We start from the raw sequence: 50728 nt of genomic DNA on the forward strand, positions 1-50728 counted from the left end.
TGACGGGGCCGTCCGCGGCGGTCGCGGTCACGGTCGCCCGCGGCGCCCGTCCCCGCTGCCGACACCCCTGCCGCCGCTGCCCCGGGGGCCGGTCAGCCCTCGTCGGCCCGCATGCTCATCGGGCCGTAGATCTTGGCGCCGTCCTCGAACAGGACGACCTGCTCCGCGCCGCCCTCCAGCAGGTCCTTCCACACCTCACCGAGCCAGGACTCCGCGTCCCCCTGGGTGGTGAACTCCTCCGGCTCCACCGAGGGAGCCGTTTCGGTGCCATCGGCCTTCTCGATCCGCCACGTCCACGCCATGTCCGCCTCCTGAGTCCCGCCGACCGACTAATGCTGCAGGCAGCCTAACGGCCGGTGACAAGGTGGCCCGGCGCGCCGCCGCCGCCCGAACGCGAGACCATCGGGTCGTGGAACTGACTCTTCTCGGTACCGCGGCCCCCAGCGGGCTGCCCCGGCCCAGCTGCCCGTGCGCGGCCTGCGCGACCGCCGTCGGCGCCGAAGCGCGCGGCGCGACCTCGCTGCTCGTCGACGGCCTGCTGCTCCTCGACCTCACCCCCGGCCCCGCCTTCGCGGCGGCCCGCGCCGGCCGGTCGATCAGCGGCGTGCGAGCGCTGCTGCTGTCGCACCCGCACGACGGGCCCGCCGTCGAGTTCCCCGCCGGGCTGCCCGCGCCGGGGCGGGTGCCCGACGGCCGGGAGCTGGCGCTGCTCAGCGGCCACCGGGTGCGGGCGGTCTCGGTGGACGCCCCCGGCACCGGCTACGAGGTCACCGGGCCGCAGGGCGAGCGGCTGCTCTACCTGCCGCCCGGCTGCGCGCCCGCCGGGCTGCGGGCCGGATCGCCGCCGCGCGAGGGCGGCCCGTACGACATGGTGCTGCTCGACGTGCCCGGCCGGCCCGACGCGCTGGCCCTGCTGCGCGAGGTCGGCGCGGTGGACGCGGCCACGGACGTGCTCGCCGTCCACCTCGACCACGACGTGCCGCCCGGCCCCGAGCTGCACCGCAGGCTGGCCGTCGGGGGCGCGCGGGCGGTGCCCGACGGGACGACGCTGCTGGTCGGCGAGTACCACGCGGTGCCCGACCTGCCGCGCCGCACGCTGGTGCTCGGCGGCGCCCGGTCCGGCAAGTCCCTGGAGGCCGAGCGGCGGCTCGCGACCTTCCCCGAGGTGCTCTACGTCGCCACCGGCGGCACCCGGGAGGGCGACCCCGAATGGGCCGCCCGGGTCTCCGTACACCGCGAACGACGGCCGGGCTCCTGGCGGACGACCGAGACCTGCGACCTGGTCCCGCTGCTCACGGCGAAGGGCTCCACCGAGAAACAGCTGCCCGGCCGCCGGCACCCGCAGGACGGGCCGGGCGCGGCGCGGCGCGTCGGCGGCGGCACGGCCGAGCGGTCCGACGAGGGCTGGTCCGACGGGGGCCGTTCCGACGGCGGCTACGAGGGCTATGAGGCCCGCAGGGCCGCCGAGCAGCGGGCCGAACTGAGCGCCGAGCTGACCCGGGACGACGCTCCGCTGCTCATCGACTGCCTGGCGCTGTGGCTCACGGACGCGATGGACGCGGTCGGCGCGTGGGACGACGCGACGTGGTCGAACGGCGGCGAGCGGCGGCTGCGCGAGCGGGTGGACCAGCTGGTGGCAGCCGTACGGGCCACCCGGCGCACGCTGGTCGCCGTCAGCAACGAGGTCGGCTCCGGCGTCGTCCCGGCCACGGCGTCGGGCCGCCGCTTCCGCGACGAGCTGGGCCGGCTCAACGCGGCGTTCGCGGCCGAGTGCGAGCAGGTCCTGCTGGTGGTGGCGGGGCAGGCGGTGCCGCTGCGGGGTGGCAACGCGTGAGCGGGGTGCGGGGGTGCGGGGGTGCGGGGGTGCGGCGCTTCAGCTGAGTTGCGGCGCGCGGGGCTGTGACTGAGCTGCGACGCGCGGGGCTGTGCGCGGCCGACAGCCCGCCCGCCCGCCGACGTCCCCCGTGGCGGCTCCGCGCTCTGCCGGTACTGTTCGGCGAATGAGCTCGCTGAATCTCGATGACTTCTCCACCCTGATCGAGCGCCCGCACGGCGGCGTGCGGCGCGACGCCGAGGAGCGGCGGGAGCGCCTCGCGGTGCCCGTCGGGGCGCTGGGGCGGCTCGACGAGCTGGCTGAGTGGCTGGCCTCCGCGCAGGCGCAGGTGCCGGTCAAGCCGATCGAACGAGCCCGCGTGGTGCTGTTCGCGGGCGATCACGGTGTCGCGGAGCTGGGCGTCTCGGGCCGCCCTGCGGGGGGCGCGCGGGAGTTGGTGCGCGCCGTGCTGGACGGGGAGAGCGCCGTCGCGATTCTGGCCCGGCGCTTCGACGCGCGGCTGCGCGTCGTCGACATGTCCGTGGACTGCGACCCGGCCGACCTCCCCGACGACGTCGTACGGCACCGGGTGCGGCGCGGCTCGGGCCGGCTGGACATCGAGGACACGCTGACCCCGGAGGAGGCCGAGGCGGCCTTCCGCGCCGGGATGGCGGTGGCCGACGAGGAGGCCGACGCGGGCACCGACCTGGTGGTGCTCGGGGACCTCAGCGTCGGCGGCACCACCGCCGCAGGCACCCTGATCGCCGCGCTGTGCGGCACCGACGCGTCCGTCGTCACAGGGCGTGGCGGCGCGGGCATCGACGACCTCGCCTGGATGCGCAAGTGCGCGGCGATCCGGGACGGGCTGCGGCGGGCCCGGCCGGTCCTGGGCGACCAGCTCGAACTGCTGGCCGCGTGCGGCGGAGCGGACCTCACCGCGATCACCGGCTTCCTGCTGCAGAGCGCCGTGCGCCGCACCCCGGTCATCCTGGACGGCGTCGTCTCGGCGGCCTGCGCGCTGGTCGCGCAGCGGGTCGCCTTCCGCGCGCCGGACTGGTGGCTGGCCGGGCAGGCGAGCGGCGAGCCGGGCCAGGCGAAGGCGCTGGACCGGATGGCGCTCAACCCCTTGCTCGATCACGGCGTCACTGTGGGTGAGGGCGCCGGGGCACTGCTCGCACTGCCTTTGGTGCGAGCGGCCGCCGCCCTGTCGGCGGAGCTGCCGGAACGCGACTGACCTCAAGGACAAATCGCCGCGCTTCGCCCCATATGATCAATATTTATGGGAGAAGCCCGGGTGTCATCGATCGAGGGCGGTCGCAAGGCCGTGTGGCCGCGGCGCGCGGCGGCAGGCGTCGTCTGGTACCTGCGCGCTGTGACGTCCGTCAATTTCCTCAGCGCGTTCTGGGTGTCCTTCGGCAATGACATCCGACGGCACAACGTCGAGGAGTTCTTCACCCCCTACCTGCTGACCGCGGGCTTCGCCTCCGGCGCGTTCTCACTGTTCCTGGCGATCACCATGCGCCGGGGCAAGCGCGCGGCCTGGATCATCAACGTCGTGCTGGCCGGGCTGTTCCTGGCCGTCTTCGCCCTCGCGATGTTCTACTCCGAGTTCAACCGGCACGTCATGAACTGGGTCTCGCTCGTGCTGACGGCGGCCTTCCTCGCCGCGCTGATCGTGGGCCGCCGCGAGTTCGCGGCCAAGGGCGACCGCTCCAACCCCAAGCTCGCCGCGGTCGTCGCGATCGGCGGCCTGCTGGTCACCTCGCTGATCGCGGCGCTGCTCGTGACGGTCACCAACACCGCGCACGACGACTACCGCTCCTCCTTCCTCGACCGCTGGCGCTACGGCCTGATGCGGCTCGTCTCGCTCGCCGCCGACGACAGCCGTTTCGCGGGCGTCACCACCCCCGGCTGGGTCAACGTCTCCATCAACGTCATGAGCACGATCCTGCTGCTGCTCGTGTTCTACGCGGCCTTCCGCTCCCGGCGCATCATCGACCCGATCTCCCCTCAGGACGAGGAGCGGCTGCGCGGGCTGCTGGAGCGGCACGGCGAGCGCGACTCGCTCGGCTACTTCGCGCTGCGCCCGACAAGAGCGTCGTCTAGTAGCCGAGCGGCAAGGCCGGCGTCGTCTACCGCGTGGTCGGCGGGGTCTCGCTGGCCTCCGGCGACCCGATCGGCGACCCCGAGGCGTGGCCCGGCGCGATCGAGCGCTGGCTCGCCCAGGCGCGGGAGCACGGCTGGACCCCCGCCGTGATGGGCGCGAGCGAGGAGGCCGGCAACATCTACGCCCGGCACGGCCTCGACGCCCTCGAACTCGGCGACGAGGCGATCGTGGAGATCGACGAGTTCACCCTCGACGGGCGCGCGATGCGGAGCGTGCGCCAGGCGTACAACCGGGTCGCGCGGGCCGGCTACACCGTCCGCATCCGCCGTCACGAGGACATCCCCGAGGACGAGCTGACCGCGCTCCTCCAGCGCGCCGACGACTGGCGCGACGGCGCGACCGAACGCGGCTTCTCGATGGCGCTGGGGCGGCTCGGCGACCCGGGCGACGGGCGCTGCGTGATGCTCGAATGCACCGACGGCGAGGGCGCGTTGCGCGCCGTGCTGAGCTTCGTCCCCTGGGGGCCCAAAGGCCTCTCGCTCGACCTGATGCGGCGTGACCGGGACTCCGAGAACGGCCTGATGGAGTTCATGGTGATCGAACTCATCCAGCGCGCGCCGGAAGTCGGCGTCGAGCACGTCTCGCTGAACTTCGCGATGTTCCGCTCGGTCTTCGAGCGCGGCGCGAAGCTGGGCGCGGGCCCGGTGCTGCGGCTCTGGCGCTCGCTGCTCACCTTCTTCTCCCGCTGGTGGCAGATCGAGTCGCTCTACCGCGCCAACGCGAAGTACCGGCCCATCTGGGAGCCGCGCTTCCTGCTCTTCGGCAAGAGCAGCGAACTGCTGCGCATCGGCATCGCGGCGGCGCGCGCGGAGGGCTTCCTGGAAGCGCCGGGGCTGCCGAAGTGGATGCACCGCCAACGCCTCGGGACCAAGCGATGACCCTGCCGGCGCGCGCCCCGGCGCTGTGCCGCGCCGCGCGCGCCGAGTGGGGGCCGCTCCTGGGGACCGTGTGGAACGCCCTGGCCGCCAGGAAGGCCGCCGCGATCCCGATGACGCTCGGCGCGGTCTGCCTGACCGGGCTGTTCCAGATCGTCCAGAACCAGTCCTGGGGCTACGAGGCCGTACAGCGGATCGGCGCGGTGCAGGCGTCGCAGCCGTGGTGGGAGGCGCTGCTGCGCACCCCGCTGTCGATCTTCGTGCCCGCGCTGGACCTGCCGGTCTGGGGCGCGCTGGCGCAGATCCTGATCGTCTTCGGGGTCAGCGAGATCTGCCTCGGCCGCCGGCATACGCTGCTGATCGCGTACGTCGCCACCCTCGCCGGGACCATGTTCGCCAGGCTCGGCGTCGCCGTGGGCCCCGGCGGGCCGTTCGGGCTGCCCGCGCAGGACGCCTCGGTGGTCGACACCGGCCCTTCGGCGGCGGTCGTCGGGCTCGCGGTCTACGTGTGCTGGCGCTACCGCGCCCGGTTCACGGCGGCGTTCGTCGTGCTGCTGATGGCGGCCGAGGTGATCGCCAAACCCAATCTGGCGGGCAAGGAGCACCTCGCGGCCATCACGGCGGTGCTGCTGCTCTGCGCGGCCGGCACGATCAGCGGGACGGGCGCGGTCCGCCTCGGCGGCACCGCCGACCGCACAGCCGCCGACCGCACAGCCGCCGACCGCGCAGCCGCCGGAGCAGCGGACGCAGCCCGCGGGACGCGCGGTAATCTGCAGCGCGATGCCCCCGACGACTGAGCCCCCGATACCCCCCGCGCCGCCTCCCGGCGCCGAGCCCCCGCGCGCTCCCCTCCTCGACGGCCTGCGCTTCGCCTTCGGCACGCTCACCGCGCTGCCGGTGCGGGTGGCGCGCTGGGACCGGCAGGCGGCGCGCGTCGGGATGCTGTGCGCCCCCGTCGCGGGGCTCGTCATCGGGCTGTTCGCCGCCGCCGTCGGCGGGGCGCTGCTGCTCTGCGGCGGCGGCCCGCTGCTCGCCGCGGTCGCCACCGTCGCGGTGCCCGCCGCGCTCACCCGCGGCCTGCACCTCGACGGGCTCGCCGACACCGCCGACGGCCTGGGCAGCGCCAAACCCGCGCCGGAGGCGCTGCGCGTCATGAAGCAGTCGGACATCGGCCCGTTCGGCGTGCTCACCCTGTTCTTCGTGCTCTTCGCCCAGGTCGCGGTCATGTACGAGCTGTACGAGCAGAGTTGGGCCCGCGGCGCGCTCGCCATCGCACTCGCCGTCACGCTCTCGCGCGGCGCGCTGACCCTCGCGTCCCGCGCCGGCGTCCCGGCCGCCCGTCCCGAGGGCCTGGGCGCGGCCGTCGCGGAGGTGCTCACCGTACGGTCCGCGCTGATCGCGGCGGCGCTGGCGGTAGCCGCCGGGGCCGCCTCGGGCGCGCTGCTGGGCCCGTACGGCGCGCTGCACGCCGGGCTCGCCGCGCTGGCCGCGCTGGGCGTCGCCGAACTGCTGCTGCGGCACTGCCGCAAGCGCTTCGGCGGGGTCACCGGTGACGTCTTCGGCGCGCTCGCCGAAACGGCCGCGACGGCCGCGCTGGTCACGCTGGCCCTCGGCTGACCAGGGCCCGAACGTCCCGCGAACGAGCGACGAACGGCTCGTGGAGCGCCGCCGAACGGCCTGTGCCCGAAGGCCGCTCCGCGTCCGCCCTCACAGAGCGTTAGGCTCGCAATCGCCCGCAACGGCCAGGGCCGGTCCGGGTCCGGCCGATCCGGGCCCGGCGCATACGATCCCCACGGCCCCGGCCGAGCCACCCATCGGCCACAACTCAACGGAAGAGAGACTTCACCACCGTGACTGCTCTGACTCTCAGCACTTCTTCTGCGGCGACGCTGCGTGCGGACGCCGTCGTCATCGGCGTGGCCAAGGGACCCAAGGGCCTCGTCCTCGCCCCCGGTTCGGAGACGGTCGACAAGGCGTTCGACGGCAAGCTCGCGGCCGTCCTGGAGATCCTGGGCGCTTCCGGCGCCGAGGGCGAGGCGACCAAGCTGCCCGCGCCCTCCGGCCTCAAGTCCCCGGTGGTGCTGGCGGTCGGACTCGGCGGCGTCCCGGACAACGGTGACCGCTACGACGGCGAGGCGCTGCGGCGCGCCGCCGGTGTGGCCGCCCGCACGCTGTCCGGGACCAAGAAAGCCGCGTTCGCGCTGCCGGTCGAGGACGCCGCCGACGCCGGCGCGGTGGCCGAGGGCGCGCTGCTCGGCGCGTACGTCTACGTGCCGCGGGGCGCGGCCGGCGCCCCCGCCGACAAGACGGCCGACAAGGCCGGCAAGGGAGCCAAGGCCGCCAGGAACGGCGCCGACTCCAAGGACTCCGGGAAAGAGCCGCTCGGCGAGGTCGCCCTGCTCGGCGGCAAGCCCCGCGACAAGGCGTACAAGGCCGCGACCGACCGCGCCGTCGCCGTCGCCGCCGAGCTCAACCGCGCCCGCGACCTGATCAACATGCCGCCCAACGAGCTGAACCCGAAGTCCTTCGCGACGGAGGTCCAGGCCGCGGCCAAGGAGCACGGCCTCAAGGTCGAGGTGCTGGACGAGAAGGCGCTGCTCAAGGGCGGCTTCGGCGGCATCATGGGCGTCGGCCAGGGCGCGGACGCCCCGCCCCGGCTGGTGAAGCTCTCCTACACGCACCCCAAGGCCCGGCAGTCGCTGGCCTTCGTCGGCAAGGGCATCACGTACGACTCCGGCGGCATCTCGCTCAAGCCGGCCGGCCACAACGAGACGATGAAGTGCGACATGAGCGGCGCGGCCGCGGTGTTCGCCGCGGTCGTCTCGGCCGCGAAGCTCGGCCTCCAGGTCAACGTCACCGGCTGGCTCGCGCTCGCCGAGAACATGCCGTCCGGCGGCGCGACCCGCCCCGGCGACGTGCTGCGGATGTACAGCGGCAAGACGGTCGAGGTGCTCAACACCGACGCCGAGGGCCGCCTCGTGCTGGCCGACGCGATCACCCGCGCCTCGGAGGACAAGCCGGACGCGATCGTGGACGTGGCGACGCTGACCGGCGCGATGGTTCTCGCCCTGGGCAACCGGACCTTCGGCATCATGGCGAACGACGACGCCTTCCGCACCGCGATCCACGAGATCTCGGAGGAGGTCGGCGAGCAGTCCTGGCCGATGCCGATGCCGCCCGAGCTGCTCAAGGCGATGGACTCGCAGGTCGCGGACCTGTCCAACATGGGCGAGCGGATGGGCGGCGGCCTGGTCGCCGGACTCTTCCTGCAGGAGTTCGTCGGCGAGGGCATCACCTGGGCACACCTGGACATCGCGGGCCCGGCCTTCCACGAGGGCGCGCCGTTCGGCTACACCCCCAAGGGCGGCACCGGCTCGGCCGTCCGCACCCTGGTCCGGCTGGCCGAGCGGACCGCTTCGGGCGACCTCGGCTGAACCGGCCGAGCAGCATCGCCCGTACCGCCTCCGTGCGGCCCCGGCCGAAGCGCCCGGGGCAGTACGCGTGCGTGGCGCGGCCCGTACGCGGGCGCGCCGCGCCGGGGCCGTGCGGGTGGCGCGGGCGTTCGCCCTCAACGAAATCCGTACAGCTGTACCCGGCGGTAACCCGCTGGGACGGCCGTCCGGACGTCTCACACCACAGCCCGGCGTCCCGCCATCCGGCAACAAGTGCGAAGATGTTGTCTCGGCAGGACAGGGCCCCGGCTCACACAAAAGAGTCATACCAAGGGCCGATGAATACAGCGGCCGAACAATAGCCGCCGCCCGGTCGCGGAAGACCGGCTCCGGCGTACCCATGCATGGAGGACGTGACGTGGCGAACGACGCCAGCACCGTTTTCGACCTAGTGATCCTCGGCGGCGGTAGTGGCGGTTACGCCGCCGCTCTGCGCGGGGCCCAGCTGGGCCTGGACGTCGCCCTGATCGAAAAGGGCAAGGTCGGCGGCACCTGCCTGCACAACGGCTGCATCCCCACGAAGGCTCTGCTGCACGCGGGCGAGATCGCCGACCAAGCGCGCGAAAGCTCAGATTTCGGTGTCAAGGCCACTTTCGAGGGCATCGACATGGAAGCTGTGCACAAGTACAAGGACGGCGTGATCTCCGGCCTGTACAAGGGCCTGCAGGGTCTGATCGCCAGCCGCAAGGTCACCTATGTGGAGGGCGAGGGCAAGCTCTCCTCCCCGACCTCGGTCGATGTGAACGGCCAGCGCTACCAGGGCCGGCACATCCTGCTCGGCACCGGCTCCACCCCCAAGTCCCTCCCCGGTCTGGAGATCGACGGCAACCGCGTCATCTCCTCGGACCACGCGCTGGTCCTGGACCGCGTGCCGAAGTCCGCGATCGTGCTCGGCGGCGGCGTCATCGGCGTCGAGTTCGCCTCCGCGTGGAAGTCCTTCGGCGCTGACGTGACCATCGTCGAGGCGCTGCCGCACCTGCTCGCGCTGGAGGACGAGAACAGCTCCAAGCTGCTCGAACGCGCCTTCCGCAAGCGCGGCATCACCTTCGCCCTCGGCTCCCGTTTCGCGGGCGTCGAGCACACCGCCGACGGGGTGAAGGTCTCGCTGGAGAACGGCAAGACCTTCGAGGCCGAGCTGCTGCTCGTCGCCGTCGGCCGCGGTCCGGTCTCGCAGGGCCTCGGCTACGAGGAGGCCGGAGTCGCGATGGACCGCGGTTACGTCCTCGTCGACGAGTACATGCGGACCAACGTCGAGACCATCTCGGCCGTCGGCGACCTCGTACCGACCCTCCAGCTCGCCCACGTCGGCTTCGCCGAGGGCATCCTGGTGGCGGAGCGGCTGGCCGGTCTCAAGACCGTGCCGATCGACTACGACGGCGTGCCGCGCGTGACGTACTGCCACCCCGAGGTCGCCTCGGTCGGCATCACCGAGGCCAAGGCCAAGGAGCTGTACGGCGCGGACAAGGTCGTCACCCTCAAGCAGTCCCTCGGCGGCAACGGCAAGAGCCGAATCCTGAAGACCACCGGCGAGATCAAGCTCGTCCAGGTCAAGGACGGCGCCGTCGTCGGCATCCACATGGTCGGTGACCGCATGAGTGAGCAGGTCGGCGAAGCACAGCTGATCTACAACTGGGAAGCCCTGCCCGCAGAGGTCGCCCAGCTCATCCACGCGCACCCGACGCAGAACGAAGCGCTCGGCGAGGCCCACCTGGCGCTGGCCGGAAAGCCCTTGCACTCCCACGACTGACCTGGGCTGCGGTTCAACGCCACGCCAGAAGCTGGGCCCCCCATCCGCACTGTTCGATAGGAGAAACCGAAGACATGGCGGTTTCCGTAACCCTGCCGGCGCTCGGCGAGAGCGTGACCGAAGGCACTGTCACCCGTTGGCTGAAGGCCGAGGGTGAACGCGTAGAGCTCGACGAGCCGCTGCTCGAGGTCTCGACCGACAAGGTCGACACCGAGATTCCCGCACCGGCCGCCGGCGTCCTGGCCTCCATCAAGGTGGCCGAGGACGAGACGGTCGAGGTCGGCGCGGAGCTGGCCGTCATCGATGACGGCAGCGGCCCGCCGGCCGAGGCCCCCGCCCCGGCCGCCGCCGAGGCTCCCGCCGCCCAGCCCGAGCCCGCCGCGGCACCCGCCGCCGAGGCTCCGGCCCCGGCCCCGGCAGCACAGGCTCCGGCCGCCGAGCCCGCGGCAGCGCCCTCCGGCGCGGCCGAGGGCACCCCGGTGCTGCTGCCCGCGCTCGGTGAGTCCGTGACCGAGGGCACCGTGACCCGTTGGCTCAAGGCCGTCGGCGACTCGGTCGACGCTGACGAGCCGCTGCTGGAGGTGTCCACCGACAAGGTGGACACAGAGATTCCGGCGCCGGCCTCGGGCACCCTGCTCGAGATCCTGATCGCCGAGGACGAGACCGCCGAGGTCGGCGCGAAGCTCGCCGTCATCGGCGCGGCCGGCGCGGCTCCGGCCGCTGCCCCGGCCCCCGCCGCACCGGCGCCGGCCGCCCAGCCCGAGCCCACCCCGGCTCCCGCTGCCGCACCGGCACCGGCGCAGCAGGCCCCGGCGCCGGCCGCCGCGGCTCCGCAGGCCCCCGCGGCCCCGGCGCCGCAGGTCAGCACCCCGGCTCCGGCCGCACCCGCGCAGGCGCCGGCTCCGGCCGCCGCCCCGCAGGCCGCGGCCACCGGTGAGGGCGACGGCGCGTACGTCACCCCGCTGGTGCGCAAGCTCGCCTCCGAGAACGCCGTCGACCTCACCGCTCTCAAGGGCAGTGGCGTCGGCGGTCGCATCCGCAAGCAGGACGTGATCACCGCCGCCGAGGAGGCCAAGAAGGCGCAGGCAGCCAAGGCTGCCGCCCCGGTAGCCGCCAAGGCAGCTCCGGCAGCGCCCTCTCCGCTGCGCGGCCAGACCGTGAAGATGACGCGCATCCGCAAGGCCACGGCCAAGCACATGCTCGAATCCCTTCACGTCTCCGCCCAGCTCACCACCGTGATCGAGGTGGACGTCACCCGGGTCATGCGGCTGCGCGCCAAGGCCAAGGACAGCTTCCTGGCCCGTGAAGGCGTCAAGCTCTCCCCGATGCCGTTCTTCGTCCAGGCCGCGGCCGAGGCGCTCAAGGTCCACCCGGTCCTGAACGCCAAGGTCAACGACGACGACACCATCACGTACCACGACGTCGAGAACGTCGGCATCGCGGTGGACACCGAAAAGGGCCTGTTCGTCCCGGTCATCCACGGAGCGGGCGACCTCAACATCGCCGGTCTCTCGAAGAAGACCGCCGACCTCGCCAACCGGGTCCGCAACGGCGGCATCAAGCCCGACGAGCTGGCCGGCGGCACTTTCACCGTCACCAACACCGGCTCGCGCGGCGCGCTCTTCGACACTCCGATCCTCAACCAGCCGCAGGTCGGCATGCTGGGCATCGGGGCCACCGTCAAGCGCCCCGTCGTCATCGCGCACCCGGAGCTCGGCAACACCATCGCCGTGCGCGACATGGTCTACCTGGCCCTGTCGTACGACCACCGGATCGTGGACGGCGCGGACGCCGCCCGCTTCCTGGGCACCATCAAGACCCGGCTCGAAGCCGGCGAGTTCGAAGCCGACCTCGGCCTCTGACACCCGAGCACGACGGATACACAGCACCACCAAGGCGCCGGTAGGCCACAGCGCCTGAGGGGACGGCCCCGGCTCAGCGTGTCGAGCCGGGGCCGTCCCTTGCCCGTTGTGCGTCGGCTGCCCGTTGTCCGTCGGCCATTGCGGCGATAATGACAGTGACCCCCGTCCGAAGGAGCGCTCCATGCCCCCGCCCGTCGTCCGCTCGTTGCGCGAACAGATCCGCGAGCAGATCGTCGAAGGCATCGTCAACGGCCGATGGAAGCCGGGCGAGCGGATCGTCGAGCGGCGGATCGCGGCCGAGATGGAGGTCAGCCAGGCCCCCGTACGGGAGGCGCTGCGCGAGCTGGAGACCCTGCGGCTGATCGAGTCGGCCCCGAACAAGGGCGTACGGGTCCGTAATCTGACCACCGCCGACCTGGAGGAGAGCTACCCGGTGCGGGCGGGCCTGGAGCAGGTCGCCGCCGAGCTGGCGGCCCCCCGGCTGGCTCAGGACGTCAGCGCGCTGGAGCGCGAGGTGGCGGCGCTGCGGGTCGCGGACCGGGCGGCCGACGCGGAGGCGCAGGTGCGGCATACGGTCGCCTTCCACCGGGAGATCGTCAGGGCCGCCGACAACAGCGTGCTGCTGCACACCTGGGAGTCGCTGGGCATCGAGGTGTGGACCGCGCTGTCCATCCGCTGGCTGAACACCCAGCAGTACGCCTACGCCGACGAGCACGCGGCGGTCATCGAGGCGTTCCGCGAGGCCGACCCGCGGGTCGGCGAGCTGCTCAAGGCGCACGTACTCAGCTGCTCGCCACGGGCATGATGGCCCCATGCGCGCCGCCCGCTTGATCCAGTTGGTCCTGCTGCTCCAGTCCCGGCAGTCCATGACGGGGTCCGAGCTGGCCGAGCGGCTGGAGGTGTCCGAGCGGACGATCGCGCGGGACGTGGTCGCGCTGTCCGAGGCCGGCATCCCGGTCTACGCGGACCGCGGCAGGACCGGCGGCTACCGGCTGATCGGCGGCTACCGGACCCGGCTCACCGGCCTGGGCCGCACCGAGGCGGCGGCGCTGTTCCTGTCCGGCGTGCCCTCGGCGCTGCGCGAGATGGGCCTGGCCGACGCGGGGTCGGCGGCCCGGCTGAAGGTCTCGGCGGCGCTGCTGCCCGAGCTGAGCGACGCGCCGGCGAGCGCGGCCCAGCGCTTCCACCTGGACGCCCCTGGCTGGTACCAGGTGCCGAAGCCCCCCGCGCTGCTGCCGACGATCGCCGAGGCGGTCTGGGACGACCGGTGCCTCAGCGTCCGGTACCGCAAGCAGGACACCGAGGCGGAACGGGAGCTGGAGCCCTACGGCCTGGTCCTGAAGGCCGGCGTCTGGTATCTCGCGGCCCGCGTCCGGGGCGGCTTCCGGGTCTACCGGGTGGACCGGTTCGCGAGCGTCTCGGCCGCGCCCGAGCAGTTCGCGCGTGACGAGGACTTCGACCTGTCCGCCTTCTGGGACGAGCGGGCGGCCGACTTCCTGCGCTCGATCCTGCACGACGAGGTCGTCGTCCGGCTCTCCCCGGACGGAGTGCGACAGCTGCCGCGAGCCACCGACCCCACGGCCGCCCGGGAGGCGCTCGCGGCCGGCGAGAGCGACCCGGACGGCCGGGTCACCGTGACCCTGCGCGTCGAGTCGGCCGAGGTCGCCTACACCCAGCTGATCGCCCTCGGCCCGGAGGCCGAGCTGCTGGCCCCGCCCGCGCTGCGCGCCCGCTTCGCCGAGGCCGCGGGCCGGTCGGCGGGGCTGTACGGGCGGGACGCTGCCGGCGGGGCTGCCGGTGACGCGGGCGGCGGACGGGACCGTAGTGGCGGGGGCGGCAGTGGCGGGGGCGACGACCGGGAGTGAACGCCGGGCGCGCCACCGGCACCCGGCACCCGGCACCCGCCTGTGCTCCCCGCCCCTGTGCTCCCGCCCTGTCCTCCCCCGTGCTCCCTCACCCGCCCACCGCTCACCGGTACGCGCTGTCGTCCGCGTCCTTGCCGCCGAACTCGACCTCCGTGATGTAGCTCCAGGCGTCCGGCTGCGTGCCGTCGGTGTCGGTGAAGCCGTACTCCTTGGCGAGCTGCGCGCTGGACAGCGACTGCCCGTTCCAGCGCGCCTTCTCCGGGTCGGCCGCCAGTGACGCCACGGCCCGGCCGATGCAGACCGGCGACTCGGCGATGGCGAAGGGCTTGACCTTGCTCACGGCGTCCCGCCAGTTCTCCTCGGTGACGCCGAAGGTGTCGAGCATCTGCTCCGAGCGCAGGAAGCCGGGGGTGATGCAGACCGCCGTGCAGCCGAGCTCCTTGAGCTCCTCGCCGAGGCCGAACGCCATCCGGACAGGGGCGTTCTTCGTGAGGTCGTAGTAGAGGTTCTCCCGGTAGCGCCGGTTGAACTCCGCGGTGCCGTCCGTCACCTCGACCACCAGCCCGCCGCTGTTGCGGATCAGCAGCGGCAGCGCGAAGTGGCTGGTGATGACGTGGGTCTTCACCCCGAGCTCCAGCATCCGCAGGCCCTTGTCCAGGTCGTACTCCCACACCCTGCAGTTCTGGCCGAATTCGAGCAGGTGCTCGCCGCCCCAGATGTCGTTGACCAGGATGTCCAGCCGCCCGTGGTCCCGGTCGACGCGTTCGACCAGCGCCCGCACCTGGTCCTGTTCGAGGTGGTCGGTCGGCACCGCGATGCCGGTGCCGCCGTCCCGCTTCGCGCAGCGCGGCCGACGGGTCCTCGACCCCGGCGGCGGTGAGGAGCCGGCGCAGATCCCGGTCGTCCAGCCTCTCCAGCGCGCGCAGCGCGAACACGGCGCGCGCACCCGCGCCCATCCTGGAGAGCATGTGGTCCAGCGCGAGTTCGTCGGCCCCGCCCGAGCGCGGGAACATCCGCAGCCCCCAGACGGCGGGCAGCGTCGGGCGCAGCGCTCCGGGGCCGGGCAGCCGCGCGGGCCACCAGCCGGGCCGCCGCTCGCGGCGCAGCACGATCCGCAGCAACCGCAGCCGTACGCACGCGTAGCCCCGGTCGGGCTCGCCGGTGCGCGGCGAGGGCAGGAGGGGCGCGGCGCCACCGCCGCGTACGCGGGGCAGCGCCCGCTGGACGGCGGCGTGCGCGGCGAGGACCCGCTGATGGCGGCCCAGCGAGGGCGGCAGCGTGAGGTACGCGAGCCGGACGAGATGCGGGTAGTGCTCGACGAGCGCGGCCTCCGCCTGCGCGACGTCGATGCTGTCGGTTCGGCGGATTCCGGCGGGCGGCGGTCGGTCGTCCATCGGCATCGTGGGGTCCGGCCCCTCAGGAGTGGGTGAGTGCTGTCGGGACGTACTCCCCGTCGAACGAGTGAATCGTGCGACGGTCACACAGTGCGCGAACTCACTCTCCCGAGCATGGTCGGTAACGACACAGCCGCAGATGAGCGACTCCGCGTGCGGCAGCGGGGCGCAACCCCGATGCTTGACCCGTGATGGATGAGACGGAGTTCTGGCAGATCGTGGACACCTCCCGCGAAACGGCGGAGGGCGACCCCGAGGACCAGGCCGACCTGGTGGTCGAGCGACTGCTCCAGTTCGACCCCGACTCCGTGCTGGACTTCTCCCGGCACTTCGAGGCCCGCTTCAACCGCGCCTACGACTGGGACCTGTGGGGCGCGGCCTGGGTGCTGCTGGACGGGGCGAGCGACGACGCCTTCGACTACTTCCGCTGCTGGCTCATCGGCCAGGGCCGCGAGATCTTCGAGGGCGCGCTGCACGATCCGGATCAGCTGGCGGAGCTGCTCGACGACTTCGACGAGGAGCTCGACGGCGACGCGGAGGAGCTCGGCTACGCGGCGGACGAGGCGTACGAGCAGCTGACGGGCGCCCAGACGCCGGAGCTGGGACTGCCGCCGCAGCCCCGCGAGCCGGTCGGCACCCCGGTCGACTTCGAGGACGAGACGGCTCTGGCGGAACGATTCCCCAAACTCTGGAGCCGCTTCAAGCCGTGAGCGGCGGGCGGAGCGCTCTCGCGCGCCGGTCCACGGTGCGAGGTTGCGCCGCCCCAACAGGGCCTCGTGCCCCGTCAGCCTCGCCGAACCGCCGCCCTACGACATCCCCGCCGTGATCGGGGGCAGGATGACCCCATGCGGATCGCGGTCACCGGTTCAACCGGCCTCATTGGCTCGGCACTCGTACGTTCCCTGCGCGCGGACGGCCACCGGGTGGTCCGCCTGGTGCGCCGGACGGCGCAGGGCGAGGACGAGGTCGCCTGGGATCCGCAACGGCAATATGTCGACACCGCCGGCCTCAAGGGCTGCGAGGCGGTCGTCCATCTCGCCGGAGCGGGGCTCGGCGACCGGCGCTGGACCGACGCGTACAAGCGGGAGCTGCGGGACAGCCGGGTGCTCGGCACCGCCGCCATCGCCGAGGCCGTCGCCTCGCTCGACACACCTCCCCGCGTGCTGCTGAGCGGCAGCGCGGTCGGCGTGTACGGCGACACCGGGGAGCGCGAGATCGACGAGTCCGCGCCCCCCGGCAGCGGCTTCCTCGCGAAGCTCTGCCTGGAGTGGGAGGAGGCCGCGGGAGCCGCCGAGGAGGCGGGCGTGCGCACCGCGTTCGCCCGCACCGGGCTGGTGGTGTCCCGCCACGGCGGCGCGTGGGCGAAGCTCTTCCCGCTCTTCAGACTCGGCCTCGGCGGGCGGCTGGGCGACGGGCGGCAGTACTGGAGCTTCATCTCGCTGCACGACGAGGTCGCCGCGATGCGGCACATCATCGACACCGAGGGATTGTCGGGACCGGTCAATCTCACCGCGCCGGAGCCGCTCACCAACCGCGAGGTGACGGCCGCCATGGGACGCGTGCTGAAGCGGCCGACGCTCTTCACCGCCCCGGCCCCCGCGCTGCGGATCGCGCTCGGCGAGTTCTCCCAGGACGTGCTCACCGGCCAGCGGGTGCTGCCGCGGCGGCTGCTGGACTCCGGCTTCTCGTTCGCCTTCCCCGGCATCGACGCGACGCTGCGGGCGGCGCTGCGCTGAACCGCGGGCGACCGGGCGGGCGCTTGCGGTTGGGCTCGCGTCTGCGCGGGAATGCGGCGGGAGCGAATCCGACCGCCGCGCGATCGGTGTGCGACCGCTGTGCGACCGTGCCCGGTCGATGCGCGACTGTCTCCGACCGGAATTCGCCCTACCGTCGTCCCGAACTCCGGCATCCCCAGAGCCCGTTGTGGGCATCAGCCGGGGAGCCGGGAGTATCCGCCGGAACGGCCCAGCGGTGGACTCCCCGGCTGCCGGCAGGGAAACCCCAGACCTCGGGGAGGGGCACGTGCTCAGTAACGCACGCCACACCGCAGGCCACGCAGACGTCGTGGTCGTAGGCGCAGGACTCGCCGGATTGGCAGCGGCACACCGGCTGACCAGCGCGGGACTGAGCGTCAGCGTCCTGGAGGCCGCCCCTCGCGTCGGCGGCCGGATGACCACCGACCTGGTCGACGGCTTCCGGCTCGACCGCAGCGGGCAACTGCTCAACTCCTCCTTTCCCGAGCTGCGCCGCCTCACCGAGCCCGGTGGGCTGACCCTGCTCCCCTTCGCTCCGGAGGTCCTGCTGCGCGGCGGCGAGCGCGATCACCGCTGCGGCGAGCCCCGGAGCGCGCGCGGCAACCGGCGCGCCCGGAGCACCAGGGGCGCGCTCACCGCAGCGCGCGCTCTTGCGAGCGCTACTCGCACGCCCCTGGTCGGCGCGCTCGACCAAGCCCGGCTCTCCGGCCATCTGCACCGGCTCGCGGACCTGCCGACGGACCAGCTGCTGGCGCGCCCCGAACTGACGGCGGCGCACGCCCTGTCCGCCCGCGGCCTGCCGAACCGCGCGCTGCACGGCCTGCTGCGTCCGCTGCTCGTCGCGCTGCTCTGCGACCCCCGGCTGACCACGTCCAGCCGCTGCGCGGACCTCGCGCTGCGCTCCTTCGCGCGGGGCCGGCTGTGCCTGCCCGCGGGCGGCGCCTCGGCCCTGCCCGAACTGCTCGCGGCGGCGCTGCCGCCCGGCACCGTACGCACCGGCGTGCGCGCGGTGTCCGCCGCCACCACCTCCGTGGCGACCGCCGAGCACGGCGAGCTGCGCTGCCGAGCGGTCCTGGTGGCGACCGGCGCGCGCACCGCGGCCGAGCTGCTGCCGGGGCTGCGGCTGCCGGTCTTCCACCCGGTGACCGTGCTGCACCACACCGCCGACGCGACCCCGCTGGCCGAGCCCGTGCTCGTACTGGACGCGGACCGGCGCGGGCCCGTCTCGCACACGGCCGTCATCAGCGAGGTCGATCCCACCCGGTCGCCGCCCGGCCGGGTGCTCATCACCTCGACCGTGCTGGGCCCGGCCGCGTGCGAACCGTTCGACGCACTCGACAAGGCGGCGCGCGGCCAACTCGGCGAGCTCTACGGCACCTCGGCGGAGGACTGGGAACTCCTCCGCGTCCACCACGACCCGGACGCCGTCCCCGCGATGCCCGCACCGCACGATCCCCAGCGGCCGGTCCGGCTGCTGTCGGGGCTCTTCGTGTGCGGCGACCACCGCGACACCAGCACGGCCCAGGGCGCCCTGTCCTCCGGCCGCCGCGCGGCCCAGTCCGTCCTGCACGATTTCGGCCTGGGGCCGCGGGACGAGACGGGCCCGCTTTCGGCTGCGGCCTGAGCGGCCGGCGGCTGGCTGCGGTCCCGGGCTACCGTCCCTGGGCTGCCGCCCCGGGCTGCGGTCCCGGGCAGCAGCCCCCGCAGTTGCCGCCTCCCAGCGACTACCTCCAAACGACTGCCCGCGAACCGCTCATTCCGAGACGCGCCTACCGAGGGGTCACCCTCCGGGGCAGGCCGGCGCCACCGGCCCGCCCTGCTCACTCGGGCCACCGGCCCGCCGGGCCGGCTCCGCCCGCCCCGGAAGGATCATCCGCTCCCAGCGATCACGCCACCGCGTCACCGCGTCATCCCGTCCCGCTCACCCCATCGCGGCCACCCGCTCCCGGTAACCCCGTACCGCCGCCGCGTCCCGGTACGGCTCCAACCGGCGCTCGAAGTCGCGGACGTACTCCAGCGCCCGCACCGACCGCATCTCCGACGCCTGCTGCGCCGCCTCCGCGCCCTGCGCGCACGCCTGTTCCAGCTCCCCCAGCCCCAACCGGGCCGAGGCCAGCACCAGTCGGCAGAACACCCGGCTGCGGGCGTACGCCGTCCCGCGCAGCTGCAACGACCGCTCCGCGTGCTGCGCCGCCGCGCGGTACTGCTGGAGGTCGCGATGGCAGTGCGCGAACTCGTCGGCGAGCTGCGCCTCGTCGAACAACCGCGCCCAGTAGGGCACGTCGTCGCCGGGGCGCGCCGTTTCGAGCGCCCGCTCCGCCCGCGCGAGCGAGGCCGTGCAGGCGCGCACCTCGCTGAGTGCGCCGTGCCCGCGCGCCTCCACCGCGTGCAGCAGCGCCTGGACGACCGGGGGCGCGCCGCTGCCCACGCCCTGTTGCGCGACCCGTGCGAGCTGCACGGCCTCCCGCCCGTGGCTCAGGTACACGGCCTGCCGGCTCATGGTCACCAGGACGTAGCTGCCGTACGTACGGTCCGCGGCGGCCTGGGAGAGCCGCAGCGCCTGGACGAAGTAGCGCTGCGCGAGGCCGTGGGCCGCGATGTCGTACGAGGTCCACCCGGCCAGCCGGGTGAGGTCGGCCACCGCGGCGAACAGCCGTCGTCCGGTGGCCTCGTTGTAGACGCCGCGCAGCATGGGCTCCGCTTCGTGTTCGAGATAGCGCACCAGGGCCTGCCGGGCGTGGCCGCCGCCGTACGCGTGGTCGAGCGTCCGGAAGAGTTCGCCGACCGAGCGCAGCGCCGCGATGTCGCCCGTCGATACTCTGCCGCCCGGAGTCCGGTCGGTGCGCTCGGTGCGCGCTCTGGGCGGTGCCCCCCTGCCTTGCGGGGGGACTCTGGCCGCGCCGTTCTCCGCGGCGCCGCTGCCCGCTGGGCCGCCGCCCGCGGAGCTGTTGCCAGGAGAGCCGTTGGCCGTGGGGCCGTCGCCCCGGGCGGCTGCGTGCTGGGTGGGGGGCTCGCCCCTGCCGACGCGGTCGTCGGGCCGGCCGATGAGCCAGTCACGGCTGGGAACCACCAGACCGGCGGGGGTGAAGGCGATCTTGCGCAGCTCGGCCTGGCTGCCCGAGTCCTTGCGCCACAGCCCGCTCACGATGTCGACCGCTTCGGCGGGGGTGCCGGCGAACTCCAGCCCGGCGTACACCGGCGCGCAGGCGTCGAGCCCGAGGTCCTGGGCGGAGAGCCGGCGTCCGAGCCGCCGGGTGAAGACTTCGGCGATCAGCGCCGGTGTGGTGCCGCGTGGCTGCTGGCCGCGTAGCCATCGGGTCACCGAAGTCTTGTCGTAGCGCAGGTCGAGGCCGTGTTCGAGGCCGAGTTGATCGATCCGCCTGGCAAGTCCGGCGTTCGAGAAGCCTGCTTCGCCGATCAAACTGGCGAGCTGGCGATTAGGGGTGCGCTGCGGGGGTCGTTCCGTCATCAGCTATCCGGTCTCCTGCCTTCCGGGCGTTGCTCGCCACGGGCTCGTCTGACCCGGTCCGGCTTCCTGTTCGCCCTCGTGGAACGGCGTGAATGTAACGGGGTCTACAGCCCGGCTCGTCACGATCGCCCCTCATTCATCCGATCGTGTGAGGAGCTGCCCTATACAGACCGAATGTGTCCGCCCGGCGGCCCCCTGCGAGCCACCCGCGTCCCGGCCGTACAGTGGCAAGGCGCGATTGATGCAGATGAAAGTTCGAAGAGGAGCTGCCGTGGCCGCGAACCCTCGGGGGGAGACCTCCGAATCCCCGGAAAAGCTGCGCTTTGTCCATCTGGGTTTCGGGTCCGACGCCGTCGAGTACCAGGAGGCGTGGCAGGAGCAGCGCAGGGTGCACGCCGCCCGGTTCGCGGACGAGATCCCGGACACCTGTCTGCTGCTGGAGCACCAGGCGGTCTACACCGCGGGACGGCGCACGGCGGACATTGAGCGCCCCCTGGACGGCACTCCCGTCGTGGACGTGGACCGGGGTGGAAAGATCACCTGGCACGGTCCCGGCCAGCTCGTCGGCTACCCGATCATGAAGCTGCCGCGCCCGGTGGACGTGGTGGCGCACGTCCGCCGTCTGGAGGAGGCCCTGATCCGCAGCTGCGGCGAGCTGGGCCTGGAGACCACCAGGATCGAGGGCCGCAGCGGCGTCTGGGTGCTCGGCGACCCGGTCGAGGAGCGGCCGTCGCCCGGCGGCCTGGCGCTCGACTTCGACCCCCGGCTCGGCGACGAGCTGTTCGACGCCCGGCTGAACGGGCCGGAGTACGCGCCGTCCAACGCCGGACAGCGCCGCGAGGACCGCAAGCTGGCCGCGATCGGCATCCGGGTCGCCAAGGGCGTCACGATGCACGGCTTCTCGTTGAACTGCGATCCGGACAACACCTCGTTCGACCGGATCGTGCCCTGCGGCATCCGCGACGCGGGCGTCACCTCGCTCTCCAACGAGCTGGGCCGCGACGTCTCCGTCGCCGACGTACTGCCGGTGGCCGAGCGTCATCTGCACGACATACTGACCGCCGCGGAGCCACTGCCGCGGGCCGTCTGAACGGCCGACCGAGCGGCCGACCGGGCCGAGGGGCGCACCTGTACGGGAATGCGCCCCCGAGCGTGCCGGTTGGGATCCTCGTAAAGGCATACGAATAACGGGCGTACCCTGGTGTTCGCCGAAGAATCGAAGTCGTAGGGAGCCGGACGTGTCCGCTGTCGCACCCGACGGACGCAAGATGCTGCGCCTGGAAGTCAGGAACAGTGAGACGCCGATCGAGCGCAAGCCCGATTGGATCAAGACGCGGGCGAAGATGGGCCCCGAGTACACCGCGATGCAAGCCCTGGTGAAATCCGAGGGTCTGCACACCGTGTGTCAGGAGGCCGGCTGTCCCAACATCTACGAATGCTGGGAGGACCGCGAGGCCACCTTCCTCATCGGTGGGGACCAGTGCACGCGGCGCTGTGACTTCTGCCAGATCGACACGGGCAAGCCCGAGGAGCTGGACCGCGACGAGCCCCGACGGGTCGCCGAGTCGGTCCGCACCATGGAGCTGAAGTACGCCACGATCACCGGCGTGGCCCGCGACGACCTGGCGGACGGCGGAGCCTGGCTCTACGCCGAGACCGTCCGGCAGATCCATGAGCTGATGCCGAACACCGGCGTCGAGCTGCTGATCCCGGACTTCAACGCGGTCCCCGAGCAGCTCGCCGAGGTCTTCTCGTCCCGTCCCGAGGTTCTCGGGCACAACGTCGAGACGGTCCCGCGGATCTTCAAGCGCATCCGGCCGGGCTTCCGGTACGAGCGTTCGCTGGAGGTCATCACCAGGGCCCGCGAGGCCGGTCTGGTGACCAAGTCCAACCTGATCCTGGGTATGGGCGAGGAGCGTGAAGAGGTCAGCCAGGCGTTGCAGGACCTGTACGACGCCGGTTGTGAACTGATCACGATCACCCAGTACCTGCGGCCCACCCCGCGGCACCACCCGGTCGCCCGCTGGGTCAAGCCGCACGAGTTCGTGGAGCTCAAGGAAGAGGCGGACCAGATCGGCTACGCCGGTGTCATGTCCGGGCCGCTGGTCCGTTCGTCGTACCGGGCAGGCCGGCTCTACCAGCAGGCCATCGAGCAGCGTCAGTCCGGCGGCACGGCCAAGAGCGTCGCACCGATCGCCTCGCAGGCCGTCTAGAACCCCGGCGGTATCCGGCGGCGACCGGCGTTGACCAGCACCACCCCTGTACCACCCCGGCAGTATCCGGCCGATACCGGAGCCGATGCCGGAGCACAGCCCGCAGACGCGGCCCGCACGATCTTCGCCCGAGCGAAGCGCGTGCGGGCCGCGTCAATGTTTCATAGGCGTTTGACCGGCTGGTCACCTCCTGGTAACACCGTTCTGTGACGCTTAGGCCACGCACCGCTGCCGTGTACCCACCCGATGCTCCCGAGGGGACCTCCGCCATGCAGGCCGCGCCCGCACACCAGTCCGTACGCCCCGTACGTTCCAGCCGCCCGGCGACCCCGGTCGTCCGTCCGACCGTCACCGGAACCCTGCGCGCCCTGGAGTCGCTGCTACTGCGCGGCGGACAGCGCACCGCACGCCGAAACGCCTGGACATCGGTGCTGGAGGACCGCCGCCGGGCGCAGGACCGGCACGAGGTTCAGGACGTACTGGAGGCCGTGGCTACCGGGGCTCCGCGCGCCACGTAAACTCTCCGGCATGGCGAGGAAGGAAACATCCGAGAACCCCGGGCGACTGAAGCAGATCGCTCTGACCTACAAGATGACCAAGAAGGCCGACTCCAAGGTCGGACTTGTCGTCGCGGCTGTGGGAATTGTCACCTTCGGTGTCCTCCTCGCGATCGGCTTTGTGATCGGGCACCCGGTCTATCTGGGCATCCTGGGCTTCCTGCTGGCGTTCCTGGCGATGGCGATCATCTTCGGACGGCGTGCGGAGAAGGCGGCCTTCGGACAGATGGAGGGCCAGCCGGGCGCGGCGGCCGCGGTGCTGGAGAACGTCGGTCGCGGCTGGTCGGTGACCCCCGCGGTGGCGATGAACCGCAGCCAGGACGTCGTGCACCGCGCCGTCGGCAAGGCGGGCATCGTGCTCGTCGCCGAGGGCAACCCGAACCGGGTGCGGAGCCTGCTGGCGTCCGAGAAGAAGCGGATGGCGCGCGTCTCCCTGGACGTCCCGGTGAGCGACCTGGTCGTGGGCGACGGCGAGGGCGAGGTGCCGCTGAAGAAGCTGCGCACCACTCTGCTGAAGATGCCGCGAATCCTGCAGGGCGCTCAGGTCACAGCGGTCAACGACCGGCTGCGCGCGCTCGGGGACATGATGAGCAACATGCCGATCCCGAAGGGGCCGATGCCGAAGGGCAGCCGGATGCCCAAGGGCGGCGGCAAGACGCGCTGACCCTCCGGGGCTGACCCCCTCCAGGGCTGACCCTCCGGGGGCGGACCGACGACAACCGGCTGGCTGGTTGCGCGGGCTTCACGCGGCGCACGCGGGACACACCTCAACGCATACGAATGACGAACGCAGAGCGGGCTGCGGGCCCCCAGCCCGCTCTGCTTCGCGCCTCGCTCAGCTACGGACCTGTACGGCGCGGGCGGCCCGGTCGTGCAGTCCGCGGCCGTCCCGGTCCCAGACGACCGCCGGGATGATCAGCGCGAGCAGCAGGGTCCGCAGCGCCACCCAGCCGATGCCCAGGCGTCCACCGCCGACGGCGACGACGCGCAGCCCCAGCAGCCGTTTGCCGGGCGTGCAGCCGACCGTCCCGATGGTGAGCACGCTCAGCACCAGGAAGACGCCGAGGGCCGGATTGCTGGTCCTTTGCGGGTCACCGTCGGCCAGCAGGGCGTATGCGATCAGTACGCACAACGCCCAGTCGATGAAGAGGGCCCCGACGCGACGCCCCATCGAGGCGACCGAGCCCGGCCCCTCCGCCGGCAGCCCGAGCCGCTGGCCCCGGTACCCGAAGTCGACGCCCATGTCCTCGGCCGCCGCGCGCGGCCCGGAGAGCCACGATCCGATTGCTTGCCTGTTGTCCACCGGACCACCGTACTGCGCTCGGATAAACTCATGCGGGCGCGGGGCGCGCCCGGAGCACGGGCGGGCACGCTCGGCGGTTAACGTCTGCGAAACAAATGGGTCATGCTCGGGAAATCCCGGGTACCTATGGTCGGGCCCAGCGCGCCACCGCACATGGCTGCGCTCCGAGCAGCAATCCCGCCTCCTTAGCGGCGGGCCTAGGAGGAGTTGGATGTTCCAGAACGCCGACGAGGCAAATAAGTACATCAAGGACGAGGGCGTCAAGTTCGTCGACGTCCGATTCTGCGACCTGCCCGGCGTGATGCAGCACTTCACGATCCCGGCCGCGGTGTTCAACCCGACTGACGAGCTCGCGTTCGACGGTTCGTCGATCCGCGGCTTCCAGGCGATCCACGAGTCGGACATGGCGCTGCGCGCGGACCTCTCCACAGCCCGTCTGGACCCGTTCCGCCGGGACAAGACGCTGAACATCAACTTCTTCATCCACGACCCGATCACCGGCGAGCAGTACAGCCGTGACCCGCGGAACGTGGCCAAGAAGGCCGAGGCGTACCTCGCCTCCACCGGCATCGCCGACACCGCGTACTTCGGCCCCGAGGCCGAGTTCTACGTGTTCGACAGCGTGCGCTTCGCGACCAACGCCAACGAGTCGTACTACCACATCGACTCCGAGGCCGGCGCCTGGAACACCGGCGCGGTCGAGAACAACCGCGGCTACAAGGTCCGCTACAAGGGCGGCTACTTCCCGACGCCGCCGGTCGACCACTTCGCCGACCTGCGCGCCGAGATCTCCCTCGAGCTGGACAAGTGCGGCATGCAGGTCGAGCGCCAGCACCACGAGGTGGGCACCGCCGGCCAGGCCGAGATCAACTACAAGTTCAACACGTTGCTGGCCTCGGCCGACGACCTGATGCTCTTCAAGTACATCGTGAAGAACGTCGCCTGGCGCAACAACAAGACCGCGACCTTCATGCCGAAGCCGATCTTCGGCGACAACGGCTCGGGCATGCACGTGCACCAGTCGCTGTGGGCCGGAGGCGACCCCCTCTTCTACGACGAGCAGGGCTACGCCGGCCTCTCCGACATGGCGCGCTACTACATCGGCGGCATCCTCAAGCACGCGCCGTCACTGCTGGCCTTCACCAACCCGACCGTGAACTCGTACCACCGCCTGGTGCCGGGCTTCGAGGCACCAGTCAACATGGTCTACTCGCAGCGCAACCGCTCGGCCGCGATGCGCATCCCGATCACGGGTGCCAACCCCAAGGCCAAGCGCGTCGAATTCCGCGCCCCGGACCCGTCCAGCAACCCGTACCTCGCCTTCTCGGCGCTGCTGATGGCCGGCCTCGACGGCATCAAGAACAAGATCGAGCCGCCGGAGCCGATCGACAAGGACCTCTACGAGCTCGCTCCGGAGGAGCACGCGGGAGTCCAGCAGGTCCCGACCTCCCTCCCGGCCGTACTCGACGCCCTTGAGGCCGACCACGAGTACCTGCTGGCCGGTGGCGTCTTCACCACCGACCTGATCGAGACCTGGATCGACTACAAGCGGACGAACGAGATCGCGCCGATCCAGCTTCGGCCGCACCCGCATGAGTTCGAGATGTACTTCGACATCTAAGAAGCACGGTTAGATCAGCAGCGGAGATCGCGGAGAACTGGCCTTGAACTTCGGAAACCATTCTCAATGGTTTCCGAAGGTTTCCGGCTGATTCTCAGCCCCTTGTGCCATACCAGCGCAAGGCGATCTTGATTCACTGAGTGGTCGTCAGGTTACAGGTGAAGCCCCTCATTCGATTCGAGTGAGGGGCTTCGTCGTGTCCGTGTGCGCGCGTCCGACGCTCCCCCGATGCCGAGCCTTTGGGGAGTCGCGGCACATAGGGCAGAGGTAGACGACGCGCCCGCCGTCCGAGTTGGAGTGTTCAAGGGCGACGGCAGTTGGCGCGTCCGTGGGGCAGTCGCACTCGCGGCAGATCTCCGTCATGACGACCCCCATCCGCTGATCATGACCGCGCGCCACGGCCGCGTGATGATCTCCCGGTAGGTGTGGTGCGACGGGTGCCGCGCGGCATGCATGAGCGACGGGCGCCGGCGATGGCGAGGACGTCGTCCGGCGCGTCCGGCAGGAGGGGTGGAGGTAGCGCAGCGTCTCGCTGGTGACGGCGTCGGCAGCGTCGTAGTGGCCAGGCCCGGAGTCGCGGTGCGCCTGTGCGGCCAGCCACCCGGCGACGCCGATGGCGTGCGGGTCCTCGGACTCCCGCGCGGCGATCATCCCGCGTTCGCTCACGCGCCAGAGCAGCGAGGCGTCCGGCTGGTAAGCGATGAAGAACTGGCTGAGGCTGCAGGCCTCGGCGAGGACGCCCTGTGCCGCGCGGCGGTCCGTGGCGCGGTCCGTTTGGCGTACGGACAGCTGCGCGTCGCGGATCAGGTCGGGCAGCAGCCTGCCGATCACTTCCCGGTGGTTCGGCGCGGGGTGCCGGGCCGACCAGGCGCGGGCGAGGCGTGCCGCCCAGTTGGTCGCGCGTCATACCGCGCCGGGTGCGGAGGATTTGCAGTCTCTGACCGAACGCCAGCGGATCAGCGTACGGGTCCGGGCCAGCATCTGGAGAAACGGCCTCGCCCCTCTCTGAACAGCTCGTCACTGTCAGGGTAGGGGGCAGGGCCGCAGCCAGGGGCCTCAGGCAGGTGATAGCCGGACGACGTGCGGCGGGGCGGGAGCGGAAGTCCTGCCCGGTGGGGGAAGCCTCGCGTCCGTATGCACCAAGCGCCCCGCCCACCCCGACCCGTGCAGCTAGCATGAATCGCTTACCTGCCACCGGCGGACGGGCGCCCCACGCGATGACGAGCGGACTGCGAGCACGGTACCGGCGGTTGAGGTCGGCCGGCGGTGAGGTCGGGAGGTTCGGGGCGGTCGGGGCTTCCGGGTGGGTGGTGGACACGGCGGTGTTCAATCTGTGTCTGCATACGCTGCATCTGCCGTCGGTGCGCTCCGGTGTGATCTCGATGGCTGTCGCGACCTGCACCAACTATCTCGGCAACCGCTACTGGACCTACCGCCGCCGCGACCGCAGTCGGCGGCTGCGCGAAGTCGGGCTGTTTCTGCTGTTCAGCGGGATCGGCATGGTCATCCAGAACGGTGTGCTCGCGCTCTCCCACTACGGGCTCGACCACACGTCCGCGCTCGCCGACAACATCGCGAAGAACGTCGTCGGCCTCGGGCTCGCCACGTTGTTCCGGTTCTGGTCGTATCGCACGTGGGTGTTCCGGGTGCCGATCGCGGACCTCGGGAGCGCCGGCGGGGTGCTGCGTCCGGTGGGCGACGGGATCGGGCCGGAACCCGGATCGGGAGTGAGCGGCGAAGACGGCGGAAGCGGCGAAGATGAGGATGCTGCCTGACATCCGTAAGCGCATCCCCGCTCCCGACACCCCCGACACTTCGGTGAGCGCCGACACGTACCGCTCGTAGGGTCGCCGGCATGGACACCAACCCGGGCGACACGCCCAGCCGCCGCTTCGCCGATCTGCACCGGCCCGGTCTGCCGTTCGTGCTGCCGACCACCTGGGACTACGCGCTCGGGGCGCTGCTGGCCGCCGAGGGGTTCCCTGCCGTGGGGACCACCAGTCTGGGCCTGGCCGCCGTGGCCGGGTACGCCGACGGTGATGCGGTGGGGGTGGACGGGACCGTGGAGTTGGCCCGGCGGCTGTGCGGGCTGGCGGCGCTGGTCAGCGTCGACATCGCGGACGGGTTCAGTGAGGTGCCCGAGCGGGTGGCCGATCTGGTGGAGCGGCTCGCGGCGTACGGCGTGGTGGGTGTGAACATCGAGGACGGGCGCAACGGCGGGGCGCTCGCCGACGTGGGGCGGCAGTGCGCGCTCATCGGGGCGGTCAAGGCGCGTACGCCGGACGTCTTCGTGAACGCCCGGGTGGACACCCACTGGCTCCAGGACCGGCCCGGCCCGTTGGCCGAGACCCTGGAGCGCGCCACGGCGTACGCGGGCTCGGGGGCGGACGGGATCTTCGTACCGGGGCTGGTCGACGCGGGCGTTGTCGAGGCGGTGGTCGGGGCCGTTTCCGCGCCGCTCAACGTGTTGTTCCAGCCCGGCGGCCGTACGGTCCGCCGGCTCGGCGAACTCGGCGTTGCGCGCGTCAGCCTGGGGTCGCTGCTCTATCGCAGCGCGGTGCGGGCGGCCTTCGATACGGCTTGCGCGGCGGACGAGAGCGGTCGGGAGGAGGGGCGTGGCGGGAGCGGGGCGGTGAGGGCGGTGGGAGCGGTGGGGGGCGGTCCTGTGCCCGGTTACTCCGACATTGCGGCGTTGCTGCCCGGCGTACCGAGCGCGGGCGCGGCTACCGGGGCCGGGGCGGGCGCGGCGACGGGCGCGGCGACGGGCGCGGCGACGGGCTCAGGCAAGCACTGACCGCACAGGCTGACACACACGGGCTGACCGCACACCAGCCCGCACAGCACGCCCGCTCACCCCTCCGCCGGCACCCCGAGCTGTTCCGGCCGGACGCCCAGCCTCCGCTCCAGTTCGGCCAGGCCGAGCGGCGTGACCTTCACCGCGCGCCGGGTGCCGATGCGGGTCGCCCAGCCGCGTTCCAGGGTCAGCCGGCACAGCTCGGCGCCCGCCGTGCCCGCGAGGTGCGGGCGGCGTTCCGTCCAGTCCAGGCAGGAGCGGGCGAGCGGGCGGCGGGAGGAGGGTGCGCCGGTGAGGTCCGCGCCGAGGTCGCGCAGCCAGTCGCCGCCCGCGTCGGTCAGCGCGAAGCCGTTGTCCTGGCGCAGCAGGCCGGCCGTTGTCATGGCCTCGGTGATGACGACTCCGAGCCGACCCGCGAGGTGGTCGTAGCAGGTGCGCCCGCGCGCCATGGCCTCGCCCGCCGTGTGGGAGCGCAGTCCGCTCGGCCGGGCGGGGGACGGCGCGGCGTACGCGGCCAGGTCCTCGACCAGCCGGGCGACGCCGGCTCCGGCGAGGCGTACGTAGCGGTGCCGGCCCCGGCGTTCCTGTACGAGCAGGCCGCCGTCGACGAGCCGGGTCAGATGCTCGCTGATAGTTGACGGTGCGACCTCGCAGTGGCGCGCCAACTCGCCGTTCGTCCAAGCGCGTTGGTCCAGCAGCGCGAGGCAGACCGCGGCCCGCGTCCCGTCGGCGAGCAGCGCGGCCAGCGCCGCCAGGCGTGGGACGGTGCGGTCGCCACCAGCGCCGGAACCGCCGCCCGGAGCACCGCCGGAAGCACCGCCGGAACCGCTGGTGTCGAACCCGCCGCCGCCACCGGCATCCGTATCGGCACTCGTCGCACGCATACGTCCATCATGCCGCCCCCGGCGCAGGCGCGGCGGACGCGTCTGCGTCTCGTCGTCATGCCCCGCACCGCATCGGGCGTACGGCGAAAGGGCTCTGCGGCTCCCTGGGCACAGCCGGGGCTGGGCCGGTTGCAGGGGTGGCCGAGGGTGCCGAGGGCGAGCCCGCCAAGGGCAGCTCCGAGGGTCTGGAGCAGGTACGGGGTTACAAGCGGCCCGAGGGGACGCCGGACCAGCTGTGGGCGCCGCCGACCGCCGAGCTGCGCGACATCGGCGAGGCCTCGTTCGGTCCGCTGCCGCCGCACGCGGAGACGGTGCACGGCCCTGACGACCGGGTTCAGATCACCGACACCGCGGTGTACCCGTGGCGGGTCCACTGCTCGCTGCTGATCACCGCCGCGACAACTCCCTTTGGCTCGGCACCGGTTGGTTCATCGGCCCGCACACCCTCGCCACCGCGGGACACGTCGTCTTCATCAAGAACAGCGGCGTCCCGGCCGTGACGGCTGGGTCCAGAGCATCAACGTCATGCCGGGGCGCAACGGCTCCAGCCTGCCGTACGGCGTCGCGACCAGCACGAGCTTCCGCTCGGTCACCGGCTGGACGGGCAACGGCGACGAGAACCAGGTGCTCGCTCAGCGCGGGCGCGTGGGTGCGCTCCGCCCAGGGGCCGGTGCTCAGCAGCCCGATCCGCATCCGCTGCGGGGACGGGCTCGGGACCGAGGCCGGGCTCGGGGCCGGGACTGGAGCCGGGGCCGCGCCGGTCATGCGGTGTACACCTCGGTGTGCCCGAGGTAGGAAGGCCGGTCCATGTCGCTGATCTCCACAGAGGTGTGAACGGTCAGTCCGGGCACGGTCGCCAGATGCTCGCGGGTGAGCTCCAGGACGGCGCGGGACAGCTCCGACTTCGACTCCGGGGCGCGGCCGGACAGCAGCGCCACCTCGATACGGATCATGGCCTGGCCCGGCGACCCGTCGCCGATGACGGCCTCGTCGATCCGCCGGAACCGGGTCTTGCAGCCCTCCACCGAGGCGCCGACCGTCTTGGCGATGACGGGGTGGAGCGCCGAGCCGAATCCTGACCGGTCGAAGGCCCCGGACAGAGTGTCGGAATAGTCGACGGCGATATGCGGCATCGTGCCCTCCAGATACGGGGTGGTTCGTGTTCGCCGACCGGGGATCACGTCATCGCTCCTCGGCCGCTGATCGTTGGCAGCGTAGATGATCGGCCCGCGAGCGCCCCCTACCGTCCCTTCCCGCTCCCCCGCGCTCCCCCGCACGCCCCTCCCCGTCCGAACTGTGGACAGGCGGTACGAACTGTGGACAGACAGAGCGCGGCGGGCGGGGTCTCTGCTTCAATGGGGGGCATGGCCAGCTTCCAGCACACCGCGACGGGTCGCTTCGACCTTGAGCCGTTCTGGCCCTCCCGGCAGGCGCACCACTTCGACCGCGAGTGTCGCCGCGCGACTGACGCGCCGGCCCCCGCAGCGCTGACCCCGGGTCTCTGAGCACTCTTCAGCCAGAGCACCGACCGCAGTCAGCCGCCGATCTTCCGTATCGGCCGCCCGCCCGCGCGCATCCCGTCCCCCGACGAATCCCTGCGCGAAAGAGCTGTGATCCCATGCCGAATATCCGGCCGCTGCCTGCCTCTTCCTCCACCGCCACCGCTTCCGACACCGCGCTGTCCGAGTCGCTCTCGTACGCACCGCCGCATCCGAGCGCGCCTGCGCACCCGAACCGCCACCGGCTGCGCGCCGTGGCGCCCGACGAGGTGCCGCCGGTCGCGGAGCTGCTGCACTCCGGCGCGACCTGGCTGCCCGCGCCGCCGCACACGCTCCCCGTACTCCCCGGCCAGCCGCCGATGGTCGGCTATCTCGTGCTCGTACCTGCCGACCGGCGGGGCCAGGAAGCCCCGCGGGCCGAGCCCCGCGAGTCGGCCGTACGCGTCGACTCCGACCAGCGGACCGCGCACGTCCAGGGCCGCGCGCTGGATCTGACCTACCTCGAATTCGAGCTGCTGGCGCACCTCGTCGCCCGGCCGCACCGGGTGCACACCCGCGACCAGCTCGTCACCACGGTCTGGGGTTACGGGCATGTGGGCGACGGCCGGACCGTCGACGTCCACATCGCGAGGCTGCGCCGCAAGTTGGGCGTGGAGCAGCGTGGATCGATCGTGACGGTGCGGCGGGTCGGCTACAAGTACGTGCCGGTGGGCTGAGCTCCGGCGCGCCTTCGCGGGTCCGGGGGCGGAGTCCGGGAAGCCGGGTGCGAGGTCCGGGAAGCCGGGGCCGGGGGCGGACCGTCCCCCGTACCCCGGCGCACACCGTCGCCTGCCGCGCCGGCGCGGCGGGCCGGCGCGGCGGGCGGGCCGGCGCGGCGGGCGGCTCGGATCCAGGAATCCGGCGGGAGGCGTCACAGCCGGGTGTCCCCCGGATTCGCGCGGCGGAAAGCCCGGTGAAGGGGTGGTGCTGGGTACACCATGGTCCGGGTGTGGAGGCGGGTGACCGATCATGGATGCGAGCCTCAGACTGGTAGCAGGCCCGACAGGCGGGTGTGCGCATCCGGTCCACCCAGTACAGGAGTACGAGATGAAGCTCCGCGGAGCATTGCTGGCCCCCGCGCGAGGGCTCGGGCTGGCCGTCATGACGCTCGTCGGCTCGATCACGCTCCTTGTGCTGTCGGTCATCTCCATCGCCCTGATCGCGCTGGGCCTGGGCGTCTTCACCACGCCGCACATCCTCAATCTGGTGCGCGCCTACGCCAACCACCGGCGGCTGCTCGCCCACGAGTGGGGCGGCATAACGATCCCGCTGCCCTACCGCCAGCTCCCCCCGGACGTCCGCAAGGGCGTCGTGGGCCAGGTGGAGCGGTGCAGCCTGATGCTGAAGGACCCGGCGACCTGGCGGGATCTGCAGTGGCTGCTCGTCGACATGACGGCCGGCTTCGTCACCGCGGTGCTGCCGGCCGGCCTGATCGCCGAGGGGCTCTTCGGCTTCGTGCTCGCGGCCGGGGTCTGGCATCCGGTCCACGAGTCCGGAGACGGCCTCTGGTACGCCTTCATCCCCGTCGACTCGCAGAGCACCGCCAACTCCGCCGCCGTGCTCGGCGCCATCTGGATCACGATCGCCCTCGCCAAGGGCCCCGAGCTGCTGCGCGGCCACTTCCGGCTCTCCCGGTCACTGCTCCAGCCCACCCACGAGATGACCCTCGAACAGCGCGTCGACCGGCTCACCGAGACCCGGCACGACGCCCTGGACACCTCCGCCGCCGAGCTGCGCCGCATCGAGCGCGATCTGCACGACGGCGCGCAGGCCCGGCTGGTCGCCATGGGCATGACCCTCGGGGTCATCGACGCCATGATCGAGAAGGACCCGGCCAAGGCCAGGAAGCTGCTCGCGCAGGCCCGCGAGTCCTCCGCCGACGCCCTCACCGAGCTGCGCGACCTGGTCCGCGGCATCCACCCGCCGGTGCTCGCCGAGCGCGGGCTGGGCGATGCCGTACGCGCCCTGGCACTGCGCATGCCGCTGGACATCGAGGTCGAGGTGGACCTGCCGGGGCGGGCCGAGGAGCCCGTCGAGTCGGCCGCCTACTTCGCGGTGAGCGAGGTGCTGACCAATGTGGCGAAGCACTCGGGCGCGGAGCGCGTCTGGCTCGATCTGCACTACGACGCCGCCGCCGGGACACTCCGGGTCAGCGTCACGGACGACGGAAAAGGCGGGGCGGATGTGGCGAAAGGCACTGGGCTGAGCGGGATCGAGCGCAGGCTCGGTACATTCGACGGCGTACTCGCCGTCAACAGCCCGGTTGGCGGACCCACCATGGTGACCATGGAGATTCCGTGCGCGTTGTCCTCGCCGAAGACCTCTTCCTCCTGAGAGACGGTCTTGTCCGGATGTTGGAGGCGTACGACTTCGAGATCGCCGCCGCCGTCGACAACGGACCCGATTTGACCCGGGCCCTCGCGGAGCTGGAGCCGGACGTCGCGGTCGTCGACGTCCGGCTTCCGCCGTCGTTCACCGACGAGGGACTGCAGTGCGCGCTCGCCGCGCGGCGCGCCAAGCCGGGCCTGCCGGTGCTGGTGCTCTCGCAGCACGTCGAGCAGCTCTACGCACGCGAGCTGCTGGCCGACGGCACCGGCGGGATCGGCTATCTGCTCAAGGACCGGGTCTTCGACGCGGAGCAGTTCATCGACGCGGTCCGCCGCGTCTCCGAGGGCGGCACCGCGATGGACCCGCAGGTCATCTCGCAGTTGCTGACCCGGCGCGCCCAGGACAAGCCGCTCGTCGGGCTGACGCCGCGCGAGCGCGAGGTGATGGAGCTGATGGCGCAGGGCAGGTCGAACGCGGCCATCGCGGCCACGCTGTACGTCACCGAGCGGGCCGTCGCCAAGCACACGTCGAACATCTTCGGGAAGCTGGACCTGCCGCCGTCCGACGACGACAACCGCCGGGTGCTCGCGGTGCTGGCCTACCTCGACCGGGGCTGACCCGACGGCGGGGGCTGACCCGCCCGGCCCCCGGCTGCCCAGTCGGCTTCGGCCCGGCCCGCCGCGGCCCCCACTCCGGCCGGGCCGCCCGTCCACCCCCGCGCCCCATTGCTCACGGTTGTCCCGGCCGTTAGCGTGCGCTGCGCACGCATCCGTTGTCACCGGTCACCACCGCGCAGTGGAGGGACACACGTGAGCGATCTTTCCCGACGCATGATCCTGGGGACCGCCGGAGCGCTCGGCGTCACCGTCGCGCTCAACGGCCACTCCCCCGCGGCGGCGGCCGACGCCGCGTTCGACACCGGTCCGGCGCGCGCCGCGCTGGACCGGCTGCTGCCCGAGCACGCCGGACAGTTCCGGCTCGTGGCGCTCAGCGGCAAGGAGCGCTTCCGGGTCGGCGGCAAGCCGGGCCGCATCGACGTCGCCGGCACCAGCAACGCGGTGCTGCTCACCGCCGTGCACTGGTATCTGAAGTACGTCTGCCACGCGCAGATCACCTGGGCGGGCGGCCAACTGGACCTGCCACGCCGGCTGCCCGCGCCGCACGGCCCGCTGGAGCGGTCCGCGACCGTCCCGCACCGCTTCGCGCTCAACGACACCAGCGACGGCTACACCGCCCCGTACGCGGACTGGCCGCACTGGGAGCGGCAGCTCGACGTGCTGGCGCTGCACGGCTGCAACCAGGTGCTGATCACCGCGGGCCAGGAGGCCGTCTACCACCGGCTGCTCCAGGGATTCGGCTATACGGAGGCCGAGTCCCGCGGCTGGTTCCCGGCCCCCAGCCACCAGCCGTGGTGGCTGCTCCAGAACATGAGCGGCTACGGCGGCCCGGTCGGCCCCGAACTGCTCGCCGGGCGGACCGAGCTGGGCCGGAAGATCATCACGCGGATGCGGGACCTGGGGATGAACCCCGCCGTCCCCGGCTACTTCGGCACCGTCCCGGTCGGCTTCGAGCAGCGCAATCCGGGGGCCCGCACGATCCCGCAGGGCGTCTGGAACGGGCTGCCGCGCCCCGACTGGCTCGACCCGCGCACCCCCGCCTTCCGCGAGGTGGCCGCCGCCTTCTACCGGCACCAGCACGATCTGTTCGGCCCCCTCGACCACTTCAAGATGGACCTGCTGCACGAGGGCGGCAGCGCCGGCGACGTACCGGTCCCGGACGCGGCCCGCGCCGTCGAGGCCGCGCTGCACACCGCCAGGCCCGCCGCGACCTGGGTGATCCTCGGCTGGCAGGCGAACCCGCGGCGCGATCTGCTGGAGGCCCTGGACAAGAGCCGGCTGCTGATCGTGGACGGCCTCTCCGACCTCGACACGGTGACCGACCGGGAGAAGGACTGGGGCGGCACTCCGTACGCGTTCGGCACCATCCCCGACTTCGGCGGTCGCACGACCGTGGGCGCCAAGACCCATATGTGGACCGACCGGTTCGCCGCCTGGCGCGACAAGCCGGGCAGCAAGCTGGTCGGCACCGCGTACATGCCGGAGGCCGTCGAACGCGACCCGGCGGCCTTCGAGCTGTTCAGCGAACTGGCCTGGCGCGACGACCCGGTGGACCGTACGAGCTGGTTCTCCGACTACGCCCGGCTGCGCTACGGCGGCAGCGACCGCAAGGCGCGCGAGGCCTTCGCCGCGCTGCGCGACACCGCGTACCGGATCAGCAGCGCCGACGGCCGCCCGCACGACAGCGTCTTCGCGGCCCGCCCGAGCCTCGACGCGCGCTCGGGCACCTACTTCGCCACCCACGCGCCCGCCTTCGACCTCGCGGACTTCGACGCGGCCTTCGCGGCGCTGCTGGGTGTGCGCGGCGGGCTGCGCGGCTCGGACGCCTACCGCTACGACCTCACCGACACCGCCCGGCAAGCCCTGGCGAACCGCTCCTGGCAGCTGATCCGGCAGCTCAAGGACGCCTACCGGCACAAGGACCTGGCGACCTTCCGCGCGCTGGCCGCGCTGTGGCTGCGGCTGATGGCGCTGAGCGAGGAGATGACCGGCGCGCACCGCCGGTTCCTGCTCGGGCCCTGGCTGGACGAGGCCAAGCGGGCGGCCTCCGACGAGAGCGAGTCGGCCCGGCTGGAACATACCGCCCGGGTCCTGCTCACCACCTGGGCGGACCGCCCGGCCGCCGACGGCGGCCATCTCGCCGACTACGCCAACCGCGACTGGCACGGCCTGATCGGCGACTTCCCTCTGCCGTGCTGGCGGCGCTACTTGGACGAGCTGGAGGACGCGTTGGCCGCGGGCCGGGAGCCGGCGGCCTTCGACTGGTACGCGATCGAGGAGCCCTGGACCCGCGAGCGCAAGAGCTACCCGCTGCGGCCGACCGCGGACCCGTACCGCACGGCCAAGCGGGTGCACGACGTCCTCGCCGCCGCCCCGTACCAGGGCACGGTGACCGTCTCCGCCGAGCCGCCCGCGCTGCCCCCCGGCGGCAGCGCTCTGGTCCGGGCCTCCTTCCGCAACGTCAACGGGCTGCGCGCCACCGGCCGCGTCGACTTCACGCTGACCGGACCGGACGCGCGGCCGCACGGCCCGGCCTCGCTGCCGCGCGTCCCGGCGGCCGGCGCCGGCTCGGTGCGCTGGCGGGCCGGCGCGCCCGACGCGCCGCTCGACAAGCCGCTGGTGCCGGTCCCCTACGAGCTGACGGTGCGCTACGGCCCGCAGGGCGAGAGGCGGGTGCGGACGGTCCTGCCCGGCACGCTGTTCGTCGCCGGGCCGCTTGACAGCGGCCTCAGGACGGTCACCGACAACGCGGCCGTCTTCGGCCAGTCGGGTGACCGCTTCGCCATCGACGGCGCGGGCGCGGACCTGTGGAAGGGCACCGCCGAGTTCGGCTCGGTCTACCGCGAGCGCGCCCTCGCGGACGGCACGGCGGTGACGGTACGGGTGGCCGCCCAGCCGGCGACCGGCCCCTGGGCACGGGCCGGGATCATCGCCCGCAACAGCCTGGCCACCCCCGGCTCGCCCGGTTTCCTGAACCTCTCGGTGACCCCGGCGAACGGCGCCGTGCTCTCCTACGACTCCACCGGCGACGGCACCCTCGACCTCTACCAGCGGATCACCGGCGTCAAGGCCCCGGTCCTGCTGCGGCTCTCCCGCGCCGGCGACGGCGGCAAGAGCGGCGCCTTCACCGGCGCGTGCTCGACGGACGGCGGCGCGAACTGGCGCACGGTCGGGACCGTGACCGTGCCGGGGACGGCGGCGCGTCAGGACGTCGGCCTGTTCATGTCGGCGACGAACGGTGGCAGCGGGGCGCGTGGGACGGTGGAGTTCAACGGCTGGCGGATCGCCTGACACGGACCGGACGGCGGGGGAGCTGACCAGGCTGTTCAGCAGGAACGGTCCGCCTGAGCCCCGTCGGCAAGGTGACCATCGGAGGATTCACTCGTTCTACGGAACGTGCAGCAGCAAGCGACGCAAGCGACAGCCCCCCGCCCGGACTACACCGCCCCCGTTGACGTCGAGCAGGCCGAGGCCGCGCTCGTCGAGCACTACCCCCGGCTGGTGCGGCTCGCCTACCTGGTGCTCCCACCCTCGCTCGGGCGCAACCGCCGTGTGCTGACCGCGCATTCGATCCCCCAGCGCGCGCTCCCGCGCAGCCGTACGAGCGTCGCGGCCATCGCGCTGCCGGAGCAGCGCAAGTCCGGGGGGCCCGAGGCCGACGGGGACGAGGGCGCCGATCCCGGCTACACCTTCGTCCGGCAGCGCGTGCTGCGCGCCGCGCTGGACCTGTCCGGCCCCCGGCGGCGCTGGTATCTGCCCGACCGCAGCCAACTCCCGCCGCTCTTCCCGCAGGTGTGGGGACTGCGGCTGTTCCCGCGCTCCGGCGGGGCGGAGGAGCTCGCCCTGGACCAGACGCTGGCCTCGCTCTCCGGTCCCGGCCGCGCCGCGTTCGTCCTGCGCGAGCTGGAACAGCTCACGGACCGCTACGCGCGCCAGGTGCTGGCGGCCGTCGGCGTCGAGAACCCGCGCGCCGCCGTCACGGAGGCGGACGACGTCCAGGTGCCGGCCGGCAGCCGGGACCGCCCGCTGCTCGAATCGGCCGAGTTCGACCCCTGCTCGCTCCAGGCACGCCCCACCGACCTGATGCGCCGCCGCCAGCACGGCAGGGCCGCGCTCGCGGCCGGCGCGGCGGTCCTGGTGTGCGGCGCGCTGCTCGGTCTGCCGGGCGATGGCTGGGGCCCGGACGGAGCCGCCGCCCCGCCCTACGCGCAGAACATCGCCGCGCAGCAGGCCCTCGACCCGGCCGAGCTGACCGAGGTCGAGCCCGCCGCGTGGCGCAGCTCGGCCCGTACGGACTTCACCGTGTGGCCCGCGCGGGGCGACCGCGTCGGCGACAAGGAGCTGCTGCGCCGCGCACTCGCCGTCTGGGCGCGGCCCGGCGCGGCGGTGCAGGTCTCGGCGACGCCGGGAACCCCGGCCGGACCCCCGGCGGGACCGCCGCAGCTGCTCTACGCCGGCGAGGTCGACCAGGCCGCCGTGGTGCTGCTCCACGACGGCCTGCGGGTCGTGCGCTACGCCGAGCCGAAGGCGGCGGACGACGCCGAGGGCGAGGGGACCGGCGCGGCGCTGGACTTCGCCCGGACGGACAACGCGGACACGGCCGCCTCGACCGCCCTGATCGTCGGCCGCACCGACGGCAACGTCCGCTATCTGCTGGCCCCCTGGCTGCGCCGCGCGGGCGTCCGCGACCTGGTGAAGCCTGCCGCCGCGGCCCGGCCGCTGACCGTGGCCGCGGACGGGGTGACCGACCCGGTGCCGAGCCCGGCGCCCTCGCGTGCCTGCGCCGCCTGGCCCGCCCTCCAGCTCGGCTCCCGGCTGGTGACCGACCTGGGCGAGCTGGCCCCGGCCCGGCTGACGTACGGCAATCCCTCGGCCGGCCCGCGGGACGTGTCCGCCGGCCCGGCCGGGAGCGTGGCGCGTACCTCCTGGGCGCGCACCGCCTGCCAGCTCCAGGACGTGCGCTCGCAGGGCGTGCGGACCGTCAACGCCTGGGCGTACGCCGCGCAGCCGCTGCCCGAGCAGAGCGGCACCGCGCTGTGGGTGTGCACCCGCGCCGACACCTGGCGCGGCGGCGGCGACCGGGTGCTCGCGCAGTTCCTGGCCCCGGCCGCCGGGCCCGGCACACCGGGCGCGGTCGTCGCGCGGGCCGAGGACTCCCCGGCGTGCGGGGCACGGCAGCCGCGGGCGCTGGCCGGGGTGGTGTGGAAGTCGCGGGCCGGGAATTGGTACGTACTGGCCGCGGGCAACCGTCAGGTCGCCTCGATCACCGCGAGCGGCGGGGTGCGGGGCAGCGCGCAGGGCCACCTGCTCGCCGTACCCGCCAAGCAGGGCTCGCACGCCGAGCTGCGGGCGCGGCTCGCGGACGGCAGCGGGTTCAGCGCGCTGCACTGAGGGCGGGGCGGGAGGGGGCCGGGTGGCGCGATGGCCTGCGATCGCCGGTTCGACTGGCGATTCGACTGCCGGTGCGATCGTCAGTGCGATTGTCGGTGCACAGGTCTGTCGCGCCGCCTTACTCGCCAGTACATTGACAACATGTCTAATACGGCCAAGGTGCAGCCCCTCCCGGTCGCGTCCGAGCACACCGCGCTGAAAGCCCGCAATGTGGCCTTCGAGTGGTCGGACACCCCCTTGCACTGGGTTCCAGGCGATCCGTTCACGACCCACACCATCAATGTGCTGCACCTGCTGCTGCCGGCCGGCGAGCGCTGGTTCGTACACGTCTATAAACAGATACTTCCGTACATCCACGACCCGAAGCTGCGCGAGGACGTCATCGGCTTCATCGGCCAGGAGTCGATGCACGCCCAGGCGCACTCCGGCGTGCTGCCGCACCTCAAGGCGCAGGGCCTCGACCCGACCCCGTACACCGACCAGGTCGAGTGGCTCTTCGAGCGGATGCTCAGCGACCACACCGCGCCGCCGATGGCGCGCCGCTGGTGGCTGCTGGAACGGGTCGCGATGATCGCGGCGATCGAGCACTACACGGCGGTGCTCGGACAGTGGGTCCTCGACGCCGAGGCGCTGGACCGCAAGGGCGCCGACCCGACCATGCTCGACCTGCTGCGCTGGCACGGCGCGGAGGAGGTCGAGCACCGCTCGGTGGCCTTCGAGGTCTTCATGCACCTCGATGGCGGCTACAAGCGACGCGCCCGCACCTGGGCGAGCGCCTTCACCGCTCTGATGTGGCTGTGGCAGCGCGGCGTGAAATTCTTCATGGCCAACGACCCGACGGTGCTGCGCACCGAGCCGCACATCAAGGAGTTCTTCCGGGCCGGCAAGCAGGGCCTGCTGCCGACGCCGGGCGCGATCCTGGGGGCCGCGCCGCGCTATCTGCGCCGTTCGTACCACCCTTCGCAGGAGGGCTCGACGGCTCAGGCGCTCGCCTACCTGGCGAAGTCGCCCGCGGCTCGGGCCAGTGAGCCGGCAGTGCCGGTGACGGCGGCGGCGCAGCCCGGCAAGGGGGCGGCGGGAGCCGCCGCGGCTCCGGAGCAGGCGTCAACCCCGGCCCAGGAGCGGGCCGGCGCCCCGAAGGCGGACTCGGCCCCGAAGCCGGCCGCGTCCTCGAAGCCGACCGGCGCTGCGAAGCCCGCCCCGACGCCGAAGCCCGCATCCGTCCCGGGTCCGGCTACCGGCTCGGAGCCGGCCGGCACTGCCAAGCCCGCCCCGGACCCGGAAGGGGCCTGACCCATGCCGATCCGAACGCGCCACGTCCTGCTCATAGCCGGCGCGGCCTGGGTGGTCCGCCGTCGGCCGCGCCGCAAGCTGCGCGCGCCCCGGCCGCCGCTGTGGCCGCTGCCCGGCGGGGGAGCAGCCGCGCCCGCCGTCGCCCCCGGCGCGCTGCGGCTGACGGTGGACGAGCGGACGATGGAGGCGGACGGTGTCGTACGGCTGCGGCTGACCGGCGAGGAGTTGCCGGCCTGGGAGCCGGGAGCGCACCTCGATCTCGTGCTGTCGTCGGGGACCGTCCGCCAGTACTCGCTGTGCGGCGACCCCGCCGACACGGCCGGCTACGCCATCGCGATCCGCCGGATCGACGAAGGCCGGGGCGGCTCCCGCGAGGCGCACGACCTGCTGCGCGAGGGCGAGCGGGTCGAGGTGCACGGCCCCCGCAACCGCTTCCCGCTGGTGGACGCGCCCGCGTACGTCTTCGTCGCGGGCGGCATCGGGATCACCCCGATCCTGCCGATGCTGCGCGCCGCCGAGGCCGCCGGGACGCCCTGGCGGCTGCTGTACGGCGGGCGTTCGCGCCGCACGATGCCCTTCCTCGACGAGATCGAGAAGCTCGGCGGCCCGGCCGGCCGGGTCACCGTCGCCGCCGAGGACGAGCAGGGGCTGCCGGACCTGTCCGCGCTGCTCGTCGGTCTCCCCGAGGGCGCGGCGGTCTACTGCTGCGGACCGGAAGGGCTGATGGACGCCGTCGCCGCCCTGTGCGTGCGGACGCCGCCGGACGGCGGCCTGCACCTGGAGCGGTTCTCCCCCGCCACCGGCTCGCCGGCCGGGGAGGAGCGCGCGTTCGAGGTCGAACTGCGCCGCACAGGGCGCACGGTCACCGTCCCGGCCGGCACCAGCGCGCTGGCGGCCCTCCGCGCGGAGGCGCTGCCCGACATCGCGTACTCCTGTCAGCAGGGCTTCTGCGGTACGTGTCAGCAGAGCGTGCTGTCCGGCGAGGTCGATCACCGGGACGAGCTGCTCACCGACACGGAACGTATCGACTCGATGCTGATCTGCGTGTCGCGGGCCCGGGGCGAGCGGCTCACGCTCGACCTCTGAACGGACACCGAGGGCGCGGCCCGGTCCGCCCGCCGGGCCGGGTGGGCGGGCGGACCGGGTGGGCGGACCGGCAGCCCCGGCGGCCGTTACAGCGGTCGTTAGAGTGGGCGCATGACGACCGGTGTGCGCCGCAGGATGGGCGTCGAGGAGCGACGCGATCAGCTGATCGCCGTCGCACTCGACCTCTTCAGTCACCGCTCCCCCGACGAGGTCTCGATCGACGAGATCGCCGCGGCTGCCGGGATATCCCGCCCCCTCGTCTACCACTACTTCCCCGGCAAGCAGAGCCTGTACGAGGCCGCGCTGCGCCGCGCCGCCGACGATCTCGCGTCCCGCTTCTTCGAACCGCCGGACGGCGCGCTCGGGGAGCGGCTGCTGCGGGTGATGGGCCGCTTCTTCGACTTCGTCGACGGACACGGTCCGGGTTTCACGGCGCTGATGCGCGGCGGCCCCGCGGCGGCCGGCCTGGCCGGTTCCGCCAGCCGGGCCAACGCCATGATCGACGAGGTGCGGCAGGCCGCGTACGAGCAGATCATCGCCCACCTCGGCATTGAACACCCCGCCCCGCGCATGGAGTTGCTCGTCCGCTCCTGGATCTCGCTCGCCGAGACGACCGCGCTGATCTGGCTCGACGGCCGCGTCATCCCGCGCGCCGAGCTGGAGCTGCAACTCGTCCACGACTTCGCGGCGCTGGCCGCGGTGAGTGCGGCGTACGACGAGGGCATGGCCGCCCAACTCCACCGCATGCTCACCGACGAGCCCCCGGACGGCCCCTTCTCGGCCCTGGTTCAACGCCTGCTCGCGCTGGTCCCCCAGCAGTCCTGAGATCTCAAGTCCCCTCTTGCGTACGGTAATTGTCTGGGTAAAGATCGGGGCTGAGGCTCCATCAGGAAGTCGGCGCCTTCAGCCGCCCGCCCCCGACCCGATACAGAGGATGACAACGTGCCGGACTCCCCGCCCAGCCCCGCCGCCGCGCCCGCGCCCGAGACACCGCTGTGGCTCCAGGGGCGCGAAGCGGTCGTCGCCGCCGCTGATCCCGGGGACTGGCGGGACGAGGCGCCGGACTACCACCTGTCGCACACGGTGATGCCCGGACAGCGGACGCACCGGTTCGAGGCGGGTTCGCTCGAAGCGATCGCCGAGAGCATCGTCCAGGTCTTCGAGATGGAGGTCTCGCACAAGAAGGACCCGCGGACCTGGGTCTCGATGGTCACGGACACCTTCCGCACCCGCATCAACGGCGGTGCGTGGGCGAGCGCCGCCGACATCGTCGAGCAGGGCAGTTACAACATCCTCATCGGCGACAGCATCTTCTACCCGGCGGGCGCGGAGGACTTCGACTCCTCGCACAAGGTGTTCCACACCGCCTTCCCGCAGGGGTTCTTCTGGGAGGTGCTCGATGTCCTCTCGCCGCCGCCGACGGTCACCTTCCGCTGGCGGCACTGGGGCAGCTTCGAGGGTGAGTACAAGGGCTTCCGGCCCAGCGGCGAGACGATCGAGATGTTCGGCGTCAGCGTCGCCACTGTCAGCGACGACCTGCGGCTGTTGGAGGTCGAGCACTTCTACGATCCGACGAGCTTCCTCGGGCGGCTCACGGGGGGCTGCCCGGTGGCTCCGGGAAAGTAGCCGGCTGAGCGGCATGGCTGACCGGAGCGCCCGGTGGACGGTGTCCTCAAGCTCCCCCAGCGCTTGAGGACAGCGCGGCAGTAGTGCCCTGCCAGTCACTACCGCCGCGTGAACACCGCGACCGTCCGCGCCGGAACGGCAAACGTGCCGCTCGCCCTCTCGTAGCCGGACCTCTTGACGACCGGGTCGGCCCCCTCAGCCTGGATTCCGTGCAGCGCGTACCCCTCGCCCGCCAGCGCCGGCACCCGCTGCCGCTGCTCCTGCGGGCTCGCGTTGAGGACCACGACGAGCTTGCCGAGCCGCATCGTGATGACGCCCGGTGTCTCGTCCCGGCCGGAGAGCGGGAAGGACAGCGCGGACTGGACCGAGTCCGTCGAGGCGAGGCCGAAGTCCCGCTCCGTCGTGCGGAGTTTCAGCAGGTCCCGGTACCCGGCGGAGGCGCCGGCGACGGCCGGGCAGCCAGGCTTCAGCGCGGGGTCCGCCAACAGCGGCTTCGCGTAAGGCCACTTGGCTTTGTTGTCCGCGGCCGGCGGCAGGCCGCGGCCGAAGCCGTCGCCGTTCTCGCAGCGCCACTGGATCGCGTTGAACCAGTCGCCGCTGTCGAAGGAGTTGCGGTCCAGCGACTTGGAGCGCAGCAGGTCAGAGCCGGCCTGGCTGAGCGCCGGGCCCTGGGAGAGGACCGCGGTGGCCATCGCCAGGACCTGGAGTCGGGCGCGGTCGGCCGCGGAGGTCCGCTGCGGGAGCTTGAACGCGAGGGCGTCGTAGAGCGTCTCGTTGTCGTGGGCGTCCGCGTAGCCGAGGGCGTCGCCGGGGGCTGCCGCGTAGCCGGCGGGCGCTCCGTTGTAGTCGACGTCCTTGCCGTGGACCTCCTTGCCGGACGAGTCCGTGAACGCGTACCCGGCGAGGTTACCGGTCAGGCCCACCTTGATCAGGTCCTGGTAGTGCAGCAGCCGGGCCTTCTGCTCGGCCGGGGCGCCCTGCGCCTTCGAGTCGTTGGGGTCGGTGAAGAGTCCGGAGGCGAAGCCCTGCACGCCCGGGTCCTCGTCGAACGGGCCGCCGCCGCGCACCGCGTCGCGCGCCCGGTCGTTGAAGGTGGCGATGCCGGTGCCCGCCATGTTGGCCTGGGTGGCCTGCTCGAAGCGCGCGTCGTCGGCGATCTCGCCGAAGTTCCAGCCCTCGCCGTAGAGGATGATCTTCTTGCCGTCAACGCCGTCCCTGGCGGGTGTCAGCGCGTCCAGCGCCTTGCGGACGGCGAGGATGTTGGCCTTGGGGTGGTGGCCCATGAGGTCGAAGCGGAAGCCGTCCACCTTGTACTGCTTGGCCCAGGTCACCACGGAGTCCACGACGAGCTTGCCCATCATCGCGTTCTCCGGCGCGGTGTTGGCGCAGCAGGTCGAGTTCGCGATGGAGCCGTCCGCGAGCAGCCGTTGGTAGTAGCCGGGCACGATCCGGTCGAGGACCGACTTGTCGTCCTGGCCGCCGGCCACGGTGTGGTTGTAGACGACGTCCATGACGGTGCGCAGGCCGGTGCCGTTGAGCCCCTGGACCATCTCGCGGAATTCGACGGTCCGCCGGGCGCCCTCGGGGTCGCTCGCGTACGAGCCCTCGGGGACGGTGTAGTGCAGCGGGTCGTAGCCCCAGTTGTAGCCGTCCTTGGCGGCGGTCCTGCCGACGCACTCCTGCTGCTTCTCGGAGTCGGCGGGCAGCGCGGCCAGGTCGCAGCCGGGCTCGGCCTGGTCGGACTTGCGCTCCGGGATGGTGCCGATGTCGAAGGCGGGCAGCAGGTGGACGTACGAGGTGCCGGCGTCGGCGAGCTTCGCGAGGTGCTTCATGCCGTCCGAGGTGCGGTCCGTGAAGGCGCGGTATTCCCCCGGGTGCTTCGAGGTGCGGTCCGCGATCGAGAAGTCGCGGATGTGCAGCTCCTGGATCTGGGCGTCGCGCAGCGGGGCGGCGGCCGGTTTCCTGAGCCGGGACCAGCCCTTGGGCGCGAGCTTCGGGTCGGCCAGGTCGACGATCAGGCTCTGCTTGGAGTCGGTGGTCAGGGCGGTCGAGTAGGGGTCGGTGACCTTGTTGGTGACGAGTCCGCGCACGCTGGGGGCCCAGACGGTGACGGCGTAGCGGTACGGCTTTCCGGTCCAGCTCTTGAGGCCGGTCACGCTCCAGACGCCGGTCTGCTCGTCGCGCCGCATCGGGACGGTCTTGCCGTCCAGTTCCAGTGAGACGGTGCGCGCGGTCGGCGCCCAGACGGAGAGGGTGGGGCGTCCGCGCGAGAAGACCGGCCCCAGCTCCGCCCCGGCGGCCGACGCGCCGTACAAGTCGTCCAGCACTCCCGGGAGTTGGACGCCGGCCGCCGCGAGCAGAGCGCCGCTGGCGGCCCGTTGGGTCGCGATGAGCTGGCTCTTGAGCGCCGCGCGGACCCGGTCCCGGTCGCGCGGGTCGACGCGGAAGGCCGGATAGTCCTTGAGGTGCGGGTACTTGGCCCGCTGGGCGGCGCTCAGGCCGCCTTCCACGGGGGTGAGCCGGAGCCAGTGGCCCTCGTCGGAGAGCGCTCCGTCCTTGATCGTGATGCCACCTTTAGGGGCGTAGACGAGCTGCTGGCTGGTGGCTCCGGTCGCGGTCGCCTTCCAGGCGACGGTGTCGCGGTCGATCCACTGCGCCTCGGCCTTGCCCAGGTCGAGGTCGGGGGCGCCGCCGACGGTCGGCAGCAGGTACTTCGGCTGTCCGCCGAGCATCCAGACCTCATGCCCGTAGGTCGCGAGGTCGAGGGACTGGTCGGTGGGCAGGTCCTTCTCGTCGCCCTTGTGCAGGATGTAGCTGAGCGCGGTCGCCCCGGCGGCGAGCGGGACCTCGAAGGTCACGCCGTACGCGTCCTTCTTCGCGGGCGGCAGCGGCTTCGACCAGTCGGTGGGCTCTGCCGCGCCGGTCCAGGTGTGCAGCCCCCAGCCGTCGTAGTCGCCGTCGGCGCGCTGGTAGTGCAGGACCGCCTTCTTGGTGTCCTGCGGCGGATAGGCCCCGTCGGGGGCCTTTTCGACGAGGTCGTCCTTGCCCTGCCCGATCCAGACCTCGCCGGTCCTGGCCAGCGGGACGGTCCGCTCGGGGCCGTCGGCCGCGCCGTTCTTCTCGACGGTGAAGGGCAGTTGGGCCTCACCCTTCGCGAGCTTGATCCAGGCGAAGGCCCCATAGGCGTCGCGTCCGGTGAACGCGCCGCTCCGCGCGCCCGCCTTGAGCTGCCAGTCGCTGTAGTCGCCGTCGGGCCGCCGGTAGTGAACGACCGCGTACTCGCGCTCGACGGCGCTGGGCTTCCCGGGCGCGGGGGTCCGGCCCGCCGTCGTCGCGGCGCGCGCGCTCGCGGTGCGGCCCGAGCTGTCCACCACAACTGCTTTGTACCGCAGGGGCGTTCCGGCCGCCACTCGCGCGCCGATGTGCTGGGTCACCTTGTACGGGGTGTGGTCGGCGGAGCCGAGGGTGCGCCACGCGCCGCTGCCAGTCTGGGTGGCGAACACGACGCGGTTCAGCGCTCCGCCGGACACGTCCGCCTCGATCTCGACGGTGCCGGTCGCCCCGGCCGCCGGGGCCTTGAGGGTGACGGCGGGCGCGGCATCGGGCCGGGCGAGCGGCTTCGCGGCTTGGAGCACGGTCGCGGACAGGGCGGGGACGGTGACGGTGATCTTCCTGTCGGCGCCACTGCGGGTGACGCCCGCTCCCTCGCCGCCGTAGACCGTACGGAAGTCCATGCCCGCCGAGCCGGTCGGGATCTCGACCGTCCTGGCCTCGGCCGCGTTGTTCACCGCGACGACGTACTCGATCCGCTTCTTCGCGTCCGTCCGCGAGTACCCGTACACGGTCTTGTCGACATATCGCTCGGTCTGCACGCCGTCGCGCAGCGCCGGGTGTTCGCGGGTCAGCTTGGAGAGCGCGGCGATCGACCGGTACAGCGGATGTCCGGTGTCGTAGGCGTCGCTCGCGTGCGTACGGTCCGTGCCGAGCTGGTCGTCGTCCAGGTAGTCGGGGGTCTTCGAGGCGAAGAGGGACTGCCGGGCGTCCCGGTCGCCGCCCGCGCCGGTGAAGCCCTGCTCGTCGCCGTAGTAGACGACCGGGTTGCCCCGGCTGAGGAACATCAGCTCGTCGCCGAGCCGCGCCCTGCGGACCAGTTCGGCGTCGTCGGCCTTGGGGTTGTCCTGCTTGAGGAAGCTGCCGGCGCGGCCCATGTCGTGGTTGCCGAGGAAGGTCACCTGCTCGTAGGCGTTGGCCTTGTCGCTGGTGTAGCGGTAGTCCTGGGCGAAGAGCGCGGACAGCTTCTCGGCCGGGCCGCCCTGCGAGGCGTAGGAGCGCGCGGCCTCCTGGAAGGGGAAGTCCAGCGTCGAGTCGAGGCGTCCCCTGGTGACGTAGGGCGCGGTGACGGCCGGGTCGGCGGAGTAGACCTCGCCGAACATGAAGAAGTCATCGCGGCCCCGCTTCGCCGCGTAGGCGTCGAGGGCGGTGGCCCACTGGGTCCAGAAGTCGAGGTCGACGTGCTTGACGGTGTCGATCCGGAAGCCGTCGATGTCGAAGTCGCGCACCCAGCGCTGATAGATCTTCGCCATCCCGTCCACGACCTCGGGCCGCTCGGTCCACAGGTCGTCGAGGCCGGAGAAGTCGCCGTACTCCGCGCTCTCGCCGGCGAAGGTCGAGTCGCCCCGGTTGTGGTACATCGTCGGGTCGTTGAGCCAGGCCGGCGTCTTGCGCTCGCCGGGTCTGGGCTTCGGGGTGTACGGGAAGGAGCCGGCGTCGACCTTGGTCCTGCCCGCGCCTTCGCCCTTCCCGCTGCCGTTGCCCTTCCCGCTGCTGCCGCTGCCGCCGCCGCTGCCGCCCAGGTCGTCGAAGGGCCTGCCCTGCCGGTCGAGGTAGGGGTACGCGCCCTTGGGCCGGTAGCCGTACGCCTTCTCGGCGTAGTCGACGGTGTCGGCGGTGTGGTTGGTGATGACGTCGAAGAAGACCTTCATGCCCTTGCCGTGGGCCTTGTCGATCAGCTTCGTGAGATCGGCGTTGCTGCCGAAGTGCGGGTCCACCTGCGTGAAGTCGGTGATCCAGTAGCCGTGGTAACCGGCCGAGGCGTCCTTGCCCTCACCCTGCACCGGCTTGTTCTTGAAGATCGGCGCCATCCAGATGGAGGTGGTGCCCAGTTCCTTGATGTAGTCGAGCTTCCGGGCCAGCCCCTTGAGGTCGCCGCCCTGGTAGAAGCCCTTGTCCTGCGGGTCGTAACCGGTGCGGAGCCTGCTGCCGGTCAGCCCGCCCTTGTCGTTGGCCGACGAGCCGTTGGCGAACCGGTCCGGCAACACGAAGTAGAACTGCTCGCGGGTCAGATCATGCCGGGCCGGCTGCCGGGCGAGCGCGGCGTCCGAGGGCGGCGGGGGCGGCTTGGGCACGGCGTACGCGGGCTGCGCCGCCGGTAGGACCGCGGCGAACAGCGCTGCCGCGAGGACAGCGGCCATACGGCGGCGGAGCGAGGAGCCGGTCACGAATGGGATCTCCTTTAGAGGGGGTGGGACGGAGGAGGGCTGGGGCTGGGGAGGAGCGGAACGGGGGGCTGGGGCTGGGGCTGACAGCCGGCCGGGGCAGAGCGCCCCGGCCGGTTGTCCGCCGCGCCGCATGTCGGACGCGCCGGGTCTCAGCTCCCGCCGCAGCCGCGCGCCCCCACGTGCAGGGCCAGCGCGGTGTTCGCGCCGAGCGTCGCGGTGAAGCGGCCGGAGCCGTCGACCGGGTAGCCCCTGCCGCTCTGCACGTCGCAGTAGTCACCGGCGGGCAGCGAGGTCTGGAATGTACGGCTGAGCGACCCGCCCTCGTGGTTGACGGCCACGAAGCCCTTGCTCCCCCGGCCGAAAGCGATGGCGTCGCCGCCGTTGTCCCACCAGTTGGTGACGGCGGTGCCGCGTACGGTGTTGCGGAAGGCGACCATCGACTTGATCTCGGGCCACTTGTGCTGGCACTTCCATCCCTCCTGCCAGCACGCGTTGACCGTCCCCCCGTTCGGCGGCCCCGCGTCGCGGTCGGTGAACTCGTAGCCGGAGTGCACATCCGGCGCGCCGTACGGCCAGGCCAGCATGAAGACGTTGGCGAGCGTGTAGTTCGCGCCGTCCTTGTAGCTGAGGGTGTCGCCGCCGCGCTCGGTGTCGTGGTTGTCGACCATGACGGCGGACTTGCCGCCGGCCATATAGCCCCAGCCCTCGCCGAAGTTCTTGAGGTAGGCGAGGTTCTCGCTGTTGAAGACCCGCTTGAGGTCACGGGCGTAGCGGAACTCCTGGACGTCGCCGGTCCGCAGGTACTCGCTGGGCGAGACCGCCTCGCCCGCGCCGAAGATCGCCTCCTGCTTCCAATAGGCGTTCGGATCGGTCGACTTGCCCTTGATCGCGGCCAGATCGTCGGCCGGGATGTGCTTGGCGGCGTCGATGCGGAAGCCGTCCACGCCCAGCGACGACAGGTCGTTGAGATAGCCGGCGATCCTGGAGCGGACATACTCCTCGCCGGTGTCCAGGTCGGCGAGGCCGACCAGCTCACAGTTCTGGACGTTGCCCCGGTCGCCGTAATCGCTGATCGGGGCGCGGCAGTCGTCCATGTCCTGCTGCTGGTAGTACCCGGGGTAGTCGTACTTCGTGTACGAAGAGCCGCCGGTTCCGGTGCCGTTGCCGGCGGCCATGTGGTTGATGACCGAGTCGGCGACGACCTTGACGCCCGCCCGGTGGCAGGAGTCGACCATGTTCTTGAAGGCGCTGCGATCGCCCAGCCGGCCCGCGATCCGGTAGCTGACGGGCTGGTACGAGGTCCACCACTGGCCGCCCTGGACGTGCTCCTGCGGCGGTGAGACCTGGACGTAGCCGTAACCGGCCGGGCCCAGGGTGTCCGCGCACTCCTTCGCGACCGAGTCGAAGCGCCACTCGAAGAGGACGGCGGTGACGTCCTTGTCGCCGGGCGGCGCGGCCCGCGCGGGCGCGGGCACGCCGAGCATCGTCGCCGAGGCCGCCACAAGCGCGACGGCGACGTCGAGGGAACGGCGGCGACTTGAGGTACGAGCGGGGTGGGGGGCGCCGAGCATTGGTCGGCTC

The 50728-nt window shown here is 72.5% G+C and carries 36 protein-coding genes and 5 pseudogenes; 32 read left to right on the plus strand and 9 right to left on the minus strand.

What is annotated here, in order from left to right; genetic code table 11:
- Window positions 1–92 precede the first annotated feature (92 nt).
- Window positions 93–302: a hypothetical protein gene (locus QMK28_RS12855; protein ID WP_326437243.1), complete on the minus strand. Its 210-nt coding sequence runs from the start codon at window positions 300–302 to the stop codon at window positions 93–95.
- A gap of 107 nt (window positions 303–409) precedes the next feature.
- On the opposite strand from QMK28_RS12855, the gene QMK28_RS12860 reads away from it, so the two are divergent.
- The 10 genes and pseudogenes from QMK28_RS12860 to QMK28_RS12905 all read left to right on the plus strand — a co-directional run bounded on the left by QMK28_RS12860 (window position 410) and on the right by QMK28_RS12905 (window position 13781).
- A complete protein-coding gene (locus QMK28_RS12860) occupies window positions 410–1834 on the plus strand; it encodes a bifunctional adenosylcobinamide kinase/adenosylcobinamide-phosphate guanylyltransferase (protein ID WP_326437244.1) in 1425 nt (474 codons plus the stop codon).
- Window positions 1835–2000: 166 nt separating this feature from the next.
- Complete coding sequence (gene cobT, locus QMK28_RS12865) at window positions 2001–3047, plus strand: nicotinate-nucleotide--dimethylbenzimidazole phosphoribosyltransferase (protein ID WP_326437246.1); 1047 nt, start codon at window positions 2001–2003, stop codon at window positions 3045–3047.
- A gap of 45 nt (window positions 3048–3092) precedes the next feature.
- A pseudogene (locus QMK28_RS12870) lies at window positions 3093–4858 on the plus strand (phosphatidylglycerol lysyltransferase domain-containing protein).
- Window positions 4855–5652 (plus strand): hypothetical protein, encoded by a 798-nt coding sequence (locus QMK28_RS12875; RefSeq protein ID WP_326437248.1) that lies wholly within the window; start codon window positions 4855–4857, stop codon window positions 5650–5652. The pseudogene QMK28_RS12870 and the gene QMK28_RS12875 overlap by 4 nt, the downstream one beginning before the upstream one ends.
- Window positions 5636–6472 (plus strand): adenosylcobinamide-GDP ribazoletransferase, encoded by an 837-nt coding sequence (locus QMK28_RS12880; RefSeq protein ID WP_326437250.1) that lies wholly within the window; start codon window positions 5636–5638, stop codon window positions 6470–6472. The genes QMK28_RS12875 and QMK28_RS12880 overlap by 17 nt, the downstream gene beginning before the upstream one ends.
- A gap of 233 nt (window positions 6473–6705) precedes the next feature.
- Window positions 6706–8289, plus strand: a complete 1584-nt coding sequence (locus QMK28_RS12885; RefSeq protein WP_326437252.1) for a leucyl aminopeptidase — start codon at window positions 6706–6708, stop codon at window positions 8287–8289.
- A 376-nt stretch (window positions 8290–8665) separates the two neighbouring features.
- Complete coding sequence (gene lpdA, locus QMK28_RS12890) at window positions 8666–10054, plus strand: dihydrolipoyl dehydrogenase (protein WP_326437254.1); 1389 nt, start codon at window positions 8666–8668, stop codon at window positions 10052–10054.
- A 74-nt stretch (window positions 10055–10128) separates the two neighbouring features.
- On the plus strand, window positions 10129–11916 hold the full coding sequence (sucB, locus tag QMK28_RS12895; protein ID WP_326437256.1) for a 2-oxoglutarate dehydrogenase, E2 component, dihydrolipoamide succinyltransferase: 1788 nt from the start codon (window positions 10129–10131) through the stop codon (window positions 11914–11916).
- A gap of 181 nt (window positions 11917–12097) precedes the next feature.
- Window positions 12098–12721 carry a GntR family transcriptional regulator gene (locus tag QMK28_RS12900; protein WP_326437258.1) on the plus strand — a complete coding sequence of 208 codons (624 nt, stop codon included), beginning with the start codon at window positions 12098–12100 and terminating at the stop codon, window positions 12719–12721.
- 7 nt (window positions 12722–12728) lie between these two features.
- A complete protein-coding gene (locus QMK28_RS12905; protein ID WP_326437260.1) occupies window positions 12729–13781 on the plus strand; it encodes a helix-turn-helix transcriptional regulator in 1053 nt (350 codons plus the stop codon).
- Window positions 13782–13884: 103 nt separating this feature from the next.
- On the opposite strand, the pseudogene QMK28_RS12910 reads toward QMK28_RS12905, so the two are convergent.
- Window positions 13885–14610, minus strand: a pseudogene (locus QMK28_RS12910) (SDR family oxidoreductase); the annotation flags it as partial.
- On the opposite strand from QMK28_RS12910, the gene QMK28_RS34255 reads away from it, so the two are divergent.
- The 4 genes from QMK28_RS34255 (at window position 14603) to QMK28_RS12930 (ending at window position 18553) form a co-directional block, all read left to right on the plus strand.
- On the plus strand, window positions 14603–15211 hold the full coding sequence (locus QMK28_RS34255) for a hypothetical protein (protein WP_443050715.1): 609 nt from the start codon (window positions 14603–14605) through the stop codon (window positions 15209–15211). The pseudogene QMK28_RS12910 and the gene QMK28_RS34255 overlap by 8 nt on opposite strands.
- A gap of 155 nt (window positions 15212–15366) precedes the next feature.
- Window positions 15367–15885 (plus strand): DUF4240 domain-containing protein, encoded by a 519-nt coding sequence (locus QMK28_RS12920; RefSeq protein ID WP_326437346.1) that lies wholly within the window; start codon window positions 15367–15369, stop codon window positions 15883–15885.
- A 135-nt stretch (window positions 15886–16020) separates the two neighbouring features.
- Entirely contained in the window at window positions 16021–16911 is an 891-nt protein-coding gene (locus QMK28_RS12925; RefSeq protein WP_326437262.1) for a TIGR01777 family oxidoreductase, read from the plus strand.
- 286 nt (window positions 16912–17197) lie between these two features.
- Entirely contained in the window at window positions 17198–18553 is a 1356-nt protein-coding gene (locus QMK28_RS12930) for an NAD(P)/FAD-dependent oxidoreductase (RefSeq protein WP_326437264.1), read from the plus strand.
- A 297-nt stretch (window positions 18554–18850) separates the two neighbouring features.
- Here QMK28_RS12930 and QMK28_RS12935 read toward each other — a convergent pair whose 3' ends face one another.
- Window positions 18851–20398 carry a regulator gene (locus tag QMK28_RS12935; protein ID WP_326437266.1) on the minus strand — a complete coding sequence of 516 codons (1548 nt, stop codon included), beginning with the start codon at window positions 20396–20398 and terminating at the stop codon, window positions 18851–18853.
- Window positions 20399–20669: 271 nt separating this feature from the next.
- Here QMK28_RS12935 and lipB point away from each other — a divergent pair, with 271 nt between their 5' ends.
- From lipB to QMK28_RS12955, 4 genes are all read left to right on the plus strand, one after another.
- Complete coding sequence (lipB, locus tag QMK28_RS12940; RefSeq protein ID WP_326437268.1) at window positions 20670–21488, plus strand: lipoyl(octanoyl) transferase LipB; 819 nt, start codon at window positions 20670–20672, stop codon at window positions 21486–21488.
- Between the two features lie 148 nt (window positions 21489–21636).
- Entirely contained in the window at window positions 21637–22611 is a 975-nt protein-coding gene (gene lipA, locus QMK28_RS12945; protein ID WP_326437270.1) for a lipoyl synthase, read from the plus strand.
- Window positions 22612–22880: 269 nt separating this feature from the next.
- Complete coding sequence (locus QMK28_RS12950) at window positions 22881–23129, plus strand: SCO2195 family GlnR-regulated protein (protein WP_326437348.1); 249 nt, start codon at window positions 22881–22883, stop codon at window positions 23127–23129.
- 10 nt (window positions 23130–23139) lie between these two features.
- Window positions 23140–23832, plus strand: coding sequence for a DUF4191 domain-containing protein (locus QMK28_RS12955; RefSeq protein ID WP_326437272.1), 693 nt, complete (start codon window positions 23140–23142; stop codon window positions 23830–23832).
- 171 nt (window positions 23833–24003) lie between these two features.
- On the opposite strand, the gene QMK28_RS12960 is transcribed toward QMK28_RS12955, so the two are convergent.
- Complete coding sequence (locus QMK28_RS12960; protein ID WP_326437274.1) at window positions 24004–24471, minus strand: RDD family protein; 468 nt, start codon at window positions 24469–24471, stop codon at window positions 24004–24006.
- Window positions 24472–24682: 211 nt separating this feature from the next.
- Between QMK28_RS12960 and glnA the strand changes: the two genes are divergently transcribed.
- Window positions 24683–26092 carry a type I glutamate--ammonia ligase gene (gene glnA / locus QMK28_RS12965; protein ID WP_326437276.1) on the plus strand — a complete coding sequence of 470 codons (1410 nt, stop codon included), beginning with the start codon at window positions 24683–24685 and terminating at the stop codon, window positions 26090–26092.
- Window positions 26093–26555: 463 nt separating this feature from the next.
- On the opposite strand, the pseudogene QMK28_RS12970 reads toward glnA, so the two are convergent.
- Window positions 26556–27026 (minus strand): annotated as a pseudogene (locus QMK28_RS12970) (XRE family transcriptional regulator); the annotation flags it as partial.
- Window positions 27027–27309: 283 nt separating this feature from the next.
- Here QMK28_RS12970 and QMK28_RS12975 point away from each other — a divergent pair.
- Window positions 27310–27867, plus strand: coding sequence for a GtrA family protein (locus QMK28_RS12975; protein ID WP_443050713.1), 558 nt, complete (start codon window positions 27310–27312; stop codon window positions 27865–27867).
- 80 nt (window positions 27868–27947) lie between these two features.
- Window positions 27948–28886, plus strand: a complete 939-nt coding sequence (locus QMK28_RS12980) for an isocitrate lyase/PEP mutase family protein (RefSeq protein ID WP_326437281.1) — start codon at window positions 27948–27950, stop codon at window positions 28884–28886.
- Window positions 28887–28942: 56 nt separating this feature from the next.
- On the opposite strand, the gene QMK28_RS12985 is transcribed toward QMK28_RS12980, so the two are convergent.
- On the minus strand, window positions 28943–29770 hold the full coding sequence (locus tag QMK28_RS12985) for an ArsR/SmtB family transcription factor (RefSeq protein WP_326437283.1): 828 nt from the start codon (window positions 29768–29770) through the stop codon (window positions 28943–28945).
- A 137-nt stretch (window positions 29771–29907) separates the two neighbouring features.
- Between QMK28_RS12985 and QMK28_RS12990 the strand changes: the two genes are divergently transcribed.
- A complete protein-coding gene (locus QMK28_RS12990) occupies window positions 29908–30270 on the plus strand; it encodes a hypothetical protein (protein WP_326437286.1) in 363 nt (120 codons plus the stop codon).
- 261 nt (window positions 30271–30531) lie between these two features.
- Here the strand turns inward: QMK28_RS12990 and QMK28_RS12995 are convergent, their stop codons facing one another.
- Window positions 30532–30903: a 5-carboxymethyl-2-hydroxymuconate Delta-isomerase gene (locus QMK28_RS12995; RefSeq protein WP_326437288.1), complete on the minus strand. Its 372-nt coding sequence runs from the start codon at window positions 30901–30903 to the stop codon at window positions 30532–30534.
- Between the two features lie 231 nt (window positions 30904–31134).
- Between QMK28_RS12995 and QMK28_RS13000 the strand changes: the two genes are divergently transcribed.
- The 10 genes and pseudogenes from QMK28_RS13000 (at window position 31135) to QMK28_RS13045 (ending at window position 43649) form a co-directional block, all read left to right on the plus strand.
- Window positions 31135–31275 carry a hypothetical protein gene (locus QMK28_RS13000; RefSeq protein WP_326437290.1) on the plus strand — a complete coding sequence of 47 codons (141 nt, stop codon included), beginning with the start codon at window positions 31135–31137 and terminating at the stop codon, window positions 31273–31275.
- Between the two features lie 113 nt (window positions 31276–31388).
- On the plus strand, window positions 31389–31985 hold the full coding sequence (locus tag QMK28_RS13005) for a winged helix-turn-helix domain-containing protein (RefSeq protein WP_326437292.1): 597 nt from the start codon (window positions 31389–31391) through the stop codon (window positions 31983–31985).
- 370 nt (window positions 31986–32355) lie between these two features.
- On the plus strand, window positions 32356–33642 hold the full coding sequence (locus QMK28_RS13010) for a sensor histidine kinase (protein ID WP_326437294.1): 1287 nt from the start codon (window positions 32356–32358) through the stop codon (window positions 33640–33642).
- Window positions 33606–34253 carry a response regulator transcription factor gene (locus tag QMK28_RS13015; RefSeq protein WP_326437296.1) on the plus strand — a complete coding sequence of 216 codons (648 nt, stop codon included), beginning with the start codon at window positions 33606–33608 and terminating at the stop codon, window positions 34251–34253. Before QMK28_RS13010 ends, QMK28_RS13015 begins: the two co-directional genes overlap by 37 nt.
- A gap of 192 nt (window positions 34254–34445) precedes the next feature.
- The gene (locus QMK28_RS13020) at window positions 34446–37544 is read left to right on the plus strand and encodes an alpha-N-acetylglucosaminidase (protein WP_326437298.1); all 3099 of its coding nucleotides are present in this window, start codon (window positions 34446–34448) and stop codon (window positions 37542–37544) included.
- 105 nt (window positions 37545–37649) lie between these two features.
- Entirely contained in the window at window positions 37650–39644 is a 1995-nt protein-coding gene (locus QMK28_RS13025; RefSeq protein ID WP_326437300.1) for a hypothetical protein, read from the plus strand.
- A gap of 141 nt (window positions 39645–39785) precedes the next feature.
- Window positions 39786–40673, plus strand: a pseudogene (locus QMK28_RS13030) (metal-dependent hydrolase); the annotation flags it as partial.
- Window positions 40674–40940: 267 nt separating this feature from the next.
- Entirely contained in the window at window positions 40941–42023 is a 1083-nt protein-coding gene (locus QMK28_RS13035; protein WP_326437302.1) for a PDR/VanB family oxidoreductase, read from the plus strand.
- Between the two features lie 111 nt (window positions 42024–42134).
- On the plus strand, window positions 42135–42848 hold the full coding sequence (locus QMK28_RS13040; protein ID WP_326437304.1) for a TetR/AcrR family transcriptional regulator: 714 nt from the start codon (window positions 42135–42137) through the stop codon (window positions 42846–42848).
- A 117-nt stretch (window positions 42849–42965) separates the two neighbouring features.
- Entirely contained in the window at window positions 42966–43649 is a 684-nt protein-coding gene (locus QMK28_RS13045; protein ID WP_326437306.1) for an ester cyclase, read from the plus strand.
- Between the two features lie 98 nt (window positions 43650–43747).
- On the opposite strand, the gene pulA is transcribed toward QMK28_RS13045, so the two are convergent.
- On the minus strand, window positions 43748–49120 hold the full coding sequence (pulA, locus tag QMK28_RS13050; protein WP_326437350.1) for a pullulanase-type alpha-1,6-glucosidase: 5373 nt from the start codon (window positions 49118–49120) through the stop codon (window positions 43748–43750).
- Between the two features lie 182 nt (window positions 49121–49302).
- Window positions 49303–50718: pseudogene (locus tag QMK28_RS13055) on the minus strand (alpha-amylase); the annotation flags it as partial.
- Between the last annotated feature and the right edge of the window lie 10 nt (window positions 50719–50728).

This window comes from Streptomyces sp. H27-D2, assembly GCF_035828615.1.
Lineage (GTDB): Bacteria > Actinomycetota > Actinomycetes > Streptomycetales > Streptomycetaceae > Streptomyces.

What these genes read in the sequence shown, in the direction of transcription:
- QMK28_RS13040 (WP_326437304.1), top strand. Translation starts at nt 42,135, where the DNA reads ATGACGACCGGTGTGCGCCGCAGGATGGGCGTCGAGGAGCGACGCGAT.
- QMK28_RS12875 (WP_326437248.1), top strand. Translation starts at nt 4,855, where the DNA reads ATGACCCTGCCGGCGCGCGCCCCGGCGCTGTGCCGCGCCGCGCGCGCC.
- QMK28_RS12955 (WP_326437272.1), top strand. Translation starts at nt 23,140, where the DNA reads ATGGCGAGGAAGGAAACATCCGAGAACCCCGGGCGACTGAAGCAGATC.
- QMK28_RS12995 (WP_326437288.1), bottom strand. Translation starts at nt 30,903, where the DNA reads ATGCCGCATATCGCCGTCGACTATTCCGACACTCTGTCCGGGGCCTTC.
- pulA (WP_326437350.1), bottom strand. Translation starts at nt 49,120, where the DNA reads ATGGCCGCTGTCCTCGCGGCAGCGCTGTTCGCCGCGGTCCTACCGGCG.
- QMK28_RS12905 (WP_326437260.1), top strand. Translation starts at nt 12,729, where the DNA reads ATGCGCGCCGCCCGCTTGATCCAGTTGGTCCTGCTGCTCCAGTCCCGG.
- QMK28_RS12975 (WP_443050713.1), top strand. Translation starts at nt 27,310, where the DNA reads ATGACGAGCGGACTGCGAGCACGGTACCGGCGGTTGAGGTCGGCCGGC.
- QMK28_RS12855 (WP_326437243.1), bottom strand. Translation starts at nt 302, where the DNA reads ATGGCGTGGACGTGGCGGATCGAGAAGGCCGATGGCACCGAAACGGCT.
- QMK28_RS13000 (WP_326437290.1), top strand. Translation starts at nt 31,135, where the DNA reads ATGGCCAGCTTCCAGCACACCGCGACGGGTCGCTTCGACCTTGAGCCG.
- QMK28_RS12920 (WP_326437346.1), top strand. Translation starts at nt 15,367, where the DNA reads ATGGATGAGACGGAGTTCTGGCAGATCGTGGACACCTCCCGCGAAACG.
- QMK28_RS13010 (WP_326437294.1), top strand. Translation starts at nt 32,356, where the DNA reads ATGAAGCTCCGCGGAGCATTGCTGGCCCCCGCGCGAGGGCTCGGGCTG.
- QMK28_RS12935 (WP_326437266.1), bottom strand. Translation starts at nt 20,398, where the DNA reads ATGACGGAACGACCCCCGCAGCGCACCCCTAATCGCCAGCTCGCCAGT.
- QMK28_RS12980 (WP_326437281.1), top strand. Translation starts at nt 27,948, where the DNA reads ATGGACACCAACCCGGGCGACACGCCCAGCCGCCGCTTCGCCGATCTG.
- QMK28_RS12925 (WP_326437262.1), top strand. Translation starts at nt 16,021, where the DNA reads ATGCGGATCGCGGTCACCGGTTCAACCGGCCTCATTGGCTCGGCACTC.
- sucB (WP_326437256.1), top strand. Translation starts at nt 10,129, where the DNA reads ATGGCGGTTTCCGTAACCCTGCCGGCGCTCGGCGAGAGCGTGACCGAA.
- QMK28_RS13005 (WP_326437292.1), top strand. Translation starts at nt 31,389, where the DNA reads ATGCCGAATATCCGGCCGCTGCCTGCCTCTTCCTCCACCGCCACCGCT.
- glnA (WP_326437276.1), top strand. Translation starts at nt 24,683, where the DNA reads ATGTTCCAGAACGCCGACGAGGCAAATAAGTACATCAAGGACGAGGGC.
- QMK28_RS13035 (WP_326437302.1), top strand. Translation starts at nt 40,941, where the DNA reads ATGCCGATCCGAACGCGCCACGTCCTGCTCATAGCCGGCGCGGCCTGG.
- QMK28_RS12950 (WP_326437348.1), top strand. Translation starts at nt 22,881, where the DNA reads ATGCAGGCCGCGCCCGCACACCAGTCCGTACGCCCCGTACGTTCCAGC.
- cobT (WP_326437246.1), top strand. Translation starts at nt 2,001, where the DNA reads ATGAGCTCGCTGAATCTCGATGACTTCTCCACCCTGATCGAGCGCCCG.
- QMK28_RS12880 (WP_326437250.1), top strand. Translation starts at nt 5,636, where the DNA reads ATGCCCCCGACGACTGAGCCCCCGATACCCCCCGCGCCGCCTCCCGGC.
- QMK28_RS12985 (WP_326437283.1), bottom strand. Translation starts at nt 29,770, where the DNA reads ATGCGTGCGACGAGTGCCGATACGGATGCCGGTGGCGGCGGCGGGTTC.
- QMK28_RS12900 (WP_326437258.1), top strand. Translation starts at nt 12,098, where the DNA reads ATGCCCCCGCCCGTCGTCCGCTCGTTGCGCGAACAGATCCGCGAGCAG.